At 33.5% G+C, this 46,026-nt stretch carries 37 protein-coding genes and 15 pseudogenes; 28 read left to right on the top strand and 24 right to left on the bottom strand.

The features are described from left to right. Positions 1–244 precede the first annotated feature (244 nt). From ACFVQC_RS28170 to ACFVQC_RS28150, 5 genes and pseudogenes are all read right to left on the bottom strand, one after another. On the bottom strand, positions 245–520 hold the full coding sequence (locus tag ACFVQC_RS28170; protein WP_377899931.1) for a hypothetical protein: 276 nt from the start codon (positions 518–520) through the stop codon (positions 245–247). Positions 521–973: 453 nt separating this feature from the next. Then, positions 974–1,420: pseudogene (locus ACFVQC_RS28165) on the bottom strand (DUF2935 domain-containing protein); the annotation flags it as partial. A gap of 164 nt (positions 1,421–1,584) precedes the next feature. After that, positions 1,585–1,923 (bottom strand): YmaF family protein, encoded by a 339-nt coding sequence (locus ACFVQC_RS28160; protein WP_264539837.1) that lies wholly within the window; start codon positions 1,921–1,923, stop codon positions 1,585–1,587. 129 nt (positions 1,924–2,052) lie between these two features. After that, positions 2,053–2,259, bottom strand: a pseudogene (locus tag ACFVQC_RS28155) (cation transporter dimerization domain-containing protein); the annotation flags it as partial. Positions 2,260–2,776: 517 nt separating this feature from the next. Beyond that, positions 2,777–3,484 (bottom strand): annotated as a pseudogene (locus ACFVQC_RS28150) (IS6 family transposase). Positions 3,485–4,358: 874 nt separating this feature from the next. Between ACFVQC_RS28150 and ACFVQC_RS28145 the strand changes: the two are divergent. From ACFVQC_RS28145 to ACFVQC_RS28135, 3 genes and pseudogenes are all read left to right on the top strand, one after another. Then, complete coding sequence (locus ACFVQC_RS28145; RefSeq protein ID WP_377896292.1) at positions 4,359–4,682, top strand: hypothetical protein; 324 nt, start codon at positions 4,359–4,361, stop codon at positions 4,680–4,682. Between the two features lie 15 nt (positions 4,683–4,697). After that, positions 4,698–4,954 (top strand): annotated as a pseudogene (locus tag ACFVQC_RS28140) (hypothetical protein); the annotation flags it as partial. Between the two features lie 74 nt (positions 4,955–5,028). Beyond that, positions 5,029–5,241 (top strand): hypothetical protein, encoded by a 213-nt coding sequence (locus tag ACFVQC_RS28135; RefSeq protein WP_377896291.1) that lies wholly within the window; start codon positions 5,029–5,031, stop codon positions 5,239–5,241. Between the two features lie 452 nt (positions 5,242–5,693). Here ACFVQC_RS28135 and ACFVQC_RS28130 read toward each other — a convergent pair whose 3' ends face one another. Continuing rightward, on the bottom strand, positions 5,694–6,098 hold the full coding sequence (locus ACFVQC_RS28130; RefSeq protein ID WP_377893792.1) for a hypothetical protein: 405 nt from the start codon (positions 6,096–6,098) through the stop codon (positions 5,694–5,696). Between the two features lie 300 nt (positions 6,099–6,398). On the opposite strand from ACFVQC_RS28130, the gene ACFVQC_RS28125 reads away from it, so the two are divergent. From ACFVQC_RS28125 to ACFVQC_RS28110, 4 genes are all read left to right on the top strand, one after another. Continuing rightward, positions 6,399–6,653: a hypothetical protein gene (locus ACFVQC_RS28125; protein ID WP_002151793.1), complete on the top strand. Its 255-nt coding sequence runs from the start codon at positions 6,399–6,401 to the stop codon at positions 6,651–6,653. A gap of 94 nt (positions 6,654–6,747) precedes the next feature. Beyond that, a complete protein-coding gene (locus ACFVQC_RS28120; protein ID WP_002151791.1) occupies positions 6,748–7,224 on the top strand; it encodes a hypothetical protein in 477 nt (158 codons plus the stop codon). A gap of 695 nt (positions 7,225–7,919) precedes the next feature. Continuing rightward, positions 7,920–8,342, top strand: a complete 423-nt coding sequence (gene merR1, locus ACFVQC_RS28115) for a mercury resistance transcriptional regulator MerR1 (RefSeq protein WP_002151789.1) — start codon at positions 7,920–7,922, stop codon at positions 8,340–8,342. Positions 8,343–8,371: 29 nt separating this feature from the next. Continuing rightward, positions 8,372–8,830: a putative iron-sulfur cluster-binding metallochaperone gene (locus ACFVQC_RS28110; protein WP_088079268.1), complete on the top strand. Its 459-nt coding sequence runs from the start codon at positions 8,372–8,374 to the stop codon at positions 8,828–8,830. Positions 8,831–9,614: 784 nt separating this feature from the next. On the opposite strand, the gene ACFVQC_RS28105 is transcribed toward ACFVQC_RS28110, so the two are convergent. The 4 genes and pseudogenes from ACFVQC_RS28105 to ACFVQC_RS28090 all read right to left on the bottom strand — a co-directional run bounded on the left by ACFVQC_RS28105 (position 9,615) and on the right by ACFVQC_RS28090 (position 11,540). After that, on the bottom strand, positions 9,615–9,749 hold the full coding sequence (locus ACFVQC_RS28105; protein WP_000454672.1) for a hypothetical protein: 135 nt from the start codon (positions 9,747–9,749) through the stop codon (positions 9,615–9,617). A gap of 205 nt (positions 9,750–9,954) precedes the next feature. After that, positions 9,955–10,152 (bottom strand): annotated as a pseudogene (locus ACFVQC_RS28100) (zinc ribbon domain-containing protein); the annotation flags it as partial. After that, entirely contained in the window at positions 10,097–10,276 is a 180-nt protein-coding gene (locus tag ACFVQC_RS28095) for a helix-turn-helix domain-containing protein (protein WP_080019237.1), read from the bottom strand. The pseudogene ACFVQC_RS28100 and the gene ACFVQC_RS28095, both read right to left, overlap by 56 nt. 160 nt (positions 10,277–10,436) lie before the next feature. Then, positions 10,437–11,540 carry a spore coat kinase CotI gene (locus tag ACFVQC_RS28090; RefSeq protein WP_002151776.1) on the bottom strand — a complete coding sequence of 368 codons (1,104 nt, stop codon included), beginning with the start codon at positions 11,538–11,540 and terminating at the stop codon, positions 10,437–10,439. Between the two features lie 152 nt (positions 11,541–11,692). Between ACFVQC_RS28090 and ACFVQC_RS28085 the strand changes: the two genes are divergently transcribed. The 4 genes from ACFVQC_RS28085 to ACFVQC_RS28070 all read left to right on the top strand — a co-directional run bounded on the left by ACFVQC_RS28085 (position 11,693) and on the right by ACFVQC_RS28070 (position 15,547). Further along, complete coding sequence (locus ACFVQC_RS28085; RefSeq protein ID WP_002151773.1) at positions 11,693–12,829, top strand: glycosyltransferase family 4 protein; 1,137 nt, start codon at positions 11,693–11,695, stop codon at positions 12,827–12,829. Between the two features lie 24 nt (positions 12,830–12,853). Next, positions 12,854–13,912: a spore coat putative kinase CotS gene (gene cotS / locus ACFVQC_RS28080; RefSeq protein WP_016103978.1), complete on the top strand. Its 1,059-nt coding sequence runs from the start codon at positions 12,854–12,856 to the stop codon at positions 13,910–13,912. 1 nt (position 13,913) lies between these two features. Continuing rightward, positions 13,914–14,546 carry a hypothetical protein gene (locus tag ACFVQC_RS28075; RefSeq protein WP_377899929.1) on the top strand — a complete coding sequence of 211 codons (633 nt, stop codon included), beginning with the start codon at positions 13,914–13,916 and terminating at the stop codon, positions 14,544–14,546. 80 nt (positions 14,547–14,626) lie between these two features. Further along, positions 14,627–15,547: an ATPase gene (locus ACFVQC_RS28070; protein WP_377899927.1), complete on the top strand. Its 921-nt coding sequence runs from the start codon at positions 14,627–14,629 to the stop codon at positions 15,545–15,547. A gap of 462 nt (positions 15,548–16,009) precedes the next feature. Here the strand turns inward: ACFVQC_RS28070 and ACFVQC_RS28065 are convergent, their stop codons facing one another. Genes ACFVQC_RS28065 through ACFVQC_RS28055 form a run of 3 tightly spaced genes read right to left on the bottom strand, consistent with a single transcriptional unit; the run spans position 16,010 to position 19,443 of the window. Next, entirely contained in the window at positions 16,010–17,200 is a 1,191-nt protein-coding gene (locus tag ACFVQC_RS28065) for a glycosyltransferase family 4 protein (RefSeq protein ID WP_377899925.1), read from the bottom strand. A gap of 3 nt (positions 17,201–17,203) precedes the next feature. Further along, on the bottom strand, positions 17,204–18,157 hold the full coding sequence (locus tag ACFVQC_RS28060) for an NAD-dependent epimerase/dehydratase family protein (RefSeq protein ID WP_377899923.1): 954 nt from the start codon (positions 18,155–18,157) through the stop codon (positions 17,204–17,206). Then, complete coding sequence (locus ACFVQC_RS28055) at positions 18,154–19,443, bottom strand: UDP-glucose dehydrogenase family protein (RefSeq protein ID WP_377899921.1); 1,290 nt, start codon at positions 19,441–19,443, stop codon at positions 18,154–18,156. Before ACFVQC_RS28055 ends, ACFVQC_RS28060 begins: the two co-directional genes overlap by 4 nt. Before the next feature lie 207 nt (positions 19,444–19,650). Here ACFVQC_RS28055 and ACFVQC_RS28050 point away from each other — a divergent pair, with 207 nt between their 5' ends. From ACFVQC_RS28050 to ACFVQC_RS28040, 3 genes and pseudogenes are all read left to right on the top strand, one after another. Beyond that, the gene (locus ACFVQC_RS28050; RefSeq protein WP_264541434.1) at positions 19,651–20,472 is read left to right on the top strand and encodes a UTP--glucose-1-phosphate uridylyltransferase; all 822 of its coding nucleotides are present in this window, start codon (positions 19,651–19,653) and stop codon (positions 20,470–20,472) included. Between the two features lie 93 nt (positions 20,473–20,565). Continuing rightward, positions 20,566–20,833: pseudogene (locus ACFVQC_RS28045) on the top strand (DDE-type integrase/transposase/recombinase); the annotation flags it as partial. 1,287 nt (positions 20,834–22,120) lie between these two features. Next, positions 22,121–23,335: a replication initiation protein gene (locus ACFVQC_RS28040; RefSeq protein WP_377899920.1), complete on the top strand. Its 1,215-nt coding sequence runs from the start codon at positions 22,121–22,123 to the stop codon at positions 23,333–23,335. A 471-nt stretch (positions 23,336–23,806) separates the two neighbouring features. Here the strand turns inward: ACFVQC_RS28040 and ACFVQC_RS30270 are convergent. Next, positions 23,807–24,046 (bottom strand): annotated as a pseudogene (locus ACFVQC_RS30270) (hypothetical protein); the annotation flags it as partial. A gap of 400 nt (positions 24,047–24,446) precedes the next feature. On the opposite strand from ACFVQC_RS30270, the gene ACFVQC_RS28035 reads away from it, so the two are divergent. Together ACFVQC_RS28035 and ACFVQC_RS28030 are read left to right on the top strand one after the other, a co-directional pair. Then, positions 24,447–25,013 (top strand): hypothetical protein, encoded by a 567-nt coding sequence (locus ACFVQC_RS28035; protein WP_377899917.1) that lies wholly within the window; start codon positions 24,447–24,449, stop codon positions 25,011–25,013. 273 nt (positions 25,014–25,286) lie between these two features. Continuing rightward, a pseudogene (locus ACFVQC_RS28030) lies at positions 25,287–25,415 on the top strand (DDE-type integrase/transposase/recombinase); the annotation flags it as partial. 187 nt (positions 25,416–25,602) lie between these two features. On the opposite strand, the gene ACFVQC_RS28025 reads toward ACFVQC_RS28030, so the two are convergent. Then, positions 25,603–26,298 (bottom strand): CsxC family protein, encoded by a 696-nt coding sequence (locus ACFVQC_RS28025; protein WP_377893776.1) that lies wholly within the window; start codon positions 26,296–26,298, stop codon positions 25,603–25,605. Between the two features lie 1,188 nt (positions 26,299–27,486). Here ACFVQC_RS28025 and ACFVQC_RS28020 point away from each other — a divergent pair. Then, positions 27,487–28,836, top strand: a complete 1,350-nt coding sequence (locus ACFVQC_RS28020) for an FAD-binding oxidoreductase (RefSeq protein ID WP_377893774.1) — start codon at positions 27,487–27,489, stop codon at positions 28,834–28,836. A gap of 167 nt (positions 28,837–29,003) precedes the next feature. On the opposite strand, the pseudogene ACFVQC_RS28015 reads toward ACFVQC_RS28020, so the two are convergent. From ACFVQC_RS28015 to ACFVQC_RS28005, 3 genes and pseudogenes are all read right to left on the bottom strand, one after another. Then, positions 29,004–29,114 (bottom strand): annotated as a pseudogene (locus ACFVQC_RS28015) (VOC family protein); the annotation flags it as partial. A gap of 149 nt (positions 29,115–29,263) precedes the next feature. Beyond that, positions 29,264–29,455: pseudogene (locus tag ACFVQC_RS28010) on the bottom strand (toprim domain-containing protein); the annotation flags it as partial. Positions 29,456–29,739: 284 nt separating this feature from the next. Beyond that, positions 29,740–29,994, bottom strand: coding sequence for a hypothetical protein (locus ACFVQC_RS28005; RefSeq protein ID WP_232299913.1), 255 nt, complete (start codon positions 29,992–29,994; stop codon positions 29,740–29,742). A gap of 86 nt (positions 29,995–30,080) precedes the next feature. Here ACFVQC_RS28005 and ACFVQC_RS28000 point away from each other — a divergent pair, with 86 nt between their 5' ends. The 5 genes and pseudogenes from ACFVQC_RS28000 to mobL form a co-directional block, all read left to right on the top strand. Then, positions 30,081–31,508 carry an IS4 family transposase gene (locus ACFVQC_RS28000; protein ID WP_377899916.1) on the top strand — a complete coding sequence of 476 codons (1,428 nt, stop codon included), beginning with the start codon at positions 30,081–30,083 and terminating at the stop codon, positions 31,506–31,508. A gap of 143 nt (positions 31,509–31,651) precedes the next feature. Next, a pseudogene (locus ACFVQC_RS27995) lies at positions 31,652–31,977 on the top strand (hypothetical protein); the annotation flags it as partial. Between the two features lie 147 nt (positions 31,978–32,124). Then, on the top strand, positions 32,125–32,892 hold the full coding sequence (locus ACFVQC_RS27990; protein ID WP_377899932.1) for a hypothetical protein: 768 nt from the start codon (positions 32,125–32,127) through the stop codon (positions 32,890–32,892). A gap of 262 nt (positions 32,893–33,154) precedes the next feature. Next, positions 33,155–33,415, top strand: coding sequence for a hypothetical protein (locus ACFVQC_RS27985; protein ID WP_377899914.1), 261 nt, complete (start codon positions 33,155–33,157; stop codon positions 33,413–33,415). Continuing rightward, a pseudogene (mobL, locus tag ACFVQC_RS27980) lies at positions 33,408–33,854 on the top strand (relaxase MobL); the annotation flags it as partial. The gene ACFVQC_RS27985 and the pseudogene mobL, both read left to right, overlap by 8 nt. A gap of 235 nt (positions 33,855–34,089) precedes the next feature. Here mobL and ACFVQC_RS27975 read toward each other — a convergent pair. Beyond that, positions 34,090–34,375: pseudogene (locus ACFVQC_RS27975) on the bottom strand (hypothetical protein). 217 nt (positions 34,376–34,592) lie between these two features. Between ACFVQC_RS27975 and ACFVQC_RS27970 the strand changes: the two are divergent. Then, positions 34,593–35,051: a YoqH family protein gene (locus tag ACFVQC_RS27970; RefSeq protein ID WP_377899913.1), complete on the top strand. Its 459-nt coding sequence runs from the start codon at positions 34,593–34,595 to the stop codon at positions 35,049–35,051. 473 nt (positions 35,052–35,524) lie between these two features. Here ACFVQC_RS27970 and ACFVQC_RS27965 read toward each other — a convergent pair whose 3' ends face one another. Continuing rightward, positions 35,525–35,677, bottom strand: a complete 153-nt coding sequence (locus ACFVQC_RS27965) for a hypothetical protein (protein WP_377899935.1) — start codon at positions 35,675–35,677, stop codon at positions 35,525–35,527. A gap of 202 nt (positions 35,678–35,879) precedes the next feature. Further along, complete coding sequence (gene repS / locus ACFVQC_RS27960) at positions 35,880–37,436, bottom strand: replication initiation protein RepS (RefSeq protein WP_377899911.1); 1,557 nt, start codon at positions 37,434–37,436, stop codon at positions 35,880–35,882. Positions 37,437–38,332: 896 nt separating this feature from the next. Between repS and ACFVQC_RS27955 the strand changes: the two genes are divergently transcribed. The 3 genes from ACFVQC_RS27955 to ACFVQC_RS27945 all read left to right on the top strand — a co-directional run bounded on the left by ACFVQC_RS27955 (position 38,333) and on the right by ACFVQC_RS27945 (position 40,120). Further along, positions 38,333–39,199: a ParA family protein gene (locus ACFVQC_RS27955; RefSeq protein ID WP_377899910.1), complete on the top strand. Its 867-nt coding sequence runs from the start codon at positions 38,333–38,335 to the stop codon at positions 39,197–39,199. Then, entirely contained in the window at positions 39,192–39,572 is a 381-nt protein-coding gene (locus ACFVQC_RS27950) for a hypothetical protein (RefSeq protein ID WP_377899909.1), read from the top strand. The genes ACFVQC_RS27955 and ACFVQC_RS27950 overlap by 8 nt, the downstream gene beginning before the upstream one ends. Positions 39,573–39,886: 314 nt before the next feature. After that, the gene (locus ACFVQC_RS27945) at positions 39,887–40,120 is read left to right on the top strand and encodes a hypothetical protein (protein WP_377899908.1); all 234 of its coding nucleotides are present in this window, start codon (positions 39,887–39,889) and stop codon (positions 40,118–40,120) included. A gap of 210 nt (positions 40,121–40,330) precedes the next feature. On the opposite strand, the gene ACFVQC_RS27940 is transcribed toward ACFVQC_RS27945, so the two are convergent. Then, positions 40,331–41,422 (bottom strand): tetratricopeptide repeat-containing glycosyltransferase family 2 protein, encoded by a 1,092-nt coding sequence (locus ACFVQC_RS27940; protein WP_377899907.1) that lies wholly within the window; start codon positions 41,420–41,422, stop codon positions 40,331–40,333. A 618-nt stretch (positions 41,423–42,040) separates the two neighbouring features. Beyond that, positions 42,041–43,090, bottom strand: coding sequence for a YncE family protein (locus ACFVQC_RS27935; RefSeq protein WP_377899905.1), 1,050 nt, complete (start codon positions 43,088–43,090; stop codon positions 42,041–42,043). A 499-nt stretch (positions 43,091–43,589) separates the two neighbouring features. On the opposite strand from ACFVQC_RS27935, the pseudogene ACFVQC_RS27930 reads away from it, so the two are divergent. Then, positions 43,590–43,835 (top strand): annotated as a pseudogene (locus ACFVQC_RS27930) (Tn3 family transposase); the annotation flags it as partial. Positions 43,836–44,478: 643 nt separating this feature from the next. Continuing rightward, the gene (locus ACFVQC_RS27925) at positions 44,479–44,997 is read left to right on the top strand and encodes a BclA C-terminal domain-containing protein (RefSeq protein WP_377899904.1); all 519 of its coding nucleotides are present in this window, start codon (positions 44,479–44,481) and stop codon (positions 44,995–44,997) included. 443 nt (positions 44,998–45,440) lie between these two features. Here ACFVQC_RS27925 and ACFVQC_RS27920 read toward each other — a convergent pair. Beyond that, positions 45,441–46,026, bottom strand: a pseudogene (locus ACFVQC_RS27920) (hypothetical protein); the annotation flags it as partial.

Here is a 46,026-nt window from a genome sequence, read left to right as displayed (position 1 = left end):
GTATTTCTTGGCACCTTTTACATAAAATAAATAAATGTATTAAAAATGTACAAACCTAATTAAAAACCTACACATATAATGTATTCTACCTTTCTTATTAACTTATTAAAGGGATTTATCTTATATAAATCCCTTCTTTTTAAGTATTTAAATATTTCATTTAATCTACATAACATAATAATTCCTAAAAAAATAAGATAAGAGCTTTCCCCCTATCTTTTACTTATATTTATTTAAAATGCTATTAAATTACTCGTTGAACACTAATAGCATCTAGGCTTGTCATATTAATATTCGCAGTAGCATCCACCCAAATAAGAAATCCAGCCTCTATACGAATAAAGACTCCTATTCCATCAATCGGATCTCCACCTGAAAAAACTCTAATTTTGTCGCCTTCCCGTAAACCATTTAATCTTCTTCGTCCTTCAAAATCCCTCAATTCTCTTGCTTCCTCACGGTCTCTTTTTCTTCGGTTTCTTTTACATTCATCACATTCACATCTACGTTCAAAAGACATTTAACATAACCCCTTTTTTCCTAAAAAACTTATTTGTACTATATATTATGAAAGAAATAAATTAATGGAGTAGATGTTCTTCCTCTATCAAGTGCCCAATTAACTAATTTATCAAAAAAAAAATACTAATTTCAACAATTGTACAAGCCATTTTGTATTACTTACATACATTAACAATGAGATGATAATCATCTTATACCCCAAAACCCTAAATTACCTGTTCGGTAACTATCTTTAAAAGATAGAAAAAAGGACAGTTGAAAACTGTCCTTTTTTATTATTTACAAAGATATATATTTGGGAAATTAAACACCTCTTACTAATAAATACATATATTAGGTTCTGGTCCAAAATCAGAATGTTTTTATCAACCAGCTGTTTGGATTAACTGCTTAACAGGTGATTTCGTTAGGAATCCTTGATTCTTTTTTATTTATCATCTTTTTGCACCAGAACCAAATATCCTGCTTCACGCGCGATATGATCTACTAATAATGGAAAATTAAAACCCTTCACCTTACAATTAACAATTAAAAGTAAAAGGTTTCTTTTATAATTACGAAAGACATAAACTAGCTGAATACTTTCCTCATTTAATTACCTAACCGCTTGAACAGTTTGAGGAACAGAAAATGCTTTTTGTAAATGATGGTCAAACAGATGAAAAAATTTCTCTACTTGTTGAATTGAATTTTTATCATTCCGATTAAATCCCTCACTGAGGAAAAGAGCATGTTCCTTCATAATCCTTAACCAAAATCGATTTTCAGTTAAGGACCTTTCAATAAATAGTTGTTCTGTTAATGATTCTGAAGGTGCTGCGTTCAGTTCTGGTGGAAGCAGCATAGTCCGTTGTGTATCCATGATAAAGTGTTCAGGAATAGGCTGATCTTTAGACATAAAAACCCTTCCTTCCCCCTTAAGACCAACTACTATGCTATGTATAAAAATAAGTCCAATATGGTGTATTTAGAAGGTATAGTAATTTCTTTTAAGGTTTTTAATTATTAAAATAACAAACAAAAAACTACACCTTAACAACACAAGGTTTTTTCGCATTAACTTTATTTATCACCTGGGGCGGGCTGATCTACCCCCTTAACACGGTGTTTATGCCCATTATCTTCCGTTGTATAGAAATCGTAATAATGAACATGCATCCCATTCCCAACTGGGATTGCTGGTCCAGAGTATGCCTTGTAATAATGCGTATGTCCATCCTCGAAGACAACATATCCTTCCGTATAATGTATATGTCCCCCATCTTGTGCTGGAATTGGTGGAGATGTTACATCTAAACATTGATGTACGTGCCCCACTTCAACAGATGTATAATCTACTGAACCATGGTTATGCTTTGGTACAAATCCAGAAACAAAATCATCTTTTCCTACTCTGTCCATTGTATCCATTCCCCTTATACACAAAAATGAATTCTATAAACTAATATGCTACCAATATCAAGATTATCACCAACATTATTCTTCATTGATAGGCCCCTTCTTAATTACTTACATTTACAATTCAAAACTTTAATGAACTAATCTTTCTTCATACCACGGATTTAAGTGAATTAATACCTCGTATACTTCCGAATCCTGTTTCATAATAGTTGTTTTTATCTCTCTACAAATATCGTGTCCTTGCTGGATACTTAAATGTGCAGGAACACTAATCCTAACATCAATCAAAATTTAGTGACCATGATCACGCGCACGCATTCTATCAATTCTTTTTACAGATTTCGTGATGTGGGAAAGCCCATATCGGACTTTAGTCCGCCTTTAGGCATGGGATGAAAGCATCGCTTTTTCATAGAAAAACAGTTGTGTTTTGGTTATACTTGAACGATAGACAAGCACAAGTCTTTAAAACGCCTATGTGTTCCTTGAAAACAAGATATCATATGGAGTTCGATAGCCGAATTCACGCTATCGGTAAAATGATATGTGTCGTCAAGAACAAGACGCTAAAACATATGAACACGCAACGGATCTGTACGGTATGGTTATAGTACCGTAGCTCACGAACCTATACGGTCTGTCGTGAGAGTGGTGATGGCACACCGCAATCTTGCACGTCAGCGATACCAGAAATGGACTTCGCCTTTGGTAGCAAGAATCCCACTGACGTTAGTCAGCTTGCCCCTTTAGGGGTGGGAGTGTCAAATAAGGATGTTCTTGAATTATTTTCGGTTCTGGTGCAAGGATTGCATTTATTTGAAAGAGGTATATAGATTCCTAATGGAATCTATTCTTATCCAGCCATTCCGAATAGTTGATAAATAAACTTCATTTCATTTTGGACAGAATTGTCTCGTAAAATAAGTTGGCCTTTTTTAATGATATGCATCGCTTCTATTCCTGAAAGAATAGATTTAGCTGTACGAAAAGATTTCAATCCTAACATTGAACGAACTCTTTTTTTAATAAAACGATGATCTTGCTCTACAATGTTATTAAGGTATTTTACCTGCCTTATTTGGATGCCTACAGGCATCTTTTTATCTTTCTTCAACTCTTCAATCGCTATAGGATAGGCCGGGGTTTTGCCTACTGTAATCACACGGGGTTTTGAAACATGAAAAGACTGCAAATCTTTCTTGAAAAAACGCTTTGTAGCCCTATGATTTCTTGATTTTCATAAATGAAAATCAATTGTATTTCCTTTTGAATCAACAGTACGACATAGGTACATCCATTGACCTTTGACTTTCACATACGTCTCATCGGCTCACCAAGAATCATTGGTTGATTTAAGATGACGTCGTACTCGCTTATCTAATTCGGGACCATATTGATGAACCCATTGCATGATAGTTGTATGAGCGAGGGATAGCCCACGTTCTTCCATCATTTCGACTAAATCACGAAAACTGAGGTTGTACCGTAGGTACCATCTCACGGTTAATAAGTTAATATCCGGTTGATGATGTTTCCACTTGAATAGATTTCGCTTTTCCATACCAATCACATCCTTTTTTAGAGTACTAGTATCAGTATGTCCAAGTTTGATAGACCTTTTTCATATACTTCAAAGTTTTTGCACCAGAACCGAGTCAAGATATTTGTAAAAAAGACGTGGAGTTTTGAATAAAGCCGCGATGTTTATAAAAACAAAAAGTTAAGGTGAATTAGGAGAATCTCTATTTTGGAATGAAATTGATCAGGTTGTTTTAGTTGTTTATTTAAAGCGTTTAATACGTATTTATCTGAACAACCAATAAATAATTAAAAAGGAATTGTGGTGATGCTACATGTGAAGTTGCTGAATCTTAGCTTTCATGCTGCAAAAGTTCTTTGAGAGTGAGAAGAACTCTCATGGGCAAGGAACGTAGGATAAAAAGCGTAGAATCGATTATACGGAAAGAGGAAAATCCTGTCATTAATATAAACGAATGTAAAATAACTAAAAAAGAACTTAAATTCTTGACAGATAGAAAATAAGTTCTTTCTTTGTTAGTGGAGTTTTATTTAGCAGTGTGTTGGAGCACTATATAATATATGTATTTATTAGTAAGAGGTGTTTAATTTCCCTAATATATATCTTTGTAAATAAGAAAAAAGGACAGTTTTCAACTGTCCTTTTTTCTATCTTTTAAAGATAGTTAACGAACTGGTAATTTGGGGTTTGGAGTATAGTAAGATGATTATCATCTCATTGTTAATGTATGTAAGTAATACAAAATGGCTTGTACAATTGTTACAATTAGTGATTTTTTTTTTGATAAATTGCTTAATTGGATGTTTGATAGAGGAAGAAAGTCTAATCAATTAATTCATTTCTTTCATAATATATAATGCAAATAACAATTTTTAGGAAAAAGGGGGTATATTAAATGTCTTTTGAACGTAGATGTGAATGTGATGAATGTAATAGAAACCGAAGAAGAAGAAGAGAACGTTGTGAATGTGATGAATGTAATAGAAACCGAAGAAGAAAAGAACGTGAGGAAGTAAGAGAACTGGGGAATTTTGAAGGACGAAGAAGATTAAACGGTTTACGAGAAGGCGACAAAATTAACGTTTTTTCAGGCGGAGATCAGATCGATGGAAGAGGAGTCTTTGTTCGTATAGAGGATGGATTTCTTATTTGGGTGGATGCTGCTGCTAATATTAATGTGACAAGCCTAGATGTTATTAGTGTTCGACGCGTAGCTTAATAGCATTTTAAATAATGTAAATGTGTTGAACATAATAGAAACCGAAAAAAAGAGATTATGAGGAGGTGAGAGAATTGGGTAATTTTGGAGAAAGAAGAAGATTAGATGGTTTACGAGAAGGCGACAGAATTAACGTTTTTTCAGGCGGAGATCAGATCGATGGAACAGGAGTCTTTATTCGTATAGAGGATGGATTTCTTATTTGGGTGGATGCTGCTGCTAATATTAATGTGACAAGCCTAGATGTTATTAGTGTTCGACGCGTAGTTTAATAGTAATTTAAATAACGTGAATGTGTTGAACGTAATAGAAGCCGATGAAGAAAGACTGTGAGGAGGTAAGACAATTGGGGAATTTTGAAGGACGAAGAAGATTAGATGGTTTACGAGAAGGCGACAGAATTAATGTTTTTTCCGGTGGAGATCAGATCGGTGGAAATCAGATCGGTGGAACAGGGGTCTTTATTCGTGTAGAGGATGGATTTCTTATTTGGGTGGATGGTGCTGCAAACATTAACGTGACGAGCCTAGATGTTATTAGTGTTCGACGCGTAGTTTAATAACGCCTTAAGTAAATATAGGTAAAAGATAAGAGCGGAGGGCTCTTATCTTATTTTTTTAGGAATTATTATGTTATGTAGATTAAATGAAATATTTAAACACTTAAAGAAGGGATTTATATAAAATAAATCCCTTGAATAAGTTAATAGAAAGGTAGAATACATTATATGTGTAGGTTTTTAATTAGGTTTGTACATTTTTAATACATTTATTTATTTTATGTAAAAGGTGCCAAGAAATACTTTGTAGTTTTATTTCTTGGCATGGGTATTTATTTGGGTCATTTGGATGCCGACCTTACAATAGTATATGTCCGCTATATGAAATGGTTTGTTATTTATGTTCAGTTAAGTATAATTTAGAAAAGAAAAACACCTATTTTTTAATAGGTGTTTTTCTTGCAAATTGGCTTATAAATTAAGGGAAAGATTTTTCTTTTAATTAAAATTTATTAATCTTCTCTATGATCATGTTTATGTTCGTCATGTTCTTTACAATGTCTACGACGTTTACAACAGAAACGATCACAATCAGGTGAATTTATAGAGATTACGTTAATTTTGTTAATTGCAATACGTGCTAATCCCGGGAAACAATCAAAGTCAGATAAAATGATTACGTTGTTTCCTTGAAAACCTTGGAATGTTGCACTTGTAGGTGGTTGACAATCATATTGAATAACAATACAAGTACCAGGAGTTAATGTTCTTAAGAATTGTAATAACTCTGGATTGTTATTCATTTCTCTTTTATTGTCTTCTCTTTCTTCTTTTCTGTGATGTTCTTTTCTGTGATGTTCTCGTCTATGATGATCACATCTGTTAAAATCACAACCTCCACCAAAACCAAAACCCATAAAATTACCCCCTTTCGTTCGTCAGTACATCTTATGCTCGTCTAGAAAGGATGGTGTGAGTATAGGAGTCTAGTTAAGTGTGGATTTTTTATTTAATTATGGAATTTGTTTAATAAGGATCTTTTTATGTATTATCCCTTAAACATTATGTCCTAATAATGTATTACTAAAAAATTTGCCAACTTGTCTATTTCAATTCTTATGCTAGAACATATTCTATTTTGATAACTAATAATAAGTTAATTTAATAGAGTTACATTGTTAGGTGTCAAAATTAGAAATAAAGGAAGGTGATAGAGAATGGATAATAATGAAATTCTAACTCTGTTGCAAGCATTTCAATTGGTTGGGGCGAGAGTTGTATTATTTTTGCCATCATTTCACGTAGAAGGAATTATTACACAAATTGGAGAAAATTTTGTTACTCTTCGTCGTGGTAATGGGGAAGCTATTGAAGTAGAAAGTAATGCGAACGGTGGAACTCTTGAAAATCCAAACCAAATTAGTGTTATGATTGCTAGCATTTTAGCGGTAAGTGATGATCGAGGAGCATAATAAATTAAAAATGTACTGGGTATTATAAATACCCAGTACATTTTTGTATAATGTGTTTACTATATAATACATACTTATTATAGGAGGGGTATAGGTGTGTCAGTTTTGTTTTAATTCTGATAATGGCAAACGTAAATTTAGATTGATTGATATAAATCCGATTCCTCTTATCGCTCCATTTAAATCAAGAAGAAATTTTGATCCTTTATTAGAATCAGAAAAATCTTCTGATGTTTTATTACAATCAAAAAAGTCCTCTAACACCTCTTTAGAATTAAAGGGATCTTCTTCTTATCATTCAGTAGTGAATAGTTCTAGTAATAATTTTGCAGAATTAACAAATGAGATTAGAGAACTTTTATATGCTTATCAGTTGCTTCATTTACGTACTGTATTGTTTTTGAAAGGAATTCATATTAAAGGTTTTATAATGAATGTGAGTCAAAATTTAGTTACTGTAATTGGACCCAATGTAGAAGTAGCAAGTAATTCAACTGGTAATATTATAGGTTTTCCGAACAAAATTAATGTTAGACTTGAGTCTATTCAAGCAATTGGTGATGTAAAATAGTTTTCTCGTTAAAATGTAAAAAACAATAGGGTAAAGAGTGATTTTTAATGTTGATTTATATTATATGGCAAAATTAAATCGAAAATGTATCAAGAATATTATCTTTTTCTTCTTTGTTAATTCCAATATATTTTAGATTGACACTCCTTGCCTCTTTAGGGATCGGAGTGTCAAATTCATGCATATTAAGTAATATCAAGCACATAATAGCAGCGACATCGTGAAATGTTAATCTGTACGTTAGAGTTACCCCTTATATTTTGAGAAGGCCCCGAATAAGGTTTCTTTTTGCTACACCTTTTGAGAATGACAAGCATATACTAGAGTGTGGGGGAAACCACTTTATATATAGGAGCATCTAACAATTGTGGATGCTCTTTTTATTTGCACACAAAGAATTGTTAAAAATACTATATTGAAGGGGCTATTCTACAAACTCCTTTTTAGAGGGACATGTATTCCCCAATAGAGCTGTTGTGGATTTAAAATAAAGTTCGATAATTTATAATAAAGATTGATAAAAAGATCTATTTTGTAGAGTATTTCTTTGTTCAACAATCGGGCCATATTGTTGAGTAAGGCTTATTGAAAAATGACGGTTTATTTTAAGAAAGTAGATCGATAATATAGTAAATAATACTTCCCTTGACCCTGTACTATGGTACAGGGTTTATACTTTATATGAGGTGAGATAGATGCAATATCGTATTGGAGGACTGGCTGAAAAGTGTGGCGTTAACAAGGAGACCATTCGATACTATGAACGTTTAGGCTTAATTCCAGAGCCTAATCGTACCGAAAAAGGATACCGAATGTATTCCCTACAAATGGTCGATCGTTTGAGTTTCATAAAACGGACGCAGGAATTGGGGTTTACCTTAAATGAAATTGACAAATTGCTAGGGGTTGTCGATCGCAATGAAGCAAAGTGCCGTGACATATATGATTTCACTGTTCTTAAATTAGAGGACATCCAACGTAAAATTCAAGACCTTAAAAAAATTGAACAAATGTTGATAGACCTTAAAGAAAGATGTCCCGAAAACAAAGATATTTACGAATGTCCTATTATCGAAACCTTAATGGATTCAGAAAAGAAAGCAGAAGAATATTTATAAAAATAATAAATTGTAAAGGTGGAAGAACAATGGAAGATTGTTGTAGTAACCTTAAAGGAATAAAAATTGAAAATAATGGTCATTGTCCATCATGTAAAAATAAAGCTAAGATTGTAAAGTTGATTACACTAAAATCATTGCTTAAACCATCAGCATTAGAAACATTAAATGCTAAAGAAAATCACTATTTTTGTTCAAACGAAGATTGTGATGTAGTCTATTTTGATACGAATAATAAAAAGCATTTTGTATCTGACATAAAGGTAGCTGTACATCAAAAAGATGACTCAGCAACTACACCAATTTGTTATTGTTTTGATTGGACAAAAGAAAAAATTAAACAATATGTGGAAAATGGACTTACTCCTAATCCAGTAGAGCATATTCGCGAAAACATAAAAGAAAACCGATGTGGTTGTGAAGTAAACAATCCACAAGGTAGTTGTTGTTTAGGCAATGTTACAACTTATATTAGAAAAATGTCATAAGGAACCTAAATGTTGTTTTTTTTCACCAAAATAAATCAATATTCTTCCGCAAAAGGGCACGATCGTGGAAGAATATGGGTAGAAATAATCAAATTTTTTTATAAAAACTAATCTTAAATCTGCTGGAGAAGAATCCATTTTGATCAAACTTTATTTCAAAGCTACAACGAAGCGATCTCTCTCTTAACCGTAGGAACTACAGGGATAGCTTAATTGATTAGAACCGTTAGGTTTCCGTACTTAGGAATATCCCACTTCACACAGTCCGTGAGGAGGTTAAGTGGCGATTAGTTCAATATAAATAAGGAGCAAAGTTCTGTTGCGAAGATCATTTAATAGAGACATAGAACTTACACAGACTGTTCAATTCCAAATTATGATACACTTCCAAACAAAATATGTACAAGCCGACTTTATTTTTGGTAGAGTAGCTATTCCTGATTATGAAAGGAATATTCAAAAAAACTTAAGTGCCCTTGAAAGATTATGAGAATGAAATAAATAGCAATGTTTTTCCCTTTCACATGACACAGCTGTAGCCTTAGAATAAAGTTTGATTAAATTAACTTAATAGACCTTGATAAAAGAGCAAATAGAAAAAGCGTGTTTTGAAAAAAAGATTGATCAAAACACGCCTTTTCTATATTCAATTGAATCATCTTTTATAAAAAAGTTTGATGATTTTTGTGATCCTTGCTCAATTAAAGCGCCCTTTTATGGAATAATCATTGTAAAAATCCACTTAAATTTTAGCTGGGACACTTTATTGACAAAAGTCATAGATTTATTTATTTTTGTTTTCTAATTCCTCAACTCTCCTTTCCATGTTCTTTATTTTTTTGATTGAGTGAAGGGCGAGCCCTAAAGCTATTCCACCTAAAGTGAATGCTGGAAAAACAAGAAAAGTAAACCATTCCATCTTTTGATCCCCCCTAAAACTACTAAACAATTTGGCCCTTTAGTAGAGTAACTTTATTGCTACTCAACAGTTCCTTAATCTACCTTTCAGTTTAAATCTTCTTTTCACTATAAAAACACCCCTTTAGATAAACAGATCCAAAGGGGAAAAACGTCGCGACTTTATTCAAAAGATCGTGTCTTTTTTATAAACACCGTGACTTTATTTAAAAGCGACATTCGTTTCTAAGATTTAGTCCTGCATTAACATCTCTATCGTGATATGTACTACAAGAAGGGCAATCACACTCACGAAGATTAAGATTTTTAACGTCTTTATTTTGGTAAATGCAATTCGAACATAGTTGACTAGAAATAAATGTTTTTGATATAACTACATCTTGCTTCACGTACCATTTTCTTTTTTAATTGAATACGCTCGTCAGAGAAAAAATGATACGTTAATCCTCTCTCCGCTTCTTTATAAGTATGATTCCACATAGTAAGAAAACGATTAAATACCAAACGACTGCAACCAATGGTTCTCAAGGATTTTTATTCTTGATTCTAGTAAAAACGTAGGCTTACGCCTACCGACATTCATCTCCCACCTAAAATTGGTGTTCCACACCTTCACATTTTTGAGGAGGGAGTCTTCTGTCGGAAAAAAATAACAGTAATCTTTGCCCAGAATTGTTTGTATCGCGTATTAAAATTCCTCTATTAACATATTTAAAGCTTTTGACTTAATCCTTTCATATTCCATAGCTTCAGCAAGTTCATTAGCAAGTAATGGTGATTTTCTAACGTATTTTTCACGAATCACATCATACAATTCGTACGGAAATAACATATCAATGAACATAATTTTCTTCTGCTCTGCTGTTAAAGGAGAAACTGACTCATATGCGTTAATCATAATTTGAAATTGGTCTGCATTCCAAACACCAGTTGTATCTAGTAGGGGAATAATCATTTTACGCAAGTCTCGAATAGGGAGATCGTAAGAAACTGTATCTAAATCAATTACCCAAATTTGATTACTTGGATCTAATAAGGAATTTCCTGTTCCATAATCTTGATGACATAAATTGGGGAATGTTTGTAATTCATCAGTCCATTTTGTATATTCAGATTCCAATAGTCTTTGGTGTGTATGTTTTGCTTCTAAAATGAAAGCATCAATTTCAGCCAAATACAATTGTGAAAATGGGTCATCCGGCATAGTTGCGGATAAATTTTTCCAAATCTCCATCTGCTGAAATCTTTTAATGTAATGATTGGGCCAACGTCCCAGTTTTGTGAAGATAGGTATGCCTGGTGGCGGTTTGTAGCCAATAGAAGCTACATGAAAATCTGCTAACCCTTTCATAATCATTTCAAGGTCTTCTTGCATTGTTAGCTCAAACGGTCTTCCCTCAATCCATTCATAAGCAACAAATAAAAATGGACCGTGTTTTGTATATAACTGATTCACTTTGCTTGGAATTATGCTCGGAACACGCATGCCTTTTTTGGCAAGATAATCTTGAGCGTGAATGGAAAATAAAGCCTTTTTTTCAGGGCGATGAATTCTCTTTAAGCAAAATGGTCCATCTGTAGTATGAATTTTCCATACTAAGGCTAGTTGTCCACCTTGTATTAATTCGATTGTAGTCGCTTGAATGTCCCAATGTTGAATCATTGTCTCTGCCAATGCTACTAATTTTTGCTCCTCTTCGGGCGATAATGTATACACCGCTTCTTCATTATGATTCTCCACATATACCACCATCCTTTTATACTCTCTTATTACTGTATGGTGCATGACCATTTTTGCTCTAGCCATTTGCCTTTAAGAAGAAAAAGTACTATTTACCAAATTTAATTATAAAAGATGAAAAAATGCTTGATAACTCACAAACATAAGGGTTTCTTCGTAACATATGAAGAAAGTTGTATTTTATGAAACAGGGAGGCGATTTAATGAAAATTGCGATAATATCCACTGAAAAGCTACCCGTACCAGCTGTACGAGGTGGAGCTATTCAAATTTATATAGATTCTGTTGCTTCCATTATTGCTTCAAATGGAAAAAATGTGACAGTTATTTCTATAACAGATCCTAATTTAAAATCAGAAGAAAAAAATCAAGGTGTAAGGTATATACGTTTTCCAGAAGAGGAGTATCTGCCTTATATTATTAAACATTTGAAACAGGAAAAATATGATGTGGTTCATCTATGTAATCGTCCCAATTGGATTACAATTTTACGTGAGGCGGCACCACAGACCAAATTCGTGTTAAGTGTGCATAATGAAATGTTTGCATACGAAAAAATAAGTGATAAAGAGGGCGAAGCATGTATTGCGGCTGTTTCCAAAATTGTAACAGTTAGTGATTATATAGGAAAAACAATTACCTCGCGCTTTCAAACTGCAAAAGCAAAGACAAGAACAGTATATTCTGGTGTAGATGTAAATGAATATTATCCTTCGTGGACCGTGAATGGTACAAAAGTTAAAAGTCATGTGCTAAAACAGTTGAATTTACAAAATAAAAAAATAGTTTTGTTTGTTGGACGCTTGAGCAAAGTAAAAGGTCCTCATATTTTGCTACAAGCTCTTCCTAAAATAATTGAGAAAAATCCAGACATTGTAATGGTTTTTATTGGTTCAAAATGGTTTGGAGATAACAATGTAAATAATTATGTAAAACATTTATATACCTTAGGTGCAATGTTTCCAGAACATGTAGTCTTTATTAAATTTGTTAAGCCAAAGGATATTTCAACACTTTATGCTATGTCAGATATTTTTGTTTGCTCTTCACAGTGGCAAGAGCCTCTTGCTAGGGTGCATTACGAAGCAATGGCAGCAGGGTTACCAATTATTACAAGTAATCGAGGCGGTAATCCTGAAGTTATTGAAGAAGGAAAAAATGGATATATTGTCAATGACTTTGAGAATCCTGATGCATATGCAGAAAAGATAATTAATCTTTTAAATAACGAAAATAAAAGAAAACAGATAGGGAAATATGGACGTGCGAAGGTCGAAAAAGAATTTAATTGGAACCGAGTTGCCACGGATTTAATGAAAGTGTATGAGGAAGTTTTATAAAATTTAAGAGGAGGATGATGAAAGTTGGAAGAAACAACTGGATTAGAGAGTGAACATTTAAAAAAGGTCCTTAGCTTTTATCCATTTGAGGTAAGTAATATCATTTTACAGTCAAGCAGAAGTGGGAGAACAATTTGGGAAGTTGAAACAGAAGAAGGATTAAAAATATTAAAACAAGCACATATGCACCCCAAAAGGATGCTTTTTATTGCTGGAGCACATTTACATCTCCTTCAAAATGGATTACCAATTACAAAAATTCATAACACAAAAAGAGGGGGCTTTTGTATTGGATCTGGTGAGTATGCGTATGTACTATATGATAAGCATCAAGGGAAAGAAGTTATTTATTATAATAAAGAACAATTAGAGAAGGTACTAATATATGCAGGTAAATTTCATCAAGCATCCGAAGGATATATTCCGATACAAGAAAGTAAAATTCGGGGTCGATTAGGAAAATGGCATAAATTATACAGATGGAAATTACAAGAATTAGAAGGAAACAAAAGGATTGCACTCTCCTTTCCAGATGATGTATTTTCAACTATGTTTTTAGAGTACGTCGATAAAATGTTAGCACGTGGTCAGAGAGCATTACAAGAAATAAATGATCCATATTTTGACCAATGGACAAAAGAAGTTATTGCATCTAACAGTTTTTGTCAGCAAGATTTTACTTTAGCAAGATTTGCAGAAATAGATGATGCTATGTTTATGAAAGAACTACATTCTATTACAAGTGATTTACCCGTGAGGGACCTACGTATCTTTTTAAATAAAGTGATGAAAAAAATGTCAGTTTGGGATACTAATTTAGCAATTCATATGTTGAGTGCATATGATTCAGAAAATTCCTTATCAGAAAAACAATTTCGTGTTCTTTGGACTGATTTATCGTTTCCTCACTTATTCTGTGCAATTGCACATAAATACTATTTAGGACAAAAGCGTTCTTGGTCTGATGAAAAGTATATTTGGGCATTGCAAAATATCATTGCACTTGAAGACTCTAAAGAAGAATTTTTACAAAATTTCTCTGATATTTACCACGAAATCAAGAGCAATAGCGGAGGGAAATAAGATGAATTCAGAACAAGAAGAGATAGTAATCCCTATTTTAGATTTAGAGAAATTTGTATTTTCTCCACCAGGGCCAATGGGATGGGAATTGTCAGAGTATGAGCAGCAAAAAAATATTGTACTAAATGAATCTTCTGTGCTAGAGAATTTAGCGATTATTAAGGAAATAGAATTAGAGGAGTTACCCAAAATCGGATTGCTAGATTTAGAAGAACAATCCCCACAAAAAACTACAATAATTGATGAAGTAAAAGATAAAGAGGTTCAAAATGCAATAGAACTAGAAGAGCAATCCCCACAAAAAACTACAATAATTGATGAAGTAAAAGATGAAGAGATTCAGAAGACGAGGAAAAAGAAAACGAAGAAGAAGAAGAAGAAGAAAACGAAGAAGAAGAAAAATACAATAGAACTAGAAGAGCAATCCCCACAAAAAACTACAATAATTGATGAAGTAAAAGATGAAGAGATTCAAAATGCAATAGAACTAAAAGAACAAAACCCGGAACAAAATGAGGTCGTTCCAACTCAAATAGAAAAGCCAAAAGTAAAAGTCAAAATTATTACTCCCGATCATCCATTAAAAACCCCGTGGATAGCAAAATTAGTAAAGAACGCTAAGGAAAATGAATAATGAAATTTCCGCAAATATATTAATCTTTTCATATTCTTTCGACATAGTATATATAAATCTATATTGAAGGAGTTAGGTAAATGGCTGATGTGAAAAGAGCAAAAATAAAACTAGATGTTGAGAATGGCTTTAGTGTTAATTCAGATGATGATTTACAGGAAGTTCTAAAATCTCTAGCTGAAATAATTCAATCTGGTACACATAATGGTGTAGAGGTTGAAATTCAATATGATGATGAAACAGAAGTTATCTTTACAGACGAGGACGAAGACGAAGACGAAGACGAAGAAGACGAAGAAGAAGAAGAAGAAGAAGAAGAAGAAGAAGACGAAGAAGACGAAGAAGAAGACGAAGAAGACGAAGAAGACGAAGACGAAGACGAAGAAGACGAAGAAGACGAAGAAGAAGACGAAGACGAAGACGAAGACGAAGACGAAGACGAAGACGAAGACGAAGACGAAGACGAAGAAGAAGACGAAGACGAAGACGAAGACGAAGAAGACGAAGACGAAGAAGAAGACGAAGACGAAGACGAAGACGAAGACGAAGAAGAAGACGAAGACGAAGAAGACGAAGACGAAGACGAAGACGAAGACGAAGAAGAAGACGAAGACGAAGAAGAAGAAGAAGACGAAGACGAAGACGAAGACGAAGACGAAGACGAAGACGAAGAAGAAGACGAAGAAGAAGAAGAAGAAGAAGAAGAAGAAGAAGAAGAAGAAGAAGACGAAGAAGACGAAGACGAAGACGAAGACGATGAAGAAGACGAAGAAGACGAAGACGATGATGATGATGATGATGATGATGACGAAGACGATGAAGAAGACGAAGACGATGACGATGATGATGATGATGATGACGAAGACGATGAAGAAGACGAAGAAGACGAAGAAGACGAAGATGATGACGATGACGAAGATGATGACGACGACGACGATGACGATGATGACGATGATGACGATGATGACGATGATGACGATGGTGAAGAAGAAGACGCGTAAAATAATTAGCACTAAAATACGCTTGGTTCTCCAAGCGTTTTTTGTTCTTCAAAATATACATAATAGGCAGCCGTTATCATTTTCCGACAGAAGACTCCTTCCTCAATTTGCGTGAAGGTGCGATAGCACCAGCAAATAGGTAGGAGATGAATGTCGGTTGGCGTAAGACAAAATGTTTGTTACCATATACTTGTACAGATTGCTCTTTGAAAACTGAAGATATGAGATTGGTTGCAGAAAAATCGTTGCAACCGTAAAATCTTCAACGTTCAATCACCCCACGCTTGCCGAAGTTGCGAAAACCAAGCTAAAGTAGGAAGCGTGGTGAGTCAACGTGTAAGATACTTATGTTCTCACCGTAGGAACTGCAGACAGAGCCTGCTAAGATAACTGGTGAATACATCGGTGTTCGCAGGAATCCCCCACTTCAAACAGACTGCAGGGTCGTTAAGTGGGGATAGTTCAAACAATTAGAATTTTGAGAGGGCGTATTAGATTTCTAGCAGGTTGATTAGTAGATTCTGCTACTTGTTTATATACCTGATCTAGTTTTTTTGCTGTATGCTTAAATGTAAAGTTTTCCTCCACAATTTTTCTTCCGTTTTCAGCAATCCATTGTGCAAATTCTCGTTGAGATAACAAAGCCTGGACAAGTCTGGAAAACTCCATTGGATTATCATATTGTTCTACTAGGCAGCCGTTATATTCATCTGTTATAACTTCTGCATTTCCCCCACGGTTTGTTGTAATAATTGGGATTCCAGCAGCCATTGCTTCATAATGAACACGTGCCAATGGTTCGTTCCATTGTGAGCTACATATAAATATATCCCCCATTAGAAATATATTATGAATTTGATCTGCAGGAATAAATTTGGTGAAAATTACGTGTTCTTTAATTGGCCTAGCTATTCTATATAGCTTTTTAACATATTTATTTACTCGGTTATCACTAAACCATTTACCACCAACAATTACAAGTACCGTATCTTTATGCGTTTGAATAATCTTCTTCATAGCTTGAATGAGCAAGTCTGGACCTTTATTTTTGCATAATCGGCCAACAAATAGAATCACTTTTTTATCTTGGATACCGTATTTTGTACGAAATGCATTTCTTATCTTTTGTCCTGTTGGTGTCCAGATGGAGGGAGATCGTTTTAAATTAACACCTGAGTAGACAATGGAAATCTTTTCTTCAGCTTGTGGAAACCTCTCAATCACAGTTTGTTTAATATAGTTACTAACAGTCACAATGGCGGTAACCATTTCAATAATAAGATTGCCTTCACAAATAGATAGTTTATGTTCAGCAAACATATCGTTATGAAGACCTAATACAAATTTACTGTGTGGAGAAGCTTGTTTATATAGAGGTATATTTTTAGGACGATTAAAGACATGTATAATATCAAAGGTATTGGTTTGGAGTGTTCTTATAACATGCTGTTCATATTCTTTTTGAGGAAGATACACGTAATTGACATTATCTTGTGTTTTTTGATTTGGAAGACTTGGATCTGAAATAGAGAAAATAGTAAGTTCATAATCTTGACTTATATAGGGGGACACCCCATCAATCATCATTTGAATTGCTCCACCTTTAATCGCGGGAGATGGTAATTTTTCTGTACATATATATGCAATTTTCATAAACTAATCCCCTTTGTATAGTTGTTTTATATATTGATATTCTGCTTCCAGTCCGTCGAATAGGGAAACTGTTGGAGAATATTGCAGTAATGTACTAGCCTTAGATATATCTGCCCATGTTTGCTTCGGTTCCCCAGGAACTGATTTTAGAAAGTTTTTGGTTGCTGATTTACCTAATATTTTTTCTAACATAGAAATGATGTCCAAAATGGATGCTTGTTCTTTTCCACCGATATTGATAACTTCACCTATTATATTTTTTTTTGTTTCTAAAGCGGCCACCGTTCCTCTTATACAGTCATCAATATAGGTAAAATCACGTGTTTGTGTTCCGTCACCAAATATTGTGAGAGGTTTATCTTCTAGCATTTGTTTAATTAATCTATGAAATGCCATGTCAGGACGTTGCCTTGGCCCATACACTGTGAAATATCTTAAAATAACAATTGGTATGTGAAAATTTTTGTGATAAACATGACATAAGTGTTCACCACCTAATTTTGTAACACCATATGGGGATAGAGGGGTAGGTAATAAATCTTCAGAAACTGCGCCAGATTTTTCACCATAAACAGAAGAGGTTGATATATGAATAAATTTATCTAATTTTATGTGCTTACAGGCTTCAAGTAACTGCTGTGTAACCATTATATTATTTGTAACATAAGGCTGAAAATCTTTTCCCCAACTTGTTCTCACACCAGGGATAGCAGCTAGATGATAAACGACATCTATATCTTGTAATATTTTTGATAAATCTGTATTTAGAATGTCTTCTCGTATAAATTGAAAACGTGAATTTAATTCGAGAGATTGTATATTACCTGTCTTTAAAGCGGCTGGAGTAGGACCGATGAAATGATCAATTCCAACTACATGATATGCACTATTTTTAAGTAACGCTTGACACAAATGTGAGCCAATGAAACCAGCGGCCCCTGTTACAAGTATTTTCATGACCGACCCACTCCAATATATTGTAATCCGTATTTTTCTACTTCATCTTTTTCAATGCAATTGCGGCCATCCACGATTGTGCATCCCTTCATAACTTGTTTGACTTGTTTCCAATTAAGTGTTTTAAATTCATTCCATTCCGTGGCGATAATAATGCAATCAGAATTTGTAATTGAAGATTCTAGGTTATCATGCTGTGTAACTTGTCTTTTTAAATGTGAAGGAAGAAAAGCTTTGGGGTCATAAGCATGTAGATCATAGCCATGAGAAATTAATTTTTCAAGAAGTATTACGGCAAGGGAGCTACGAATATCATCAGTATTTGGCTTAAAGGCAATTCCTAAAACCGTTATTTTTTTTGAAGAGGGTTCTTTGATAGCTTTTTTAATTTTTTCAACATAGAGATCTATTTGTGTGGAGTTAATGGATTGTACAGCTTGTAAAATAGGAACTGCTACGTGCCTATCATTTGCTGTATAAATGAGTGAATGTAAATCTTTTGGAAAGCATGATCCTCCATACCCCATTCCCGCCTGAAGAAAATGAGGGTTAATTCGAAAGTCATAGCCAATTCCTTTTGCCACTTCAACAATATCAATGTTATATGCATCACAAATTCGAGAAATTTCATTTATAAAAGATATTTTGGTAGCCAAAAATACATTAGATGTATATTTAATCATCTCTGCTTCATTTAAACCTGTACAAAGGAAAGGAGCCCTAATCTCTTTATATATATCCTGCATAATTTTTAACGACTTTGTGTCACCTTTTTGGATACCTATAATAGTTCTATCTGGAATGAGCATATCGTGAACAGCAGAGCCTTCGCGAAGAAATTCAGGATTGGAGACAATATTGAATAAGGCCGATGAAACCCCACGTTTAATAAGTGTTTCATATAATTGTTGATTTGTACCTGGTGGAACTGTACTTTTCGTAATAATAGTTTTATACGATGTTATAGCTGGAACCAGTAGATCAATGACGGAGTAGATATATTTTAAATCCGTCTTTCCACTTAATGTAGAAGGGGTTCCTACAGCGATAAAAATAACGGGTGATTGTCGAATAGCATTATCGATATCACAACTGAATTGTAATCGGTTTCTATTTTTGTGAATAAGCTCCTTTAAATCTGGTTCATAAATGGGGCACTCCCCCTTTTGGAGAGCTTGAATTTTTCCTTGATCCTTATCTACACATATAACATCATGACCTAAATCTGCTAATACTGCTGCTGATGTGATTCCCACATAACCAGAGCCTATAATACATATATCCATATGATAATCACCTCTCTGAACTTAGTACTATAGTACTAGTTGTTACAGTATATTGGTGGACAAGATGGATTGGTGACAAATGAAAGGGCCTATTCATATAAGCAATGAAAGCAATCAGAAGGTAAGAGCCTCTTTTGGAATCGTCATGCGCGGGTAAGGAGGTTACTGAATATTAATATTGTAAACACTCGAGGGAGCGAGAGATTAGTGATTAAAAAAGCAATCATTCCAGCCGCTGGTTACGGCACAAGAAGCCTTCCAATTACAAAGGTAATTCCAAAAGAAATGTTTCCAATAGGTAATAAACCTGCGATTCATTATATTGTGGAAGAGGCTGTAAAGTCAGGTATTGAGCAAATATTAATTGTACTTTCTAGCAGAAAGGATTTAATAGTTGATTACTTTGATTATTCATTAGAATTGGAGGCTTTTTTAGAAAAAGAAAAAAAAGCCCATCTGTTAAAAGGGCTTGCTATTCCTAATGTTCAAATCCATTATATAAGACAGCCATATGCGAGAGGACTTGGTGAGGCGATAAAATTAGGTGAAACATTTATTGGTAATGAACCTTTTGCTGTACTCTTGCCAGATGATATTGTAGTTTCGGATAAAGAAACTGCTTTAAATCAATTAATTAGTATTTATAAAGAGACGAAAAATAGTGTAATAGGCATTCATACGGTACCAGATGAGTGCATAGAGAAGTATGGTATTATTGAAGGGAATATCGTAAAGGGTAATTACATGAATATTACAAATATTATAGAAAAGCCAAAAGTAAATCCTCCATCTAATCTTGCAGTAATTGGCAGATATGTTTTCACGCCTGATATTTTTCCTTTATTAAAAAACATTCAACCTGGTGTTGGAGGGGAATATCAATTAACAGATGCGATTCATTCTTTAATTAGGACTAAAAAAGTATATGGAAAAATGATTGATGGGAAACGATTTGATATCGGACAAGAAGATGAATATATGCAGCTTCTTAATCTAATATATGGACAAAACAAAACAGGTAAAAATTAATTTATGGAAAAGGATTCAACCAACATACACTTGAAGTCAACAAGCGATTCCTGAAGATTTGATGAAACATATATATAAGTTAAGGGTAATTAAATATATTTATATCGTACCTTTGAATCAGAAGAGAATACAATCGATTTTCATTTAAATAAGAAAAGAAATCATATGACTGCAAAGTGCTTTTTCAAAAAGCCTTGCGGTCTTTTCATGTTTCAAATCCTCATGTTATCGCAGGAGAACAAAATTCAACCTAACCGATTGTAATTGCAAAAAGAAAAAAGATACCCTTAGGTATCTCAATCAGACAAGTAAAATATCTAAATAACATTACGGAACAGATCATTGTTTTATTAAGAAACGGGATCTTACCGCCAACCAAATATACATTCATACCTATAATCGATAGAAAACATCATTATATGTATTTCCTTACGACAAAAAATGGATTGCGAACCCTCAGTCATTCAAGGGTCCGGTTCGTTGATCCGTTAGAATTAGAGCTCGCAACTTTAGTCATGGGAGTATTAATTCAGATTATTCTTGATATTTTTTAGCTTTTGAGTACTTTCCTGAAAAAGTTCGTAATGCTGAGTCTTTATCTTCATAAAACAGCATCTTTACACAACGGATACCTTCAACTATCCCCCCATCCCGATTAAGCTACTTCAATTCTCTATCAAATGAAACTTTTATGTGTTTTTTCACATTCTATTGCAACAAGCATATATTATATAGAAAACATTCCTTTCTAATGAAACTCATTAGGCCCTTTTTTAGGGCTTTTTTTAGGGTATGATTTTTTAATCGGGTATATGCCTTAATTTATACTTAAATATTTCCAAAGGCTTTTGTAATTAATTGATGTTTACATGTCTATTTAAACTAAAGATAACAAATTTGGTTTTATGACGTGAGAATTTCATTTGAAAAATGATAATAAATATATGCATCCAACACTTTATGTTTTGCTTGTTTTATATGTTAATTGTTTTATATGTTTTATATGTTTATATGTTTTAAGAGCATGAAATGTCTTGATATATAAGGGATTATAACTCTTAATTATAACAAAAGTGGTTCTAAAGATAACAAATTTGGTTTTAACTACAACAAAAATGGTTTTAAAGATAACAAGTTTGGTTGCTTAACTCTAACAAAGATGGTTTTAAAGGTAACAAACATGGTTTTAATCATAACAAACATGGTTTTAAAGGTAACAAATTTGGTTGCTTAACTCTAGCAAAAATAGTTCTAAAGGTAACAAATTTGGTTACTGAACTCTAGCAAAAATAATTCTAAAGATAACAAATTTAGTTTTAACCATAACAACAATGGTTCTAAAGGTAACAAATTTAGTTTTAACCATAACAACAGTGGTTCTAAAGATAACAAATTTAGTTTTAACCATAACAACAATGGCTCTAAAGATAACAAATTTGTTTATATACTTTACCACTCTAAATATTCCCGAAAATTTTTCACTATTTAAATGATTTTCAGAATAATTTTATATAAAATAAAGGGCTTCTCAACAATAATAGTGAGGATAAAATTTTCTGAATTGATGGAAAATTAACTATAACAAAGGGAATATATTTGTTATAGTTAACAGAACAGTAGAGGTAAGAAAGAAGGGACGTATGTAGGTATGTCTGAAAATCAAGATTTGCAGATTAAAGAAAATAATATTGTTTCAAAATCAAATACTTTAATTGAAGCAAATTCACGTTTAAATTTAGTAGAACAAAAAATATTACTTTGTTTGGCTAGTAATATTGAACCCAATGATCGGGATTTTAAAACTTACACATTCCCCATCAAACATTTTCATGATCTACTTGGTCTAAATGGATCTACTAAATATTCGGAGTTAAGTAAAATTACAAAGGATTTATTATCAAAAGTAATTGAAATTCGGACAGGGGAAGAGCTGATACAGGTATCTTGGCTTTCTTCAGCAATTTACAACAGAAATAAAGGAACAATTGATATGCGTTTTGATCCGTTATTAAAGCCATTTCTATTAGAATTAAGTAGCAAGTTTACAAGCTATAGATTAGCTAATGTTATTAAATTGAAAAGTACATACGCTATACGTATTTATGAACTACTTAAACAATATGAAGATTTAAAGGAACGTACAATTAGTCTAGAAAATTTAAGGTATTACTTAGATGCAATGGATATATACCCTAACTATGCAAATTTTAAGCAACGTGTATTAAAACCTTCTCAAAAAGAATTGGACCAAAAAACAGATATTTCTTTTGAATTTGAAGAAATTAAATTAGGCAGGAAAGTACAAAAAATTAAATTTATTATCCGTGGCCAAAAAAAGAAAGATAACAATTTAGTTCATTTTGAAAAAAATTTAGATAAATTTCAACAGCCCAATACATTTGAACAAAAAATTAAAAATTTTGAAGAACGCTGTAAAGAAAAAGTGTTTCCTAAAGTGTTAAAAAAATGGGAAGCTCATAAAGAAATTGTATTAGAAATAATTGAGGATATACGATTTCGTTCAAATATTGATTCTCCAATAGGTTATGTAGAATTCACTCTAAATTCCCGATTAAAAGAACTGGCTAATAAAGAAATATCAACCCAAAGTAGTCAAATTGAGAATAAGTCTCCTAATAATAGAGTATTAGAGATTGATAACATTATAGATTTAGTTATCAGTAAATATTCAACATCTACAGGTGCTGTAGCTACATTTTTAGTTAAAGATACAGCAATTGAGAAACTAGTGAGAGTAGTTACATTAGAAGAAGCTGAAGCCATTTGGATAGAACACGAAACGTTTGTCATGGATAAAATTTATGAATACATTAAAAAGAATAGAAGAAAGAAAAGATACTAGATTTAAAATAAATTTGGATCATGTTGTTTACAGATTTCGCGATGTGGGAAAGCCCATATCGGACTTTAGTCCGCCTTTAGGCATGGGATGAAAGTATCGCTTTTTCATAGAAAAACAGTTGTGTTTTGGTTATACTTGAACGATAGACAAGCACAAGTCTTTAAAACGCCTATGTGTTCCTTGAAAACAAGATATCATATGGAGTTCGATAGCTAAATTCACGCTATCGGTAAAATGATATGTGTCGTCAAGAACAAGACGCTAAAACATATGAACACGCAACGCGATCTGTACGGTATGGTTATAGTACCGTAGCTCACGAACCTATACGGTCTGTCGTGAGAGTGGTGATGGCACACCGCAATCTTGCACGTCAGCGATACCAGAAATGGACTTCGCCTTTGGTAGCAAGAATCCCACTGACGTTAGTCAGCTTGCCCCTTTAGGGGTGGGAGTGTCAACTGAATCCCTATAAATATGTAGGAACTGTCCACTTAATAGAATCATACCCAAACTGAATTTTCTCCGCTGTATAGCTACATCCACCTACACCTGGATAAACAGGTGAAAATACATCGGGGAATTGAAATGCAGTTGAATCTAGTGTACAAAACCAACAACTCTAGCGAAATCTCGTAAGAAATTTGAAAACAAGCAGTTTTGAATTTCTTGAACAAGTAATTGTAATTCATCACATACAGAAATAGAGATACAAAACGCCATCCTTTCCTCTGGTTCTACAGGAAGAATAGCGTATTTTTTATTTTAGAGAGGCATTTTTTAATTAACTTGATAACGATGGGATTATTATATGATTCTGGGGAAATTGTACGCTAAAGACTAAAAGTTTTACTAGGACACCTTTCAAAAAATAAAAATCAAGGATTAATTGAACATTGATTTTGTACACAATTTATTGACAGAATTCTCGTTTGATGAAGTACTTTTTATAAATATAGCCCACAGACACAAAAAAATATTTTAATTACTGAAAAATCATATCAATATATGACATGAGCTCATTTTGAAAAATTCCTCGTCAAAAAGAAGCATATATGTTGAAGAAGACATACTTTACACTATATTCCATTGGAAAGGTGAGGAAACGTATATGACTTTACATTACAAGAAAAATTTCATTATAATAAGCACGCCTTATTTCCCACATATTAATTTATCAGGTCTTCCTGAAGTAACAAGAATATCTTCATACTTTCCTGAAACTCTAAAAACGAAAAAACCACCAAAATCCCCCAAATTAAAAACATTGTACTTTAGACAATTTGTAGAGCATAAAATCCAGTTAGTTCCTCCTGCAAAAAAAGGAACCATCAAAGTTGATAGACAGATATTTACTACGATTGAAAAGGTGTGTTCAGAAGTAGTCACTATTTCAGGATTTATCCGTAAGACTATTACTTATACAGCATTAGCTTATAACAAGGTAATTCCAAACTATAGGATCCAAGGTGACGTTCCCTTTCAAGGTCTTATAGAATCAAAAGACATTAAAGAGGAACATCAATTTAGCATCATCGAAGAAAAAATACTCGGCAATGTTTTTACACGTGAAGCTAAATTTGAAAATCCAAAGAAATTTCAAGTATACAAATCTCCCTTTGCTTTCAATTTTATAGAGAAAGATGCTATAAAAGTTTCTATAAAAATGAGTACGTAGTAATTCATATTCTCTTATCTTGAATATGAATTTAGCTCATTACAAATGACTAAATCTGCAATTACTGTTTTTTCTAACATAACTTATTATCTACTGAAAAAGCATTTTTCATGGATTCAATACCATGCCCATCAACTTAAGAATTTTCACTACCGCTAAGTACAGAAAACGTTCTTTTTTCTTATTTCCTCTTTTCGGGAGATGGGCAAAAATACTTATATATAAAACTTAGTTAATTGGTATATACTTCTTGAACCCCTTACTTATAGTTACATTGTAGAACAAGATCATCGTTTTATTAAGAAACGTGTGCGTTCTATGTTGGAATTCAAATCATTTAAAACAGCACCCTCTATATTAAGTGGTATTGAAGCTATGCATATGATGCTACTTAATTTTTAGCACAATAAATGTTGGCTAAACATATAATATAAATGGGTATCACTCACCATTTATATTTATAGTTTCCTTTTAAGAACACCAACGGGCATTGGTGTTCTTTTAAATAGGTTGGGTTTGAAAAATAAGAAGCTTTCTTAATTACAAATTTATAAAACAAAGAAGCACTCAAAATGAGTGCTTCTTTGTTTTATATTTGTACTTGTTGTACTTGTAAAACTTTTAAAGTAAGATCTAGTACAATTTTTTCACGAAGTGTATCAAATGTTTCGTTTAATTCTGTTGGACAAGGGGAAAAATCTAATTCAAAGAAGTTAGCGCTGACTAATTCGCAATATGGTTGTTCGTTATAAACAACTGCATTTTCGAAGAAGTATTTGTCTAAACGTGGTAAATCACCGTTTTGTGGATTAATAAAGTGAGATGTTGTGTCTGAGGAAGCTGCTATTAGAGGTAGTGTTAAAAAATCACCCTCTGTTAAATCTGCAAAACCAGAGAATGGAACATTTGCAATGCGATCAAATAGCACTGAATTACATCCATCACCTGCATATTCAATATTTTTACGAATAAACCCTTGTACAAATAATTTTGCTCTTGTAACTCGGCGGTAAACTGTACCTGCTACTGGAGTAAACGCTACAGGAACTAACTTACATTGTGTTAAAAATACGTTTTTTAGGACACGTTTAATTTCAGTTGCTGCAGGTGCTAATGTAATATCGGTTTCTACAACAATTTGAATTGTTCTTTCAGCTAATACAACTGGGATTTTTACAATCGGTGCTCCTGGAGTAAGAATTGGTGTTGCAGTCTCATCACTTAGTGGTATTTGAGTTTGTCCCGCTGTTTGACAAGGTACATTAATTGGACATTGTTCGCTCATATTATCTAATCTCCTTTTTGAAATTACTTTATATTTTTAAAACTTTTCTATGTAAATATATTCATTTTTTGTATTGATGTATAAGCTTGTATAATAGGTTTTAAATTTTTTGTAGATTTTTTTGACTTTCTCATTAAGAATTTTCACGAGTTGGTACTTTATCAGTCATTCCTACATAAGCGTCGGATATTTCACATTGAATTATTAGAGAGAATCCCTAGGAAATTAAAAAGTCATGATATTGCTAAAACATTTGGAAGTGCTGAAAGTACAGTTAGGAAGTACGCCAATCCCTTGAAAAAGCAGGGTATGTTTTTCGGAAAAATGAAAACAATACAAGGATTTTTACTGATATAGATGCGTTAACATTTAGAGATTTGATCCAAGTTAGAAAAGAAGCTGGAGTAAACCTTGATATGGTAGCTTCCGTAGCAGTGATACGAAGACAGAAACAAGAATCACCGATACAAAGCGTGCACTCTTTGATAAATAAGGAATCAGAGGACGATTTAATTCCGCACAAAATAAAACAAGTTCCCAATCTCTTAATAGACACAATGATATCTATCACTAAATAAAGGATCCTAACATATTCTTGATATCACGAATGATTTTATGAGCATTTCATATTAGTATTATCTACCTGATTAAGTCTGTTTTTTAAAGCGACATATCAGCGATAATTTATGTCTATTCTGTCCATGTGTTAGCAAGTTCGTTTGCAAACTTGTTAGCACTTTTTTATTTGCCCTCACTATTTGTTAGCACTGTAAGTACATCCAAAATGTACTTATCTATATCACATTGTAAGTTCGTATATTTTTCTGACGATACTCCCCTAATCTATAGTGGTTTCTTGCCCTTAAATTTGTAAAAAACATTCTACACCAATAAGGGCTTCAACAATTCCGTTAATAATATTAACTCTTTACTCATATATAAATAATAGAGGCTGTAGCAATGAAATTTTTTAAGTAATAAGGGCATAAATTACTAATCTTTACATCTCTGATGTCCGCTAGTATTACTTAGAGAATATTCTAAAACTGAAAATTACTCCTGAGATATGATTGAAAAATCCGTACGATTTGAGTTATTTCCATTATGTTTGATATCTGGTTTAATTACGTAATTTGGTACCGTTGCTAAATAAGATCCATAATTTACTTTTTATAGGGAGTGGAATATATGGGGTCAACACAGTTAACAGGACGAGTAATCTTCAAAGGAGATCCAGGTTATTTAGAAGCAGTTAAAAATTGGAATCCTTATGTTGATGTCTTTCCTCTCGTCTTTGTTTTTGCACAAGATTCAGGCGATGTAAGTATTGCTATTAAATGGGCTCGTGAGAATAAAGTTCCCTTACGTGTCAGAAGTGGTCGACATGCTCTAGATAAGAACCTTTCAGTAGTAAATGGGGGACTTGTTATTGATGTGAGTGACATGAATAACGTTTCTTTAGATAAAAAAAATGCGATTGCAACCGTTCAAACAGGAATTCACGTTGGCCCATTAGTAAAAGGATTAGCTCGTGAAGGTTTTATGGCTCCTTTTGGAGATAGCCCAACGGTTGGAATCGGAGGAATTACGATGGGTGGCGGATTTGGAGTACTTTCACGATCGATTGGTCTTATAAGTGATAACCTTCTTGCATTGGAAATGGTAGATGCGAAAGGCGAAATTCTTCAAGCGGATCATTGTAACAACGAAGATTTACTATGGGCTTCTAGAGGTGGTGGAGGTGGTAATTTTGGATATAATACTGAATACACTTTTAAAGTTCGTCGTGCCCCTAAAACAGCAACCGTCTTCAATATCATTTGGCCGTGGGAACAATTTGAATCGGTGTTTAGAGCTTGGCAAGAATGGGCGCCGTTTGTAGATTCACGATTAGGATGCTTACTCGAGATTTATAGCAAAGTAAATGGATTATGTCATGCTGAAGGTATTTTCTTAGGTTCAAAAGATGAAGCAATCGAATTATTAGAACCTTTAACTAGTATTGGAACCCCAACACAAATAGTTATAGAAACTTTACCTTATCCGGATGCTATAGACTTTTTAGATCCAGATGAACCAATACCTGGTAGATCTGATCAGAGTGTTAAGTTTTCTTCGGCTTGGGCACTTGATCTTTGGTCAGAAGAACCTATTTCGATAATGAGAAAATTTTTAGAAGAAGCTACTGGGACAGAAGCCAATTTCTTTTTTATAAATTGGGGTGGTGCTATAAGTAAAGTACCTAGCAGTAAAACAGCTTTCTTTTGGCGAAGTCCATTGTTTTATACGGAATGGACTGCTAGTTGGAAAAACAAATCAGAAGAGGCTTCAAATCTGGCATCAGTTGAAAGGGTACGCCAACTGATACGACCATATGTAACAGGTTCTTATGTGAATGTTCCGGATCAAAATATTGAAGATTTCGGAAAAGCATATTATGGATCAAACTTTGAAAAACTTCGAAAAGTAAAAGCGAAGTATGACCCTGAAAACTTATTTCGTTTCCCTCAAAGCATACCACCATCTTCATCTTGTTAAATAGTTTATTTGTTTTACAAAACAAACTAAACTCCCTAGATTTTGAAATGCACCTCAATCGTTGATACCCTCTAATAATTGAGGTGCATTTTTCACATAAGAAAGTTTACATTCTTATTGGCGTAAAAGCAAACGTATATGAAATTCCCGAGATTTATATTAAAAATTTTTGCATAATTCATTTTCACTTTAACTGGTGATACACCAAATACCTTTTCATAAAACTCAATAGACTTCTCTAAATCAGTAACATTTATACCTACATGAACATACTTCATTGCTAATTCCACCCTTTTAAATTCAATTAATCAATTTTTTTGATTAATATAGATCTTACTTCTTCGTCATAACAGAATTTAAAAGCTATCAAATCACTAAAATACAGCAACGTAAGGAACGAAAATGATTTGTGTGAAGAATTCCTTTACCATTCCTTTTTATAATCTTGAGGGGATTTCAATTCTACTAGATGACCATAAGCCCAAGTAATATTTCCTCCACTTGGTAATAAAGAACATGGTGGAACATAAAAATGACCATCTTTCTTTTCAACTTTCGGGAATGCTTCAGCATACGATTTCGCTTGATTTGGCTTCTCTGCTAGGATTAATACGGACATGTTTTTAACTTCCTCTCACTTTAAAATTTTGTATACAAAAAGGAGCAGCATGGATTATGCTACTCCCGAAAACATTATGAACTTGTGTAAATGTGTACATTTACACATTTACACATTTACACATTTACACATTTACACATCAAATCTCTAAAGCAACATATCGCTATGTCGCCCTTTTAAAGCACACTATTTCATTTATTCCATTAGCTTCCTTTCCATAATACCGATTCCTTTCCCTTCTCTTATAAAACAAAGAGAATGACATAGCGCTATATCATTCTTTTTTATCGCTCACGCCCCATTTGACGCATATACGCTAGTCTTCTAGCTTGTTCCCTCTGTTTATCTCGAACTTCGTCTTGTTCTTGCTGACCTGGTTTCCCTTGTACTTCTTTTTGATCGTTGGTTTCTTTTTTCTCCTGGACTGCTTCCTTATCTTGCATCTCAAGTCCCCCCTGAATTTCTTCTTTATTTTGTATCGTCGGTTTTTCTTGGTTTTTTTCTTTATCATTTTCTTTTGAGTTTTCCTGTTCTTTCACTAGCCCTAATTCTTCATTGAAATTCAAAAGTAATGAAAAAATACGCAATTCTTTCTGTAGAATCATAGAAAAGGATGGCGTTTTTTATGTCTGTTTCTGTGTATGACGAATTACAACTATTTGCTCAAGAGATTCAAAGTTTTTTATCTCCAAATACCTTACGGAATCTTGCTAGAGATGTTGGTTTTGTACAACGAACCAGTAAGTACCAAACAAAAGATTTAGTCGCTTTATTTGTATGGGTGAGCCAAAATGTAGCTATGACTTCTTTAACTCAGTTATCTAGCTGTTTAGAAGCATCAACAGCGGTACTCATCAGTCCTGAGGGACTGAATCAACGATTTAATAAGGCGGCCGTCCAACTTTTACAACACCTACTAGCCGAACTACTAAGCAAAAAATTGGCCGCATCTATGCCGATTTCTTCTCCATACACTTCTGTTTTCAAGCGTATTCGTATTTTAGATTCAACTGCATTTCAAATCCCGGATGTATTTTCATCGGTTTATTCAGGTGCAGGAGGATGCAGCCATACAGCTGGGATGAAAATTCAACTTGGGTATGACTTGTTAAGTGGGCAGTTCCTACATATTCATACAGGTCCAGGTAAACAACATGATCGCACTTACGGCTCTCTGCGTGTCCCAACTGTGACAGCGAATGATTTATGTATCCGAGATTTAGGTTATTTTCATTTAAAAGACCTTCAATATATACAAGATAAAGAGGCCTACTATATCTCTCGTATCAAGCCGAATACACGTATGTATCAAAAAAATCCTAACCCTGATTATTTTCAAGACGGAAGAATTAAGGAAGGTACAGAGTATATCCAGATAGATATGGAGGTTTTAATGAACTCTCTTCAGCCAGGACACACATGTGAAATAGCTGATGCTTATGTAGGAATGATTGATAAAGTGCCAGCTCGTGTAATTGTTCATCGGCTAACACAAGAACAACAACAAAAACGATTACACGATCAAGCTATAAGAGAAAAAAAGAAAGGAATGAAGTATTCTCCTCGTAGTAAACGACTCAGTGGTATCAATGTATATATGACAAACACCCCTACAGATATTGTCCCGATGGGACAGGTACATGACTGGTATTCTTTGCGTTGGCAAATCGAAATTTTATTTAAAACGTGGAAGTCATTCTTTCAAATCCATCATTGTAAAAAGATAAAACCAGAACGATTGGAGTGCCATTTATATGGTCAATTGATTGCCATTCTACTCGGTTCTTCTATCATGTTTCAAATGCGCCAATTGCTCCTCATGAAGAAAAAACGAGAGCTTAGTGAGTATAAAGCCATATATATGATTAAAGACTATTTTCTTCTATTCCAAACTATACAAAAAAACACCCAAGAGCTATCAAAGGTGTTACTTCGCCTGTTCAATCTCCTACAGCAAAACGGGCGGAAATCTCATCGATATGAGAAAAAAACGGTCTTTGATATATTAGGTGTTGTTTACAATTGTACCATGTCTGATAATCAAGCCGCTTAATTCAAAAAAAATGAAAACCCGTTAGGGTTTATTTCGTATGCAAATCTTTAAAGCATCTACGTATAGACTTTCGAAAAAAAGAAACAATCTTACTTATCATTGACGTTACACGGGCTTAGCTTGATAGCGATGTGGCGATACCCCATCGAGAAAAAGAAGGATACAATGAGCGAAAAGAAAAAGCAAAAACCATTATGAGTGAAGAACTTTTACAACAATTTTATCACACTGATAAATACGAAATAGGAGATACCTATAAAACGAAACCAATCGAAATGAAGTTTTATTTACAAGAAAATGAACCCGATTAAGAGGAAGTAAATGTGTTAGCTGAATTTATAAATGTCACGACTGATTCAACGCAAAATCGAGAAGAAAAAGTCAAAAATGTGTTGCGAATCATCATAAAAAAGAAAAGGAAACATGGCGAGTTACAAGTGTAGAAGAACTCAATATGAAAGTTTTATAACAAAAAAGGTGAGGTGAGAATGTGATAGGTGCAATCAGTAAGAAGAGTGAAAGAATTAACTTGAGAAGAAATAAATCGTGAATCTACCTAGCAATTATCAGCTTTCTATTTTTCGGTTTTTTCGCTTTCTTGACATCTAAAATTCACATGCCAAACGATGCAAAACTATTCCATACGGAAACAAATAAAGTAATCAAGCTGTCTGGGATGGGGAAATTGATTGTAGAACAAAGGGAATATAATCCACATAAAAACTTCATAGAAATTCGATTTCGGATAGAAGGATATGAGGAAGCTGGATTTACGTTTAAGGTACAAGAAAAAGGAAAGCCAGGTGTTCAATTACCTGTCAAAGTGTTGTATGAAGAGAATGGGAATTACGTGATAGAAGTCAAAGAATTATCTCCAAATTGGGGAGCTTTAGCTTTAGATATTTATAATAAAAACAGTGAAAAAGAACAAATGGATATTCGGAAGTTTACACAAGATGTTAACGAGTACGAAGAAGAAAATACAAGTACAAAGAGTCCCAATAAACTTGTTCAGACGATTTTTACCGATCAAAGAAAAACAAAAGCAAATGATGAATTGTTAGCTGAAAATAAAAAAACATATGAGTTAGATTTTATAGAAAGAGACAAAAAAGATATTGAAACAAAGATCGAAAATTATGGGAAAGCAATCAAGCTTGAAGAGGAAAATGGGAAGACAGTTTATGAGAAAGTAAAAGAACTAAAAGATGAAATGAAGTACCAAACCGAAACGGAAAAAACGGAAACCCAATCGAAAATATCATCTTTAGAATCCAAAATAAAATCATCAGAAAAGAACGTTGAATTATTTAAAGGAGAACAAAAGATTGCACGAGATAAGATCAAAAAATTAGAGCTAAAGGCACAAGAAATTAATAAATAATGAAAAAAGATATAGGGACATGAAGGGGACATTGAGGGAAAACAAGGGGACACGGAAGGGACATTGAGGGAAAATATAGGAACGTGATGGAGACATTAACGAAAAATATGGGGACGTAATGGGGACATTCAACTTCTTTCCTTGCCCCCATCGTTTTGCTAGGCTCCGCCTAGCCCCACACCTTCAGTGGGGGCAAAAACCCCTTATGCTCTTCTCACTATTTTTTGATCTCTACCCAGATTTGCAGAAAGGAGAGGGAAAAGTGGAAATCAGAATTAGAGAAGTAGATCCAATTGCAGTAAAGAAAATAGATGAAATTGCAAAGAGGAAAGGATTATCCAGACAGAAATTTTTGAAAGACCAAATTGAAATGCTGGCATTTTTTCAGCAACAAAATAAAAGAGAAATGGAATTAGAAAATCTAATTCAAAAGAACATCCATACGATGAGTGATTGTTATAGCGAAATGAAAAAAATGAATGATTTTATTCAAATGATGATGCAGGATGTTGAAAATGAGTAATACCGTTCCTATTCAATCTTCAGTCACACCAGGTGTTGTTTTAAAAACAAAATTTGTGTTACCGGGTTCCGATGCATTTCAGAACTATATTGAGTATGTAGATCGGGAAGAAGCAAAAAGTGAAGTGAAGCTGAATCCGAAAATGTTTGAAACGTATCAAGACTATATGGGGAATCCAGAAAAGACATCGGCATTGTTTACGGAACACGCAAATCGTTTATCAGAAAGTGAGAAAAAATCCTTAAAGGAAATGTTTAAAACCGCCCATGAAAATGGAAGTATCATGTGGCAAGATGTCATTTCTTTTCATAATCCTTGGCAAGAGGAACAAGGCATTTATGATTCAAAGACAAAGACTCTAGATGAAAAAAAGTTAATGGATGTAACCAGGCTTGCGATGAAAGAAATGCAGAAAAGAGAGGGAATAGAAAAAAGTTCTACCTGAGGTACCGCCAGCATTTCGGAAAAAAACCACGCTAAGAGCCTGCAAAATTTTATACAGTTTTTCGGCTAATCCAGTAACAAACGAAAACCTTAAAACACGCACCAGGATAGGAATGTATAAAAAAATGAATAGAGTCATAGAAAAAGAAAAAGGCGGATCTCCACTCTCACAAGGAAGCTGTCTTGTCCTTGCTACCGATAATGTTGCGTTATGTTAAATTCAATATAGGTTAGCAAACAAGCATACTTCCTATTAAAACATAGAATAATATAACTCTTGTTTGAAAGGAGGTATAAAAGATGAGTTGGAATAATGATTGTTGTAAGCATAGACACCATAACGATTGTTGTGAACATAAACATCATAACCATTGTTGTGAACATAAACATCATAATCGTTGTTGTGAACATAAACATCATAATCGTTGTTGTGAACATAAACACCATAATCGTTGTTGTGAACATAAACACCATAACCATTTTTGTAAATGTGTTATTTGTTGTCGTCGCAACCATTGGTGAAAAGTTCAGGATTTTTAGTTTTTAATAAGAAATTTTATAAAAAACTCATTCTTTGTGAAAAAGAATGAGTTTTTTGTTTATTACCAATAATAGGACGTTATGTTAACCTATCCTGAATATTCTATACAGCCTACTCGTCACGTTTGCTGTGCTGTTTCATAATTAAAATCCTGTAAAGGCAAACTAACCTAAAAAGCCTTTGGAGGAACTTATGAGACAATTTATCGTGACATTAGTAATGTGTATGACCATTGTTGTAAGTCCATATCAAGCACAGGCAAGTGCATCAGCATCCCTACCATGTAGCGTTATACTAAATCCACTCAACAAATCAGACAAGAATACCAAAGGGGTTGCTTTGGTCTATAAGGTGAAGTTAACACTGAGTTTTCCACGAACAAACATAAGCATTCTGGGTGTACATCTACCTGACCCAAGTACTTTAGGTAATTACGATACATACGAAGGTTTTGCCTTCATTCCAGACGAAATTAGTTGGCGATTCAAACTGTATCCTTCTGAAGAGGAGGATGATCCTACTTGGGCGGGGAAAATTGACATTATTACGGCAGAAATGAAAGGGGTACAGATTCAAGTACGCCCATCCAATTCCAAAACTGAAAAATTAAGATTACCTGTTTTAACAAACAGTATCAAAGCCTGTAAATGAAGAACAGTCCATACAACTTCCAATAACGAGAATTATGTAAATGAGCTGTCCATATGGGCAGCTTATTGTATCTTTCCAAAATGCTAGCGGTACCCATATATATGTTAATCGATAGAAAAGAGACCCCCTAAATAAAGAGCTAAGTCTCTTTTCCACCCCTCCATTGTAATTTACATCTCTAAAAAAGAATTATGTTGACCAATCTAATCATCAAATAAAATCCTACTTCTTCAATTGCTTTTTTAATCTCTTATTAGGGGGCACCATACATTCCCATCAACTTAAGAACAGAAACAACATGAACTTTCGTTCAAATATACTAAAAAACTCTTGAAATATTTTATATCCTTAAAAATGAGTATGCTAAATAAATCTAGATTAACAGAACTTTAAAAAATCATAAGATTTTCTTTTGTTTTTCCAATCCACTATACTCATAAATAACACCCAGGATATCAAAGACTGTTTTCTTCTCATATCGATGAGATTTTCGCCCATGTAACTTTCCCTTTTAACAAACCTTCATGACCAAGTAACTTAATCTCTACATCAGCCCCCCTCATGAATACATAAGAATGTCTATAACGTCCCTGTTTATCACGATCTACAGAATAATTTTTATCCATATAGCACACCACCAATAGAATAAATTTCTAAAACAGTCTATACAATTTCACATACCATAAAGAGTATAGAACTCTAAATAACGTAAAATAACCCCCTAGCAATAAATAAATCTTTAAATATTAATCGTATAACGCTATAGCTAGCTGTCCAAAATATGTATCATAGATATATTTATGTATTGGCACAGTGAACAATTAAAAATTAACCGGCTGGTAGCCCTTCGATTAGGCTATATGACACCGTTTCTTCTGCCATAGCGCTATTGTTTTTTGCTTGTAGTAAGATGTTACCCATTTGGGGGAATAGCTCGTTCAAATAGCTTAAATAACTATCTCTTTTTTGTCCTTTTTCACGTAATGCAAATGAAATTAACATGCCAATCGTAGAAAATCCCGTTTTTGCTGTTTTCCCTTTACCTTCAACAGTCTTATATATTTTATTACTCTTCTTCAAGACATTGTTTAGGGTACTTCTAGGGATATTAATCGCTTCACATAGCTCTTTTTGTGTAAAGTATAACACAGGTTTATTTTTAGAATTCATTGACAGGAAAGTAATAATATCCGCTTCCCACTCATGCCAATGAGAACGTACTCGATCCTCACGTTGCATTTTGTGTTTTCTCCAAAATGCAGCTGGCGATCTAAACGAATTTACTTGCCTAGGTGTCGCATATGTTTGAAGTAGACGGTCAATATAATCTTTATGTGCAGCCTGGTATTTCCCTGAATATGCAGACATGACAATTCCTCTAACCTCAGCATGATCTAAAGGTTGTTCCAGGTTACTATTAAACTGATCCATCATATCTAGTGTCTCTTTAATTGACACTTCACTTTGAAAACATGCTAATGACAGAGTGAAAATTGCATTATTACGTCCTGCTTTTGTTTGTCGTGGCGCTATATTCGTGCATTTTATAACTTGCTTAAACCAAGCTTCTTCTACCTGTTTCGGTTGCTCTACAGGTTTGTTTTTAGAAAATGGCGTTTCAATTACGTTATTTTCACTTAGAATTGCGAAAAATTCTTTACCTTTGTTATCATCTTGTCTCTTACTCCAATCCTGCAGTTCCTTGAATGAATATACATTTTCCTCAAAGAACATAATGATATTCTCTTCTGAAGGCATTCTGAAGAATCCAAAGTGATTACATGTTAAATCTACCTGTGGTAGGCTTTCAGCAAACATTTCTCTCAAGTTTTGAGAGATTCTTTTTGCTGATTTAATAGCGATATAGTTCTTTTTATTTGTTACATATACAGCTTTATCTAGCACATAATATACTTGATAACCCTTTGTAGTTTGAAGAATCATAGTCGGCACACCAAAACCAGCATTTAACGCAACATCGTTAATCGCTGTCATTGGGAATGTCTTTGAATCAATATCGATTACGAAGCAATTAATTTGCTGTAAGTTCTTTTCTGTATGCCCAACGATTGTACGAAGACCATTCTCGCCATATGTACCAAAATTATATACATTAGGAGTCCAGTGAGAAGCTTGTCCAACATGATCCAGTGTAGCTTCCTCAGATGATAATACTACCCCTCTTGTACCAAAAGGTGCGCTTAAATCAGCTTTTTTACGAGTAATAAAAATAGATCCTTTTTTATTCTTCTTACCATTCAGCATTTTGTCTTCAAATTTCTCTTGTTTTGTAATAGATACTAATGCAGCTTTTGAGTTTTTAGATTTATATTTTCGTAAACCTTTATGAAGTATAAGATTAATAGCTTTCTGTACTGTATTCATGTTGATTCTCCTTTCTACTAGATTTAAAACAAAAAAAAGGTGAGCAGTTATATCACTGCTCACCTAAATAAATAGACTTCCCGAATTGTATACAAAGGTAGAAAAATCCATAATTAAATACGCTTATAGATGCACTTAAATAGGGGTTTCTATCTTTACAAATCTACACTAATTAACTATACTAATAAGAGATATTTCATATCTCAATAGCATAGTTAACTAGAACGGTTTGGGAAGTTTACTCACTGATACAGCAGTGACGTAAATGGAATACAAGATGTTTCCAGCAAATTGTATTCACCAAGAAGTAGAAATGTTTCCAGCAGATCTACTTCCTCTGTCCATGAGATTTCCAAGTCTCTTAGACAGCCGTTCTTTTTTTATTTGTTTTTTTATGTTTATGTGTCTTATATATGTCCTACAAATTCTTACGAATTTCTTATGTATATTATCAAACTAAATCGAATTGCGTTGAGAAAACTTGTTGTCTATAACGTTACAACAAGTTTTTTTGTTTGTAAACAAAGAATTTCAACAAAACTTCTTGCATGTACACATGTACACAAGTGTAAAAATGTACATGTGTACATGCTACTTTTCCCCTTTCATTCTATTAATTAGAAAAAAATATTTGAAATTAAATTTACACTTGTGTATATGTACACAAGTGTAAATGTGTAAAAAAATATTAATACTAACCTGTTAAAACACTATCATATCAACAGTTCTCCATCTTTTGTGAACTTGTGTAAATGTGTACATGTGAACATGTGTAAAATTGTATTGATATTTTTTTAGGTGGATAGTATAATTACATTAAGAAGTTTTTACACATGTGAACTCGTGTAAATGTGGACATGTGTAAATAGACGAAAAGTTTTTTTGGAGGGATACATATGAAATTAAAAAGACCGTTAACTATAACTGTAGCAAACAGTAAAGGTGGCGTTGGTAAATCTACTATTGTAAGACACTTATCTTATCATTTAGCTTTAAAGGGATATAAAGTTCTAACAGTAGATATGGATCCGCAGGCCAATACAACAAAAACAATGATCTTAACAAGAAAAAGAATTAATGATGAATACTTCGCTTTCGACAAAACATTAATGAGAGCTGTACAAGATGGTAGTTTAGAAGACATGCAGTTGAATATAATGGAGAATTTAGATTTACTACCTTCTCATAGTGACTTCGAAAACTTCGAAATGTTACTAACATCAAGGTTTGGTCATACTGAACCTTCTGATCCTAACTATCATCAAGTAGAAGCTAATAAGATTAATTACTTTAGACACCTATTAGAACCTTTGAAACAAAATTATGACTTTGTTATCATTGACAGTCCACCTACAGCATCTTATTATACAAAAAGCTCTGCAATGGCAAGTGACTATGTACTTGTTGCATTCCAAACACAAAGTGATAGTTTAGATGGCGCTAATGATTATATCTCACGATTCTTAAGCAAATTAGTAACAGAATTTAATGCTCCACTTGATGTAATCGGCATATTACCAAATCAATTACACAGTACTGGTAAAATCGATGCAACAGTATTACAAGATGCTAAAAACATTTTTGGAGAAAATAATTTATTTAAAAATTTAATACCTTACGCTAAAAGAATCCAAAGCATTCCACGTATCGGTTTAAATAAAGATCAATATTGGGACAAAAAGTTATTTAATGAAGTTTTTGAACCATTTGCAGATGAATTTTTAGAACGAATTGAGAAAATGGAGGAATTGAGAAATGAGTAATAACATGGGGTTTTTCGGGAAAAAGGAGGGCGGGGAGAAACCTGACGCTAAAAATAACGGAGGTAAAATTGATTTTGGCTATAAAGCTGATGTCATTCCCTCTACTCCTTATGATCCAAGTTTACCAGCAAAGGCAACACTAGTTAACGGTGATAAGCGTGGTACCATTCGAATGCCTTTAGAAACTAAACATGAATTTGATGCATTACTTGAAATTTCAGAATATCAATATGCTTATGAACTGCTTGGTGAAATGCATAACTTGTATATGGAAAAATTGTCTCCTGAACAACTTAGACTATTCCACGCACAACTTGAAAACATCAAACGTAAAGCTGCTCTTAAAGAAGCTAAAAAACAGAAAAAGATATAATAATAACATGTGTAAATGTGTACATGTGGCCTTTTACACATTTACACATGTTATACCTACATAAAACACATAGAGTGATATCCCCCCTCTATATCAATAGTAGCGATAGAACGATTTATTTTTTTAAATGATTTTTGTGTAAATGTGTACATGTGGCCTTTTACACATTTACACATGCTATACCTAAACAAAACATATAGAGTGATATCCCCCCTCTATATCAATAGTAGCGATAGAACGATTTATTTTTTTAAATAAATTTTTGTGTACATGTGTACAATTACACATGTACACAAAAAAAAGGAGCGATAACCATGCGAACCCTCGGTATTATAGTTTTAGTCGTCATAGCTTTAGTATTTTTGAATGTGATTACGCTACATACACTTGGAACGTTGGTTCTTATAATCGGATTTATAATAGCAATCGGAATTGGTGCTTATTTCTTATACCATATTGTTCTTAGCTTCCTTGTACTATTCACCACTATTGTGGGAATCATCATGATTGTTTGTTTAATTACTTATGGCACAATAAATCTAACTTAATAGAACCTGAAGGATCCATATAAACCTTACTAATGAATTAAAACCATTATAAGGTATTAAAAATTATTATCTGAATCTTAATCAGCTGAAAGCGGTGAGGAAATTGAGTTTATTCATAACGGTGATACATACGGAAACTATTAAATCTATAGGATGTTTACATCATCCGAAAAAAATTTATTTTACAGATGAATAAACATCCTATGATTGTTAATCAGTCATCATTAACTCTTCAATTACTTTAATATTATTAAGGGTCTCCTCCTCAGTTGGTAAGAAACGAAGAACCATTTTATTATGATAATTAGTCTGTTTATAGTCTTTTAACTGAAAGTAGCAAAACGCTAATTGTTTATGCGGTAACCAAGTTTTAAAGGGTTGTTGTTCAATGAAATGAGTAGAATTAGCTGAAGGTGCTTCTATAGCTTGATTATACCAATAGGCAGCTTGAGAAAACTGATTATTCTTAAGAAAGAATTCACCTAGGCGACAGCTAAATTCCGGTTGAGGAACATCGTATTCTAAAGACTGAAATGTGATTTCTATTTCTTTTTTAAAATTTCCGATTAGATGATAACAACTAGCTAATTTATGCATAACAAAAAGCCTGTGTTCTAATTGGATATCTTCGTAGTCTAAGAACTTGTTATAAAATTCAATGGCTTGTTTATATCTTTTATGTTTATGTAATTCTCTGGCATAATGAAATATATCGTGAACTGTCATTTTACCTTTATTTTTTTTCAAAAATTGTTCATATAGTTTGAGATTTCGATCTGATTCAATATCAGCATAATTTTTTTTATGGGTGACTATGATGTCACTTTCGAGAGAATTATACTGTTCATGAATACTTAGATCTTCATGAACAACGCCGTGCCATTGAAAATTTTTACTTCTTTTGACTAATCTATTGCGGCGAATGCTGGTTAAAACATTATTAAATTTATCAATTTCCGCATGATAAATCATGGAAACCGCATCAATTTTTTGATTGAGTGATTGTTTTAAATCAAGTAGCTTTTTACGTTCTTCTGGTAAAAGTATATCATCAGCGTCTAACCATAAAATGTAGTCCATTGAAGCTTGATGGAAAGAATAATTTCGAGCTGCTGAGAAATCATCTATCCATTTAAAATCTAAAATTTGTTTCGTCCATTTACTAGCTATTTGTTTCGTTTGATCTGTTGAGCCTGTATCTACAATAATAATCTCATCAGGGATGTCTTTAACCGATTCTAAACATCTATTAAGTGTTTCTACTTCATTTTTTACAATCATACATAAACTAATTGTAATCATCTGAGCACCTCTGTTATAGATATCTTTATTTTATTTGAATTTAGATTTTTCACCTAAAACGTAGTACCTAAACGAATCTCAATAGGTGGGGCTGTAAGTAGTTCACGTTGTAGTTCTCGAATTGGTTTTATAGCTCGTAGTTCAACTATCATTTCAAGAACAATATTCCGGTACTTATTCACATCGTCTAATATCTCTGCCCCAGTTTTCGAGAATGGTCCGGCCACAACCTAAAGGTAGCTTTTTCTCTTCCATAAAATCACCCCATTTTAGTTTATTTTTATTTATGTTGTTCTTAAAAAATGCTAAATGTAATTTTTCATATGAGATATTAGCTTGATTTTTGGTACAATCCATGATCATCAAGCTAATTTTTTGAATTATCCCCAAAACGAAAAATTATACTATTAAAAGTAAATATGGAATCAGAATGCAATCAATTATTGCAAGCATGCTATCTAGCTGTATAGCTAATGTTGTGAGTCATACCTGATTAAACGATTTCTATAACAACGAAAAAAACTCTCCTAAGGGGGTAGAGTCTTTTCTCATAATATTTACATAGTTTTCGGATGCGAAAGTAACCTTAATTATCACTCTTAGTGTTTTATATTCGCTTTAAGGATTGACTCCTACTCCAACTGGACCATTCCCCACCGGAATAGTCGCAATCACGCTATTTGTTAGCCCATCAATCACGGAAACGTTGTCACTAATAAGATTTGTTACGTAGATAAGGTTAGTAGATGGATTAACTCCTACTCCGACTGGTTTAATCCCCACTGAAATAGTCGCAATCACAGCATTAGTCGCCCCACTAATCACGGAAACGTTATTATTATAACCGTTTGCTATATAAATTTGATTAGTAGATGGATCGACTCCTACTTTCTGTGGAGCATTCCCCACCGGAATAGTCGCAATCACGCTATTTGTTAGCCCATCAATCACAGAAACGTTGTCGCTCGCAGTATTTGTTATATATATTCGATTGATTAATGGATTAACTCCTACCCCTTGTGAAGAAATCCCAGCCGGAATAGTCTTAATCACGCTATTTGTTAGCCCATCAATCACGGAAACGTTGTCACTAATAAGATTTGTTACGTAGATAAGATTAGTAGATGGATTGACTCCTACTCCAACTGGAGCACCCCCCACCGAAATAGTCTTAATCACGCTATTTGTTAGTCCATCAATCACGGAAGCGTTGTCATTATTAGCATTGGTTACGTAGATAAGATTAGTAGATGGATTGGCCCCTACTCCAACTGGAGAACTCCCCACCGAAATAGTCGCAATCACAGCATTAGTCGCCCCACTAATCACGGAAATGTTGTTATTATTGGCATTTGATATATAAATTCGATTAGTAGATGGATTGACTCCTACTCCCTGTGTAGTACTCCCCACTGGAATAGTACTAATCACGGCATTAGTCGCCCCGCTAATCACGGAAACGTTGTCATTATTAATATTTGTTACGTAAATTCGATTGGTAGATGTTGACCCAGTTGGTCCGGTTAATCCGGTTGGTCCCGTTGACCGAGTCAATCCTGTCGGAAATGTAAAAGGAGGAATTGGTGGAAGTGTCGGACCAATTAAATTCAGATTGAATACCGATCCGTACAGAATCTCATGTGATTCAAACTCATTTTTCTCTGACATATGTCACCTCCGAAAATATTTATCATACCTAATAAATGCAGTGAAGTGACAAAACGACATTAATAAGGACTTCATCTTTTATAGTTATTCGCTTAATCGACGCCCTAAAAAAGTATTTTATACTATGAAAACATGATAACAACAAAAACATACTTTAATTTGATTTCATCATAAAAGAGAGCTTTTCCAAAATAAAGTACCAAAAAAAGAGCCATTTAGCTCTCTTTTTGATACTTTATTTTTTATGGAAGCGGAAATCCAGCTGCATTAAATCCCATAAAAATAGATGTTCTATTCTTATTTTTTTAATAATACAGGTTGTTTTTTACCATTTAAGTATCTTTATTCGTAAAAATAATAATTTACTTCTATTCTAATGAATTCAATTTTTTCTATTAATCATAAATTGAATTCATTAGAATATCCTTGTTATCACTAAGGTAGCATCACGGTAATAACTACTGACCGATCCACCTATTGTCAAAACAATTAGGAATGAACCATACAGCATCAATTGCAAAGGACAAGTGCCTTAAACATAATCATCAATGCCATCAGTATTTGGAATACTTTACATTTAACAAAAGCAGTTGAATATCAAAAACGGACGGGTAATTTTAATGAAGACTTATTGCACCATATATCACCTTTAGGCTGGGAACATATTAATTTACTAGGTCAATACCATTTTAATGCGGAGAAAATGATTTCATTACATTGTTTAAGACCACTAAAACTTTCTTAACGTTGTTAAAAACGGGGCATCGTCAGGAAAATTTGCTTAGCGTTGTAAATCCTCATTTTTCTGACGCTCCCCCATAAAACACATAGAGTGATATCCCCTCCTCTATATCAGTAGTAGCGATAGAACAATTTATTTTTAAAAAATGAATTGTTGTGTACAAGTGTAATTGTACACATGTACACAACAAGGTGCGATAACCATGCGAACCCTCGGTATTATAGGTTTAGTAGTCTGAACTTTAGTACTTTTAAATGTAATTTCTCTACATACAATTGGAACATTATCTCTCATAACCGGACTTTTAATAGCAATCATGATTGGCGCTTACTTCTTATAGAGGTACCGCCAACATTTTAGAAAAAAACCACGCTAAGAGTATGCAAGATTTTATACAGTTTTTTGGCTAATCCAGTAACAAACGAGAATCCTAAAATCGTGCCAGGTTAGGAATGTATAAAAAAATGAAATTCCCTTGTGAGAGTAAGGGGCCGCCTTTTTCCTTGCTACCGATAATAGGACGTTATGTTAACCTCACATGTATAGGATATACATCGTAAGTTTTATTGGACAAATATACAAGCTAAATTACTTGATTTGAATATAAATAATTATATTTAGTTTCAAAAAAAGGGGGTGAATTATTTTGAACTCACATTTTTCAAAAATGAAGGGATGCTGTGGTAGATTTTTACCTGCAATTCCACCTGCTGTTCCCCCGTTCCCAGTATTTTCACCAGCTTATCGTAACTTCTGGCAAAATACATTTGTTACAGTAGCTAATGGACAGAACATTCCATTTAACAACCAAAGTATAGCTACCGCAGGAGGAATTATTTTACTTGGCCCTACTACGATATTCATTCCAATAGCTGGAGATTATGAAATTAACTATGTAATTACAACTGCTGATATAACAGGCGTAAGTTCAGAGCAACAAGTAACTGCTATCCTAAACGGAACGCCAGTTCCTAATTTCCAAACATCTTTTGGAACAGTAACTACTACTGGAGAATCATGTGACCAATTTTCAGGAACAGCTATTTTAAGAATACCAGCTAACTCAACTTTTTCATTAAGAAATACAAGTCTTGGTGGACGTTCTCTAGCTCTTTGTGATCTTGTTGAAAGTGGCGCAGCACTAAATATTAAAAAATTAAGTTAAAATCTTTTAAAAAGGCTAGAAAAAACAGATTTTCTATTGGTTATTGAAGTCTGTGTAGTAATGGAACATGAACTAAAAGCCCCTTCAAATCCTCTGAAGAGGCTTTTCTAGATTTTTAGATTGACTGCCGATAACGAAATTTATGTAAATATGTAATGTTGTCAAACGACTAATTGAGGTACTGTCACATTACTATAAAACTAAGGTTTCACACTATTCATTAAGCAAAAAAGACGTTATTCTTACTGTAGAATCATAGGAAAGGATAACGTCTTTTTTTATTTTAGGAGGCATTTTTTATTAGCTTGATAGCGATGTGGCGAGATCCCTAATAGATGCAGAAGAATCAACAATAGCAGCTATTCCTAATAGCCCTTTTCGTTTTAAATACTATTATATAAAACTTTTTATTAACCTACAAAATACTTCTGTTAACAATGCTACTATATTAGTTCTACAATTTGAATACTAATATTAGGTTGAGCAGTGGTACCTGCTGGAAAATTACTCGTCTCTCCTTGTGCCCCTGTTGTTACAATTGATAAAGTACTAAAACCTCCAATTGGAGTAGTAATAATCGCTCCGCCTGATGATTCATTTGCACCTGTAAAACCTATAGCTGCCGGTTGGAAATATCCAGAACCCGGAACGTCCGTTCCGTTCAATTGCAAATTACCAGCCATCCCAACAGACGCATCATAAATAAGAAAATATACCACTTGATATGTATGCCCACCTGCAAGAATTATTGGGAAAGTTCCAGGGGCATGCATAATATCCGTACCTATAATAACTCCATTATCACTAAGATCAAGCGGTATCCCTACAATCGTTGAGAATCCTGGAACATTATATATATGAGCAACATTAGGAAGAACAGGTCCGGTAACTCCAGTAGGTCCGGTAACTCCAGTAGGTCCAGTAACTCCAATAGGTCCGGTAACTCCAGTAGGTCCAGTAACTCCAGTAGGTCCGGTAACTCCAGTAGGTCCGGTAACTCCAGTAGGTCCGGTAACTCCAGTAGGTCCA

Source organism: Bacillus sp. NPDC057893 (assembly GCF_042796455.1).
Taxonomy (GTDB): Bacteria; Bacillota; Bacilli; order Bacillales; family Bacillaceae_G; genus Bacillus_A.
The sequence above is the reverse complement of the archived record's forward strand: the minus strand, read 5'-3'. Positions and strand labels throughout refer to the sequence as shown.

Bases quoted from the DNA above. Each gene is read 5' to 3' on its own strand.
- ACFVQC_RS28170 (WP_377899931.1), bottom strand. From the start codon at position 520: ATGTCTTTTGAACGTAGATGTGAATGTGATGAATGTAAAAGAAACCGA.
- ACFVQC_RS28160 (WP_264539837.1), bottom strand. From the start codon at position 1,923: ATGGACAGAGTAGGAAAAGATGATTTTGTTTCTGGATTTGTACCAAAG.
- ACFVQC_RS28145 (WP_377896292.1), top strand. From the start codon at position 4,359: ATGTCTTTTGAACGTAGATGTGAATGTGATGAATGTAATAGAAACCGA.
- ACFVQC_RS28130 (WP_377893792.1), bottom strand. From the start codon at position 6,098: ATGGGTTTTGGTTTTGGTGGAGGTTGTGATTTTAACAGATGTGATCAT.
- ACFVQC_RS28125 (WP_002151793.1), top strand. From the start codon at position 6,399: ATGGATAATAATGAAATTCTAACTCTGTTGCAAGCATTTCAATTGGTT.
- merR1 (WP_002151789.1), top strand. From the start codon at position 7,920: ATGCAATATCGTATTGGAGGACTGGCTGAAAAGTGTGGCGTTAACAAG.
- ACFVQC_RS28110 (WP_088079268.1), top strand. From the start codon at position 8,372: ATGGAAGATTGTTGTAGTAACCTTAAAGGAATAAAAATTGAAAATAAT.
- ACFVQC_RS28105 (WP_000454672.1), bottom strand. From the start codon at position 9,749: ATGGAATGGTTTACTTTTCTTGTTTTTCCAGCATTCACTTTAGGTGGA.
- ACFVQC_RS28090 (WP_002151776.1), bottom strand. From the start codon at position 11,540: ATGGTCATGCACCATACAGTAATAAGAGAGTATAAAAGGATGGTGGTA.
- ACFVQC_RS28085 (WP_002151773.1), top strand. From the start codon at position 11,693: ATGAAAATTGCGATAATATCCACTGAAAAGCTACCCGTACCAGCTGTA.
- ACFVQC_RS28075 (WP_377899929.1), top strand. From the start codon at position 13,914: ATGAATTCAGAACAAGAAGAGATAGTAATCCCTATTTTAGATTTAGAG.
- ACFVQC_RS28070 (WP_377899927.1), top strand. From the start codon at position 14,627: ATGGCTGATGTGAAAAGAGCAAAAATAAAACTAGATGTTGAGAATGGC.
- ACFVQC_RS28065 (WP_377899925.1), bottom strand. From the start codon at position 17,200: ATGAAAATTGCATATATATGTACAGAAAAATTACCATCTCCCGCGATT.
- ACFVQC_RS28060 (WP_377899923.1), bottom strand. From the start codon at position 18,157: ATGAAAATACTTGTAACAGGGGCCGCTGGTTTCATTGGCTCACATTTG.
- ACFVQC_RS28055 (WP_377899921.1), bottom strand. From the start codon at position 19,443: ATGGATATATGTATTATAGGCTCTGGTTATGTGGGAATCACATCAGCA.
- ACFVQC_RS28040 (WP_377899920.1), top strand. From the start codon at position 22,121: ATGTCTGAAAATCAAGATTTGCAGATTAAAGAAAATAATATTGTTTCA.
- ACFVQC_RS28035 (WP_377899917.1), top strand. From the start codon at position 24,447: ATGACTTTACATTACAAGAAAAATTTCATTATAATAAGCACGCCTTAT.
- ACFVQC_RS28025 (WP_377893776.1), bottom strand. From the start codon at position 26,298: ATGAGCGAACAATGTCCAATTAATGTACCTTGTCAAACAGCGGGACAA.
- ACFVQC_RS28020 (WP_377893774.1), top strand. From the start codon at position 27,487: ATGGGGTCAACACAGTTAACAGGACGAGTAATCTTCAAAGGAGATCCA.
- ACFVQC_RS28000 (WP_377899916.1), top strand. From the start codon at position 30,081: ATGTCTGTTTCTGTGTATGACGAATTACAACTATTTGCTCAAGAGATT.
- ACFVQC_RS27990 (WP_377899932.1), top strand. From the start codon at position 32,125: ATGCCAAACGATGCAAAACTATTCCATACGGAAACAAATAAAGTAATC.
- ACFVQC_RS27970 (WP_377899913.1), top strand. From the start codon at position 34,593: ATGAGACAATTTATCGTGACATTAGTAATGTGTATGACCATTGTTGTA.
- ACFVQC_RS27965 (WP_377899935.1), bottom strand. From the start codon at position 35,677: ATGGATAAAAATTATTCTGTAGATCGTGATAAACAGGGACGTTATAGA.
- repS (WP_377899911.1), bottom strand. From the start codon at position 37,436: ATGAATACAGTACAGAAAGCTATTAATCTTATACTTCATAAAGGTTTA.
- ACFVQC_RS27955 (WP_377899910.1), top strand. From the start codon at position 38,333: ATGAAATTAAAAAGACCGTTAACTATAACTGTAGCAAACAGTAAAGGT.
- ACFVQC_RS27950 (WP_377899909.1), top strand. From the start codon at position 39,192: ATGAGTAATAACATGGGGTTTTTCGGGAAAAAGGAGGGCGGGGAGAAA.
- ACFVQC_RS27945 (WP_377899908.1), top strand. From the start codon at position 39,887: ATGCGAACCCTCGGTATTATAGTTTTAGTCGTCATAGCTTTAGTATTT.
- ACFVQC_RS27940 (WP_377899907.1), bottom strand. From the start codon at position 41,422: ATGATTACAATTAGTTTATGTATGATTGTAAAAAATGAAGTAGAAACA.
- ACFVQC_RS27935 (WP_377899905.1), bottom strand. From the start codon at position 43,090: ATGTCAGAGAAAAATGAGTTTGAATCACATGAGATTCTGTACGGATCG.